At 40.7% G+C, this 57,671-nt stretch carries 49 protein-coding genes, 6 tRNA genes and 1 other RNA gene (1 of these 56 running past the window's edge); 45 read left to right on the plus strand and 11 right to left on the minus strand.

What is annotated here, in order from left to right; genetic code table 11:
* Positions 1–134 precede the first annotated feature (134 nt).
* The 18 genes from CLOL250_RS05390 to CLOL250_RS05470 all read left to right on the plus strand — a co-directional run bounded on the left by CLOL250_RS05390 (position 135) and on the right by CLOL250_RS05470 (position 10,375).
* Positions 135–206, plus strand: a tRNA-Asn gene (locus CLOL250_RS05390).
* A 12-nt stretch (positions 207–218) separates the two neighbouring features.
* A tRNA-Glu gene (locus CLOL250_RS05395) sits at positions 219–290 on the plus strand.
* A gap of 13 nt (positions 291–303) precedes the next feature.
* A tRNA-Thr gene (locus tag CLOL250_RS05400) sits at positions 304–376 on the plus strand.
* Positions 377–397: 21 nt separating this feature from the next.
* A tRNA-Tyr gene (locus tag CLOL250_RS05405) sits at positions 398–479 on the plus strand.
* An 18-nt stretch (positions 480–497) separates the two neighbouring features.
* Positions 498–571: transfer RNA gene (locus tag CLOL250_RS05410), tRNA-Met, on the plus strand.
* A gap of 14 nt (positions 572–585) precedes the next feature.
* A tRNA-Phe gene (locus CLOL250_RS05415) sits at positions 586–658 on the plus strand.
* A 105-nt stretch (positions 659–763) separates the two neighbouring features.
* Entirely contained in the window at positions 764–940 is a 177-nt protein-coding gene (locus tag CLOL250_RS13540; RefSeq protein WP_008401217.1) for a DUF951 domain-containing protein, read from the plus strand.
* Between the two features lie 155 nt (positions 941–1,095).
* Positions 1,096–1,386, plus strand: coding sequence for a 30S ribosomal protein S6 (gene rpsF, locus CLOL250_RS05420; RefSeq protein ID WP_008401218.1), 291 nt, complete (start codon positions 1,096–1,098; stop codon positions 1,384–1,386).
* A gap of 15 nt (positions 1,387–1,401) precedes the next feature.
* Positions 1,402–1,842, plus strand: coding sequence for a single-stranded DNA-binding protein (locus CLOL250_RS05425; RefSeq protein WP_008401219.1), 441 nt, complete (start codon positions 1,402–1,404; stop codon positions 1,840–1,842).
* Positions 1,843–1,859: 17 nt separating this feature from the next.
* On the plus strand, positions 1,860–2,123 hold the full coding sequence (gene rpsR, locus CLOL250_RS05430; RefSeq protein WP_008401221.1) for a 30S ribosomal protein S18: 264 nt from the start codon (positions 1,860–1,862) through the stop codon (positions 2,121–2,123).
* 259 nt (positions 2,124–2,382) lie between these two features.
* Positions 2,383–3,135: an ABC transporter ATP-binding protein gene (locus CLOL250_RS05435; RefSeq protein ID WP_008401222.1), complete on the plus strand. Its 753-nt coding sequence runs from the start codon at positions 2,383–2,385 to the stop codon at positions 3,133–3,135.
* Between the two features lie 174 nt (positions 3,136–3,309).
* On the plus strand, positions 3,310–4,122 hold the full coding sequence (locus tag CLOL250_RS05440) for an ABC transporter permease (RefSeq protein WP_008401223.1): 813 nt from the start codon (positions 3,310–3,312) through the stop codon (positions 4,120–4,122).
* A gap of 219 nt (positions 4,123–4,341) precedes the next feature.
* Positions 4,342–5,673: a type I glutamate--ammonia ligase gene (glnA, locus tag CLOL250_RS05445; protein ID WP_008401224.1), complete on the plus strand. Its 1,332-nt coding sequence runs from the start codon at positions 4,342–4,344 to the stop codon at positions 5,671–5,673.
* A gap of 150 nt (positions 5,674–5,823) precedes the next feature.
* Positions 5,824–6,375 (plus strand): ANTAR domain-containing response regulator, encoded by a 552-nt coding sequence (locus CLOL250_RS05450; protein WP_008401225.1) that lies wholly within the window; start codon positions 5,824–5,826, stop codon positions 6,373–6,375.
* Positions 6,376–6,387: 12 nt separating this feature from the next.
* Positions 6,388–7,224, plus strand: a complete 837-nt coding sequence (gene dapF, locus CLOL250_RS05455) for a diaminopimelate epimerase (RefSeq protein ID WP_008401226.1) — start codon at positions 6,388–6,390, stop codon at positions 7,222–7,224.
* Positions 7,225–7,235: 11 nt separating this feature from the next.
* Complete coding sequence (locus CLOL250_RS05460; protein ID WP_008401227.1) at positions 7,236–8,453, plus strand: LL-diaminopimelate aminotransferase; 1,218 nt, start codon at positions 7,236–7,238, stop codon at positions 8,451–8,453.
* A gap of 41 nt (positions 8,454–8,494) precedes the next feature.
* Positions 8,495–9,961, plus strand: a complete 1,467-nt coding sequence (locus CLOL250_RS05465) for an alpha-amylase (protein WP_008401228.1) — start codon at positions 8,495–8,497, stop codon at positions 9,959–9,961.
* 102 nt (positions 9,962–10,063) lie between these two features.
* Positions 10,064–10,375 (plus strand): YerC/YecD family TrpR-related protein, encoded by a 312-nt coding sequence (locus tag CLOL250_RS05470; RefSeq protein ID WP_008401229.1) that lies wholly within the window; start codon positions 10,064–10,066, stop codon positions 10,373–10,375.
* A gap of 386 nt (positions 10,376–10,761) precedes the next feature.
* Here CLOL250_RS05470 and galT read toward each other — a convergent pair whose 3' ends face one another.
* Positions 10,762–12,249 carry a UDP-glucose--hexose-1-phosphate uridylyltransferase gene (gene galT, locus CLOL250_RS05475; RefSeq protein ID WP_008401231.1) on the minus strand — a complete coding sequence of 496 codons (1,488 nt, stop codon included), beginning with the start codon at positions 12,247–12,249 and terminating at the stop codon, positions 10,762–10,764.
* Positions 12,250–12,516: 267 nt separating this feature from the next.
* A complete protein-coding gene (locus CLOL250_RS05480; RefSeq protein WP_044945231.1) occupies positions 12,517–13,797 on the minus strand; it encodes a galactokinase in 1,281 nt (426 codons plus the stop codon).
* 267 nt (positions 13,798–14,064) lie between these two features.
* On the opposite strand from CLOL250_RS05480, the gene CLOL250_RS05485 reads away from it, so the two are divergent.
* The 3 genes from CLOL250_RS05485 to CLOL250_RS14390 all read left to right on the plus strand — a co-directional run bounded on the left by CLOL250_RS05485 (position 14,065) and on the right by CLOL250_RS14390 (position 15,849).
* Positions 14,065–15,069, plus strand: coding sequence for a LacI family DNA-binding transcriptional regulator (locus CLOL250_RS05485; RefSeq protein WP_008401233.1), 1,005 nt, complete (start codon positions 14,065–14,067; stop codon positions 15,067–15,069).
* Positions 15,070–15,168: 99 nt separating this feature from the next.
* Positions 15,169–15,657, plus strand: coding sequence for a substrate-binding domain-containing protein (locus tag CLOL250_RS05490; protein ID WP_008401234.1), 489 nt, complete (start codon positions 15,169–15,171; stop codon positions 15,655–15,657).
* Entirely contained in the window at positions 15,658–15,849 is a 192-nt protein-coding gene (locus CLOL250_RS14390; protein ID WP_084770662.1) for a substrate-binding domain-containing protein, read from the plus strand.
* Positions 15,850–16,356: 507 nt separating this feature from the next.
* Here CLOL250_RS14390 and CLOL250_RS14135 read toward each other — a convergent pair.
* From CLOL250_RS14135 to CLOL250_RS05500, 3 genes are all read right to left on the minus strand, one after another.
* The gene (locus CLOL250_RS14135; protein ID WP_274922244.1) at positions 16,357–16,506 is read right to left on the minus strand and encodes a hypothetical protein; all 150 of its coding nucleotides are present in this window, start codon (positions 16,504–16,506) and stop codon (positions 16,357–16,359) included.
* A gap of 122 nt (positions 16,507–16,628) precedes the next feature.
* Positions 16,629–17,351 (minus strand): DUF1836 domain-containing protein, encoded by a 723-nt coding sequence (locus tag CLOL250_RS05495; RefSeq protein ID WP_008401236.1) that lies wholly within the window; start codon positions 17,349–17,351, stop codon positions 16,629–16,631.
* Positions 17,352–17,588: 237 nt separating this feature from the next.
* Positions 17,589–18,890 carry an HlyC/CorC family transporter gene (locus CLOL250_RS05500; RefSeq protein WP_008401237.1) on the minus strand — a complete coding sequence of 434 codons (1,302 nt, stop codon included), beginning with the start codon at positions 18,888–18,890 and terminating at the stop codon, positions 17,589–17,591.
* Positions 18,891–19,149: 259 nt separating this feature from the next.
* Here CLOL250_RS05500 and CLOL250_RS05505 point away from each other — a divergent pair, with 259 nt between their 5' ends.
* The 3 genes from CLOL250_RS05505 to CLOL250_RS05515 all read left to right on the plus strand — a co-directional run bounded on the left by CLOL250_RS05505 (position 19,150) and on the right by CLOL250_RS05515 (position 22,157).
* Positions 19,150–19,338 (plus strand): hypothetical protein, encoded by a 189-nt coding sequence (locus tag CLOL250_RS05505; RefSeq protein ID WP_008401239.1) that lies wholly within the window; start codon positions 19,150–19,152, stop codon positions 19,336–19,338.
* A 167-nt stretch (positions 19,339–19,505) separates the two neighbouring features.
* Positions 19,506–21,137: an ABC-F family ATP-binding cassette domain-containing protein gene (locus CLOL250_RS05510; protein ID WP_008401240.1), complete on the plus strand. Its 1,632-nt coding sequence runs from the start codon at positions 19,506–19,508 to the stop codon at positions 21,135–21,137.
* 36 nt (positions 21,138–21,173) lie between these two features.
* A complete protein-coding gene (locus tag CLOL250_RS05515) occupies positions 21,174–22,157 on the plus strand; it encodes a CPBP family intramembrane glutamic endopeptidase (RefSeq protein WP_008401241.1) in 984 nt (327 codons plus the stop codon).
* Positions 22,158–22,427: 270 nt separating this feature from the next.
* Here the strand turns inward: CLOL250_RS05515 and CLOL250_RS05520 are convergent, their stop codons facing one another.
* Positions 22,428–23,435: a hypothetical protein gene (locus CLOL250_RS05520; protein ID WP_008401243.1), complete on the minus strand. Its 1,008-nt coding sequence runs from the start codon at positions 23,433–23,435 to the stop codon at positions 22,428–22,430.
* Between the two features lie 661 nt (positions 23,436–24,096).
* On the opposite strand from CLOL250_RS05520, the gene CLOL250_RS05525 reads away from it, so the two are divergent.
* The 9 genes from CLOL250_RS05525 (at position 24,097) to CLOL250_RS05565 (ending at position 34,478) form a co-directional block, all read left to right on the plus strand.
* Positions 24,097–25,530, plus strand: a complete 1,434-nt coding sequence (locus CLOL250_RS05525; RefSeq protein WP_008401245.1) for an ABC transporter substrate-binding protein — start codon at positions 24,097–24,099, stop codon at positions 25,528–25,530.
* Between the two features lie 104 nt (positions 25,531–25,634).
* Positions 25,635–26,579, plus strand: a complete 945-nt coding sequence (locus tag CLOL250_RS05530) for a carbohydrate ABC transporter permease (protein WP_008401246.1) — start codon at positions 25,635–25,637, stop codon at positions 26,577–26,579.
* Entirely contained in the window at positions 26,580–27,449 is an 870-nt protein-coding gene (locus CLOL250_RS05535) for a carbohydrate ABC transporter permease (RefSeq protein WP_008401247.1), read from the plus strand.
* A 132-nt stretch (positions 27,450–27,581) separates the two neighbouring features.
* Complete coding sequence (locus CLOL250_RS05540) at positions 27,582–28,334, plus strand: YesL family protein (RefSeq protein WP_008401248.1); 753 nt, start codon at positions 27,582–27,584, stop codon at positions 28,332–28,334.
* A gap of 122 nt (positions 28,335–28,456) precedes the next feature.
* Positions 28,457–29,464 carry a deoxyguanosinetriphosphate triphosphohydrolase gene (locus tag CLOL250_RS05545; RefSeq protein WP_008401249.1) on the plus strand — a complete coding sequence of 336 codons (1,008 nt, stop codon included), beginning with the start codon at positions 28,457–28,459 and terminating at the stop codon, positions 29,462–29,464.
* 158 nt (positions 29,465–29,622) lie between these two features.
* Complete coding sequence (gene dnaG / locus CLOL250_RS05550; RefSeq protein WP_008401250.1) at positions 29,623–31,392, plus strand: DNA primase; 1,770 nt, start codon at positions 29,623–29,625, stop codon at positions 31,390–31,392.
* A gap of 40 nt (positions 31,393–31,432) precedes the next feature.
* Positions 31,433–32,566 (plus strand): RNA polymerase sigma factor RpoD, encoded by a 1,134-nt coding sequence (gene rpoD / locus CLOL250_RS05555; RefSeq protein WP_008401251.1) that lies wholly within the window; start codon positions 31,433–31,435, stop codon positions 32,564–32,566.
* A gap of 18 nt (positions 32,567–32,584) precedes the next feature.
* Positions 32,585–33,409 (plus strand): class I SAM-dependent methyltransferase, encoded by an 825-nt coding sequence (locus CLOL250_RS05560; protein WP_008401252.1) that lies wholly within the window; start codon positions 32,585–32,587, stop codon positions 33,407–33,409.
* A gap of 67 nt (positions 33,410–33,476) precedes the next feature.
* Positions 33,477–34,478 carry a uridine kinase family protein gene (locus tag CLOL250_RS05565; protein WP_049941087.1) on the plus strand — a complete coding sequence of 334 codons (1,002 nt, stop codon included), beginning with the start codon at positions 33,477–33,479 and terminating at the stop codon, positions 34,476–34,478.
* Positions 34,479–34,802: 324 nt separating this feature from the next.
* On the opposite strand, the gene rnpB is transcribed toward CLOL250_RS05565, so the two are convergent.
* An RNA gene (rnpB, locus tag CLOL250_RS13355) (RNase P RNA component class A) lies at positions 34,803–35,153 on the minus strand.
* Between the two features lie 185 nt (positions 35,154–35,338).
* Between rnpB and CLOL250_RS05570 the strand changes: the two genes are divergently transcribed.
* Positions 35,339–36,052: a hypothetical protein gene (locus CLOL250_RS05570; protein WP_008401254.1), complete on the plus strand. Its 714-nt coding sequence runs from the start codon at positions 35,339–35,341 to the stop codon at positions 36,050–36,052.
* A 420-nt stretch (positions 36,053–36,472) separates the two neighbouring features.
* Here the strand turns inward: CLOL250_RS05570 and CLOL250_RS05575 are convergent, their stop codons facing one another.
* The gene (locus CLOL250_RS05575; RefSeq protein ID WP_008401255.1) at positions 36,473–37,192 is read right to left on the minus strand and encodes a pseudouridine synthase; all 720 of its coding nucleotides are present in this window, start codon (positions 37,190–37,192) and stop codon (positions 36,473–36,475) included.
* A 427-nt stretch (positions 37,193–37,619) separates the two neighbouring features.
* Between CLOL250_RS05575 and CLOL250_RS13285 the strand changes: the two genes are divergently transcribed.
* Together CLOL250_RS13285 and CLOL250_RS05585 are read left to right on the plus strand one after the other, a co-directional pair.
* On the plus strand, positions 37,620–38,903 hold the full coding sequence (locus CLOL250_RS13285; RefSeq protein ID WP_049941088.1) for a cell wall hydrolase: 1,284 nt from the start codon (positions 37,620–37,622) through the stop codon (positions 38,901–38,903).
* A gap of 28 nt (positions 38,904–38,931) precedes the next feature.
* On the plus strand, positions 38,932–41,658 hold the full coding sequence (locus CLOL250_RS05585; protein WP_147554296.1) for a YfhO family protein: 2,727 nt from the start codon (positions 38,932–38,934) through the stop codon (positions 41,656–41,658).
* A 47-nt stretch (positions 41,659–41,705) separates the two neighbouring features.
* On the opposite strand, the gene CLOL250_RS05590 is transcribed toward CLOL250_RS05585, so the two are convergent.
* The gene (locus CLOL250_RS05590; protein WP_008401258.1) at positions 41,706–42,329 is read right to left on the minus strand and encodes a response regulator transcription factor; all 624 of its coding nucleotides are present in this window, start codon (positions 42,327–42,329) and stop codon (positions 41,706–41,708) included.
* Positions 42,326–43,105: a sensor histidine kinase gene (locus CLOL250_RS05595; protein WP_274922245.1), complete on the minus strand. Its 780-nt coding sequence runs from the start codon at positions 43,103–43,105 to the stop codon at positions 42,326–42,328. Before CLOL250_RS05595 ends, CLOL250_RS05590 begins: the two co-directional genes overlap by 4 nt.
* Before the next feature lie 604 nt (positions 43,106–43,709).
* Here CLOL250_RS05595 and CLOL250_RS05600 point away from each other — a divergent pair.
* Genes CLOL250_RS05600 through CLOL250_RS05610 form a run of 3 tightly spaced genes read left to right on the plus strand, consistent with a single transcriptional unit; the run spans position 43,710 to position 46,955 of the window.
* Positions 43,710–44,666 (plus strand): ABC transporter ATP-binding protein, encoded by a 957-nt coding sequence (locus CLOL250_RS05600; protein ID WP_008401262.1) that lies wholly within the window; start codon positions 43,710–43,712, stop codon positions 44,664–44,666.
* 11 nt (positions 44,667–44,677) lie between these two features.
* Positions 44,678–45,811: an ABC transporter permease gene (locus CLOL250_RS05605; protein ID WP_008401263.1), complete on the plus strand. Its 1,134-nt coding sequence runs from the start codon at positions 44,678–44,680 to the stop codon at positions 45,809–45,811.
* A complete protein-coding gene (locus tag CLOL250_RS05610; protein WP_008401264.1) occupies positions 45,798–46,955 on the plus strand; it encodes an ABC transporter permease in 1,158 nt (385 codons plus the stop codon). Before CLOL250_RS05605 ends, CLOL250_RS05610 begins: the two co-directional genes overlap by 14 nt.
* 447 nt (positions 46,956–47,402) lie before the next feature.
* On the opposite strand, the gene CLOL250_RS05615 is transcribed toward CLOL250_RS05610, so the two are convergent.
* Positions 47,403–48,629 carry an argininosuccinate synthase gene (locus tag CLOL250_RS05615; RefSeq protein WP_044945239.1) on the minus strand — a complete coding sequence of 409 codons (1,227 nt, stop codon included), beginning with the start codon at positions 48,627–48,629 and terminating at the stop codon, positions 47,403–47,405.
* Between the two features lie 545 nt (positions 48,630–49,174).
* On the opposite strand from CLOL250_RS05615, the gene rfbA reads away from it, so the two are divergent.
* The 6 genes from rfbA to gltB all read left to right on the plus strand — a co-directional run.
* Entirely contained in the window at positions 49,175–50,071 is an 897-nt protein-coding gene (gene rfbA, locus CLOL250_RS05620; protein ID WP_008401266.1) for a glucose-1-phosphate thymidylyltransferase RfbA, read from the plus strand.
* A gap of 47 nt (positions 50,072–50,118) precedes the next feature.
* A complete protein-coding gene (gene rfbB / locus CLOL250_RS05625; RefSeq protein ID WP_008401267.1) occupies positions 50,119–51,144 on the plus strand; it encodes a dTDP-glucose 4,6-dehydratase in 1,026 nt (341 codons plus the stop codon).
* A gap of 27 nt (positions 51,145–51,171) precedes the next feature.
* The gene (gene rfbC, locus CLOL250_RS05630) at positions 51,172–51,774 is read left to right on the plus strand and encodes a dTDP-4-dehydrorhamnose 3,5-epimerase (RefSeq protein WP_008401268.1); all 603 of its coding nucleotides are present in this window, start codon (positions 51,172–51,174) and stop codon (positions 51,772–51,774) included.
* Positions 51,775–51,810: 36 nt separating this feature from the next.
* Entirely contained in the window at positions 51,811–53,592 is a 1,782-nt protein-coding gene (locus CLOL250_RS13290; protein WP_008401269.1) for an LCP family protein, read from the plus strand.
* Complete coding sequence (locus tag CLOL250_RS05640; protein ID WP_008401270.1) at positions 53,585–54,889, plus strand: glycoside hydrolase family 3 protein; 1,305 nt, start codon at positions 53,585–53,587, stop codon at positions 54,887–54,889. Before CLOL250_RS13290 ends, CLOL250_RS05640 begins: the two co-directional genes overlap by 8 nt.
* Before the next feature lie 323 nt (positions 54,890–55,212).
* Positions 55,213–57,671, plus strand: partial view of a glutamate synthase large subunit gene (gene gltB / locus CLOL250_RS05645; RefSeq protein WP_008401271.1) — the 5' portion only. 2,089 nt of this gene lie beyond the right edge of the window; 2,459 of the gene's 4,548 nt are visible here — the first part of the coding sequence; the start codon lies at positions 55,213–55,215; its stop codon lies off the right edge, out of view.

Raw genomic sequence — 57,671 nt, forward strand, 5'->3', positions numbered from 1 at the left:
AGAAAGAGATTGGAGAGAATGAAGTCGCAAGACTTTCTGTATGAAATTCTGAAGGTACATGAAATAAAAAGTATTGACATCAACCTGAATCTGTGTTAGGCTTGATGAGTACGCCGTGGTATACCAGGTGTTATTCCTCGATAGCTCAATGGTAGAGCACTCGGCTGTTAACCGAGGGGTTGTAGGTTCGAGCCCTACTCGGGGAGCTAATCTTATAAGGCCCCATGGTCAAGCGGTTAAGACATCGCCCTTTCACGGCGGTAACACGAGTTCGAATCTCGTTGGGGTCATTTAATTTAATATGCCGATGTGGCTCAATTGGCAGAGCAGCTGATTTGTAATCAGCAGGTTATCGGTTCGAGTCCGATCATCGGCTTTTTGCTGAAAAGCAAAAAATGGGTGGATTCCCGAGTGGCCAAAGGGGACAGACTGTAAATCTGCTGCGTAATGCTTCGGTGGTTCGAATCCACCTCCGCCCATTTCTTTTTTATTTATATCGCGGGGTGGAGCAGTCTGGAAGCTCGTCGGGCTCATAACCCGAAGGTCATAGGTTCAAATCCTGTCCCCGCTACTATTATGTAATATGCCCAGATAGCTCAGTTGGTAGAGCAGAGGACTGAAAATCCTCGTGTCGCTGGTTCGATTCCAGCTTTGGGCATGACTTTGAAAAGCTGAAATCATAACGATTTCAGCTTTTTCTTTTATCTGTAAAAAGATTGAAAGAAAATCAGATTCAGATGTTGATAAATAAGGAGTGTGCAGTATGGAGTTTAATGTTGGTCAGGTAATTAAGATGAAGAAGCCGCATCCATGTGGTGCAAATGAATGGGAGATCCTTCGCGTTGGTATGGATTTTCGTTTAAAATGTAAAGGGTGTGATCATCAGGTGATGGTATCGAGAAAACTGGTTGAAAAGAATTTTAAAGGTTTTATAGAATAGCAAAAAAGTATTGAAATAATGCTGAAATAATAGAAAAAATCCTTGCAACCCGGGAATTTTTATGATATTATTTTGTTCTGTGATGTGTTAATAATCATATATTTCCTTGCTCATATATCATATATGGGCCAGAGACCATAAGGAGGTGCAATTACATGAACAAGTATGAGTTAACTTTAGTAGTTAATGCAAAGATTGATGAGGATGCTAGAACAGCAGCAGTTGAGAAAGTAAAGGCTTACATCGAGAAAGCTAATGCAACTATCACTAATGTTGAAGACTGCGGACTTAAGAAGCTTGCTTATGAGATCCAGAAGATGGGCGAAGCTTACTATTACTTCATTCAGTTCGATGCAGAAGCTGATGTACCAGCACAGCTTGAAGCTAATGTTCGTATCATGGAGCCTGTTCTCAGATATCTTTGCGTTCGTTTAGACGCTGAGTAATAGGAGGAATTCCGTATGAATAAAGTAATTTTAATGGGTCGTTTAACAAGAGATCCAGAGATCAGATATTCTCAGGGGAATGATCAGATGGCAATTGCCAGATACACTCTCGCTGTAGATAGACGTTTTAACAGAAATGGTGATCAGACCGCAGATTTTATTAACTGTGTTGCTTTTGGCCGTTCAGCAGAATTTGCTGAAAAGTATCTGAAACAGGGTACAAAGATTGTGGCTACTGGAAGAATCCAGACAGGCAGTTATACCAATAAAGATGGAAACAAAGTATATACAACAGATGTTGTTATCGAAGATCAGGAATTTGCTGAGAGCAAAGGAAGTTCTTCATCAGATGGCGGAAGTTATCAGCCAGCTGGCAGACCTTCACCTGCAAATGCAAGCGCAGAAGGTTTTATGAGTATTCCGGAAGGTATAGAGGATGATTTACCATTCAAGTAAAGAAGGAGGTAAATACAATGGCTTATACAAAGACAGATAGAGCAGACGCTCCAATGAAGAGAAGAAATATTCGTAGAAGAAAGAAAGTATGTGTATTCTGTGCAGATAAGACTGCTGTTATCGATTATAAAGATGCAAACAAGTTAAAGAGATACATCTCTGAAAGAGGTAAGATTCTTCCTAGAAGAATTACCGGTAACTGTGCTAAGCATCAGAGAGCTTTAACTGTAGCAGTTAAGAGAGCAAGACAGATTGCAATTTTACCATACGTAGTAGATTAATCTATATTCATTGGTTACACCGTAAGGTGCATACAATCTGAAAAAATGAAGGATGGTTGTGAAGTGATTCACAATCATCCTTTTTTACATTAAATAAGCAAGGCATAGATTTTGTATTTACACGAAAATCTATGCCTGACTCGTTTAACGAAATATTGACGTCTTGAACCATCCGGGATTTAATTTTGATTAAAGATATTATATAATATAGAAGATATAGTAATATTATTAGATAAAAAACAAATGAATAATCAGGAATATGAAAAAGAGAATAGCACAAAAAGAATGCAAGGAGACCTCTATGGTAGAGAAGATCGTACAGATAGATCATATTACAAAAAAATATAAGGAATGTACAGTATTGGATGATGTATCATTGTCTATACGGATAGGAGATGTCATTGGGCTGGTGGGCGGCAACGGAGCAGGTAAAACGACATTGATGAGGGCGATTGCAGGAAGCATTCCGGTTGATTCGGGAGAAATCATTTTTTCAGGAGAACGAAGAACTCAGGATGTAGGAACGCTGATTGAGAATCCGAATATATATACCGATATGTCAGGAATCGAGAATCTTCGATATTTCGGCAGATTATTTGGGGTAGAGGATGAAACGGTATATGAGAGCCTGTTGCAGCAGATGGGGCTTGCAGAAGCTGGAAAGAAATTGGTTGGCAGGTATTCACTTGGAATGAAACAGAGACTTGGCATAGCGGTTGCAATGCTCGGTGATCCGAGGCTTTTGATCTTAGATGAGCCATTAAATGGTTTGGATGTACAGGGGATGCAGGATCTGGAAGAACGTCTGTTGGCAATGCATGAGAATCGGTCAATCGGAATATTGATCAGCAGCCATGTGATCGGCGAATTGGTAAAACTTTGCAATCGGTATCTGGTTATGGATCATGGCAGAATCTGTATGGAATATACAAGGGAAGAACTGCTTCAACAGGCAGGCAGCGAGGAAGCAGTTGAGAATTATATTATTACACGATTCCAGAAATCAATGTAAACAAATAGCATAAGTGTAGAAATAGAATATCAAATATTATAAAAAAATAACTATGGTAGATTCGGATAATAAAATAAATACAATAGGTTTAAATGGCAGGAGATTTGAATAACAAGAGATTTGAATAACAAGCTGTACAGAAAATAACAGGTAAGACGGAAAGGCAGGAAACAGATGATGAATCAGATCATTCGTGCAGAGAATTACAGAATCAGGAAGAATAAGACATTTCGTATTGCATGCATTGTGATCATTGGGATGGTATTGGTTGGATTTGGATTATTTTATGCTGCAACACATATTATATCCGGAGAACTGATGGAAGCAGCAGGTGGATACGATACGGATCTTAATGCATTTACAGATTTAAATCTGTTTGACTGTGCGGGAATTGCTGCTTCACTGATGCAGGTGCTTTCCATTTTATATGCGATTGTGATCACGATTATGATAGGGGCGGAGAAACGGAATGGGATCTATTCGCTGATGCTGGAACGCGGATATCAGGCATGTCAGATCTATATGGGTAAATTATATGAGACAACGGTGATAGCGGGCATCAGTTATCTTTTATATGTAGCAGTATCGTTGATTGCCGGGGCGATATTCTGGCATGGAACGATCGAACGCGAGGATGTGACAGGATTTATCCGAGTGTTTCTTTTAATGCTTGTTATGTATGTAGTTTCTTCCTATATCTATATGGCAGTTGCGATGAATGTAAAAAATGCAGGAATGGCAGTTGCGGTGAATCTCATTATTGTACTTTTATTCTCAACAGTGATAACAGGTCTGGATCAGATTCTTGCTGATGGAGATGTGTTTCTCCGCAAGTACTGGCTCTTATCCGCAATCGAACAGTTTGCCTATATCGATCATACAGATACAACTGTGCGGGAAACTATAACAGGATTGATAGAAGCGGTCGGCTATGGCGGGCTTGCGGTGTTTATTGGCAATACTGTATTTACAAAGAAAAAAAGATAAAAATAGAAAATGAACGCTGCCGGCTATGTGAAGATATTTGACCGATAAGCCTTATGATAAAGTGTGGTTTTCGTTGACAAAATAAAGGGATGCGTTTATGATTATTAAGAACTTTAATGTGGATGGAGTCTGTCCACAGGAAAGAATGCAACAGTGGAATACTTTTATATAACCAGACGCTGCATTATATCAACATTAAGTAATGAAAAGGAGTATATTATGGGTAAGTACACGAAAGCAGATATCTTAAGGATGGTAAAAGAAGATGATGTAGAGTTTATCAGACTTCAGTTTACAGATATTTTTGGAGACCTTAAGAATGTTGCTATAACTTCAAGTCAGATTGAAAAAGCACTGGATAACAAGATTATGTTTGATGGTTCTTCTATTGAAGGATTTGCAAGAATCGAGGAATCCGATATGTATCTCTATCCAGATTATGATACATATGAGACTTTCCCTTGGAGACCACAGCAGGGTAAGGTTGCCAGACTGATCTGTGATGTTTATAAGCCGGATGGCACTCCATTTGAAGGTGATCCAAGATATGTTCTGAAGAAAGCATTGAAGGAAGCTGCTGATATGGGTTACATGATGAACGTAGGTCCAGAATGTGAGTTCTTCCTGTTCCAGACAGATGAGAATGGCTTACCAACAACGAATACTTACGAGCGTGCAAGCTATTTTGATCTTGGACCACTTGATTTCGGTGAGAATGCCAGAAGAGATATGGTATTGACACTGGAACAGATGGGATTTGAGATTGAAGCTTCCCATCATGAGGTTGCTCCTGCACAGCATGAGATAGATTTCAAGTATGGCGAGGCATTAAAGACTGCCGACAGCATCGAGACATTTAAGCTCGTTGTTAAGACAATTGCCAAGAAGCATGGTCTGTGTGCTACATTTATGCCAAAACCAAAGTATGGCGTATGTGGTTCCGGTATGCATATGAATATGTCTTTATCAAAGGATGGCAAAAATATATTTGCAGATGATAATGATAAGCTTGGTTTAAGCCAGGAAGCATATTACTTCATCGCAGGTATCATGGAACATATGAGAGAGATGACAGCAATCACAAACCCATTAGTAAACTCTTATAAGAGACTGGTTCCTGGTTATGAAGCCCCAATTTATATTGCATGGTCAGCAAAAAACAGAAGCCCACTGGTTCGTATCCCAAGTGCAAGAGGAGCAGGAACAAGAGTAGAACTTCGTTGCCCGGATCCAACAGCAAATCCATATCTGGCAATGGCTGTATGCTTAAAAGCCGGATTAGACGGAATCAAGAGACAGCTTCCGCTTGTACCAAGTGTTGACAGCAATATCTTTGAATTAACAAGAGAAGAAAAGAAAGCAAGACACATCGAGAGCCTTCCGGCAAACTTAAGAGAAGCTGTTTTATGTATGAGAGACAGTGACTTCATGAAGGAAGCACTTGGTGAGCATATCTTTACACGTTACACATCAGCAAAATTAGATGAGTGGAACGAATATACCAGACAGGTCACTGACTGGGAGATCAGCAATTACCTTTACAAAGTCTGATCAGAAGCCGGTATGTTTAAGTAAAACCGAAGAAGAACAAGGAGTAATACAGACACCCATTTTATGGGTGCCTGTGTTGCTATATTATAGAATCAATTTGTTCCATGAAAATATAAGGAACTGAAACTGGTCGGGTGAGAGGTTGCTGTTTTGGTAAATGTAATTGTACTATTTGCAAAAATAGAAGAAGCAAAGAGCATAAAAAATCTTTTGGTTCGACATGGAATCAATGTAACTCAGGTATGTACGACCGGAGCACAGGCGGCGCAGGCAGCAGATGCGTGTGATGATGGTCTTATTATATGCGGATACCAGTATCCGGATATGTTATTTTCGGAGCTGGCGGCAAATATACCGGATTATTTTGATATGCTTGTGATTGCATCTCGTGTGCATTACGAGGCGTGTAGAGAAAGTGGAATTACATGCCTGCCGATGCCACTTCGTACACAGGATTTTATCAATACTGTTTCACTGATGGTTGAAAATATTCTGTGGGAGCGTAAGAAACGCAAGACAAAACCAAAGGAACGTACAGAAGAAGAAAAAAAGGTAATTAAGGCTGCAAAACTGAAATTAATGGATGATAATGGATTTGATGAGCAGGGCGCTCATCGGTATCTGCAGAAAAAGAGCATGGATAATGGTATCAATATTGTTGAAATGGCATATATGATACTGGAACATACAGCACTGTTTTAAGGAGGCACGAATATGAAGTTTACAAAGATGGAAGGTCTTGGAAACGATTATGTGTACATAAATTGTTTTTCAGAGAAGGTAGAAAATCCTGAGAAACTGGCGATTGCCATGAGTGACCGGCATTTTGGTGTTGGAAGTGATGGAGTGATCCTGATTAAGCCATCCGATAAAGCAGATTTTACAATGGATATGTATAATGCAGACGGTTCCAGATCTGAGATGTGTGGAAATGGTATCCGTTGTGTAGGAAAGTATGTATATGACTATGGACTTACCGATAAGACGTCGATATCTGTAGAGACACTTGCCGGAATCAAATATCTGGATTTTGTGATAAAGGACGGCAAGGTTGATATGGTAACAGTTGACATGGGTGCACCGATCCTCAAGGCAGATCAGGTGCCTGTGCGTTCAGATAAAGAGCAGGTGATTGATGAGAAGATCACAGTAGCAGGTGTGGATTATCATATGACCTGTGTATCCATGGGAAATCCACATGCAGTTATGTTCGTAGACGATACAGAACATTTCCCGTTGGAGGAAGCTGGTCCGTTATTCGAGCATCATGAAGTATTTCCGAACCGTGTGAATGCGGAGTTTGTTCAGGTGATCGACCGTCATACTGTAAAGATGCGTGTATGGGAGAGAGGAACCGGAGAGACACTGGCATGCGGAACCGGAGCATGTGCAACAGCCGTTGCATGTGTATTAAATGGCAAGACAGATGATGAGGTAACCGTAAAATTATTAGGCGGCGATCTGATCATCCGCTTTGATAGAGAGAACAATAAAGTATACATGACAGGTCCTGCCAGGGTAGTTTTTGACGGCGAGACTGACAGATTTTAGGAGGAAATGACATGTTTAAGGCAAATGAGAATTATCTGAAGCTTCCGGGAAGTTATTTATTTTCAACAGTAGCAAAGAAACAGAGAGAGTACAGTGCGGCACATCCTGATAAGAAGATCATCCGTTTGAGCATTGGAGATGTAACACAGCCGCTTGCTCCTGCTATTATTGAGAGACTTCATTCGGCTGTAGATGAGATGGCGGTAGCAGAGACATTTAAGGGTTATGCACCGGATCTTGGATATGAATTCTTAAGAAATACCATCGTAAAGAATGACTATATTGACCATGGAGTTGATATTTCTGCTGATGAGATCTTTGTAAGTGATGGTGCAAAGAGTGATTCTGCAAATATTCAGGAGATTTTTGCACCGGAAAGCAAGATTGCTGTATGTGATCCTGTTTATCCTGTTTATGTAGATTCAAATGTAATGGCAGGCAGAACCGGAACTTATGATAAAGAGACCGGACTCTGGAGCGATGTGATCTATATGCCTTGTCTGGAGGAGAATGGATTTGCACCGGAATTCCCGAAGGAGGAGCCGGACATTATCTATCTGTGTTTCCCAAATAATCCGACAGGAGCAACCATCAGCAAAGCACAGCTTCAGGAATGGGTTGACTACGCAAATAAGATCGGAGCTGTGATCATTTATGATGCAGCATACGAAGCATATATCAGCGAAGACGATGTACCACATTCCATCTACGAGTGTGAAGGTGCAAGAACCTGTGCGATCGAGCTTCGAAGCTTTTCGAAGAATGCAGGATTTACCGGAACTCGTCTTGGATTTACAGTTGTGCCAAAGGATCTGAAGGATGCAAATGGTGTTGCACTTCATGGTTTATGGGCAAGAAGACATGGAACCAAGTTCAATGGTGCTCCATATATTGTTCAGGCAGCAGGAGAAGCTGTATATTCAGAAGAAGGTAAGGCACAGACAAAGGCACAGATCGCATATTATATGAATAATGCCAAGGTGATCTATGATGGATTAAAGGCAGCAGGCTATTCTGTATCCGGTGGCGTGAATGCACCATATATCTGGTTAAAGACACCGGATAAGATGACTTCATGGGAGTTCTTTGATTATCTGCTTGCAAATGCAAATGTCGTAGGTACACCGGGATCAGGCTTTGGACCGAGCGGTGAAGGGTATTTCAGACTGACAGCATTTGGTACATATGAGAATACAGTAGAAGCGATCGAGAGAATTAAAGCGTTATAATAGCGGGGTGCAATTAACTATATAATTGTGGAGGTAGCAAGATGAAAGATAATGGGCTGTTAGTGCAGTATTTTAATGCAAATACACCTGCTGATCAGACATTATGGGCAAAAGCAGCAAAAGATGCAGTGACATTGAAGAAAATCGGTGCAACAGCAGTATGGTTTCCGCCTGCAACTAAAGGGGCAGCGGGAAAAGAAGATATGGGTTATGCGCCATATGATCTGTATGATCTGGGGGAATTTAACCAGAAAGGGTCGGTTGGAACCAGATATGGTACAAAGAAAGAATATCTGGAAGCAATTGACGCGATGAAGGCACAGGGAATCAATGTATATGCAGATATTGCAGTCAGACAGAAGTTAGGTGCAGATTCTGTGGAGAAGGTTACGGCAGCGGATTTTAATGCCAAGGATATTCCACAGATGATCGGTAATAAAAAGATAGTAGGAGCCTTGTCGAAGTTCACCTTCGCGGGCAGAAGAAGTAAGTATTCTAAGTTCAAATGGAATTGGAATCATTTTGCCGGAATTGACTGGCAACAGGATGATTTTAAGAAACGTGTCTGCGAGCTGTCAGGTATGACAGAGGAAGAAGCGGAGAAGAAATATAAACTCAGCAAGTATGATTACATCATTGGCAGTGAACTTGATCTGTATAATCAGGAAGTATATGATGAATTAATGACATGGGCAAAGTGGTATGAGGATGTGACCGGAGTGGACGGATTCCGTTTTCAGGAAGCAGAGAAGGTTCCGGGATGGTTCATCAGAGACTTTGCAGAAGCTGCTTCGAATGCCGGAGAAGAAGAAAAAGAGATCTTTACGGTAGGAGACTTCTGGCACTGGAGATGTGACTATATCAATGATTACATTGCGTCTGCGGACAATCAGCCATCTATGTTTGATGTGCCGCTGCATTTCAGTTTCCATGATGCATCAGTTGCAGAAGGAGAATATGATCTGAGCCGGTTACTGGATGGTTCCATGATGATGAGCAATCCTGCAAAGGCAGTTACATTTGTAGAGAATCATGAATCACAGCCGGGCGGTGTGCTGGAATCTGCTGTAGCAGAGTGGTTTAAACCACTGGCATATGCGATTATCTTATTAAGAGAACAGGGATATCCTTGTATGTTCATGGGTGATTATGAAGGCATTCCTGCGGCTAAGATCAAGTCCAGAAAGACGGTTATGAACAAGCTGTTAAAGCTTCGTAAGAAATATGCATACGGAACACAGCATGACTACTTTGATCATCCGGATGTTGTCGGCTTCACCAGAGAAGGAGATGCAGAGCATGAGAATTCCGGTCTGGCAGTTATTATGTCAGATGGGACCGGCGGAACAAAGCGTATGTATGTCGGCAGACAGTTCGCAGGCTGCCATTTCGCAGATGTAATGGGAAATGCAAAGTATGATATCCGTATCGATGAAGAAGGCTGTGGCGAATTCTATGTAAACCGTCAGGGACTTGCGGTCTGGATCAAAAAAGATTGCAAATTATAAGAAATTGAGTTATCATATTAATACTTTAGATTGTAAAAGTGCATGAAAGTCTGAGGATGATCCGGATTTTCACAGCATAAGAGTGGCAAAGGAGTATGAGTTATGGGAAAGACAGTGCATACAGAAGCAGTCCGTGATCTGTTTGAAGCAATACTGACATTGGAGACAGAGGAGGAATGTTTTAATTTCTTTGAAGATGTTTGTACGGTAAATGAATTGTTGTCCATAGCCCAGAGATTTGCGGTTGCGAAGATGTTAAAAGAGGATAATACTTATCTGGAAGTTGCCGAGAAGACCGGCGCATCGACAGCAACGATCAGCAGAGTAAACAGATCTCTTAATTATGGTAAAGATGGTTATGAACTTGTATTCAGCAGAATGAATCTGGATAAAGAGAAGAAAGATTCGGAATAACAACATATAAAACAGGAAATCCTCCGGGAATGGATCAAGACGATCCGTTCCCGGAGGATTTTGTTTGTCCTACGACCAACCTATGTCTGCGCAGGCACTACGGCAAACAGGAGTACTGTGCCAAATGACATCAAGCGAAGATTTCGTAATAAATTGCATATATCAGCAAATATGGGTGCTTGTTTGAGCCGTCAGGCGAGTTAGCACAGGAATATTTGCGAATCAGATATATGCAGTTTATAGAAATCGAAACGAGTCATTTACACAGTACTCCTGTTTGCCGTAGTGCCTGCGCAGACATAAAATTGATCGGACAGACATTGGTCTGCCCGACCATGCGGGAAGAAAATCCCATATATATTTGGTATTAGGAAGCGGAGCAGGATTTAAAGGGTATTTATAAAGCGCATGAATGCTTCTCTGCCTTCTGTGGTATTTTTGTATACACCGGAGCATTCCAGAACTTTTGAGAATACCTTGCCGATCTCGTTCTGGATGATTCCATGGATATTTTCCTGAGTAATGTCATAAGCTCCGATCCATTCATCTACCCAATCTGCATGTTTTTCGATGGTTTCATTTGCGCGGATGTCCTTGTGGTTTAATATTGCATCCTCAAGCTCTGCCATTTCGCCTTTTAATCTTGCAGGAAGAACAGCCAGACCCATAACCTCGATCAGACCGATGTTTTCTTTTTTAATATGATGATACTGGCTATGTGGATGGTAGAGTCCCATCGGACATTCTTCGGTTGTGATATTGTTACGAAGTACCAGATCCAGTTCAAACAGATCTCCATGCATTCTTGCGATAGGAGTAATTGTGTTATGTGGAGTATCATCTGTGTAAGCGTAGATATAAGCAGCTTCGTCCGTATAATTTCTCCATGCTGTCAGGATGTGATCTGCTGCATCTGCGATACGTGCAGGATCGGAACCCTGAAGACGGATAACAGACATAGGCCATTTGACGATACCGGCTGTCAGGTCTTCGTAACCAGGTAAGGTAAAGTTTGATTCATATGGAGCCTTTGCCATTGCAAATGTATAGCCGCCACCCTGAAAATGGTCATGGCTTAAAATGGAACCGCCAACGATCGGAAGATCGGCATTGGATCCGGCTGTATAGTGAGGAAACAGTCGGACAAAATCAAGCAGCTTCACGAATGCGGCATGGTCGATCTTCATTGGAGTATGGTTAGCATTAAAGATGATACAGTGCTCGTTATAGTATACATAAGGGGAGTACTGTAAAAAATATGCCTGTCCATCTAAGGTGATAGGCATGATTCTGTGATTCTGCCTTGCAGGATGTGAGAAATGTCCGGCATAGCCTTCGTTTTCACGGCAGAGCAGACAGGCTGGATAACCGGATTTCTTTGCCTTTCCGGCTTTTGCGATATCTCTTGGATCCTTCTCCGGCTTGGACAGATTGATCGTAATATCGATCGGACCGTATTCCGTTTCCGTAACCCATTTTTCATCCTTTGCGATACGGTCTTCACGAATATAGTTTGTAGCCTTGCTGAAAGCATAATAATAATCCGTTGCTTTCTTTGGGGATACAGCATATTTATCAGCAAATATTTTCCGTACAACGGATGGAGCAGGAGTGAGCATACCCATGATCTTTGTATCGAAAAGATCACGGTTTGTGATCGTGTCATCCTCCATCAGTTTATGCCGGTATGCATAATCTAACATATCGTTTAGGATATCAACGAGCGGACGGGATGGGATCTCGGCCGGTTCGGTGTATTCCTGAATGTCGAATAACTCTAACAGACGGTTTGTAACATATATTTCGTCTGCGGGATCTACGAGTCCTTTATTTAAACCATAAGTAACTAATTCTTTGATATATGTTTCTATCATAATCGTAACCTCCCATAAAATTTGTTATTATATCGTGAGCATAGCTCACTCAATGCATTCCGCAAAATCAGCATCCTTGCGAGCAAATAATTTTGCGTTCATTATATCATGTGCTTCGCACATTCTATGCATTCCGCAAAATCAGCCCTCTTGCAAGCAAGTGATTTTGCGTTCATTATATCGTGAGCTTAGCTCACTCAATGCATTCCGCAAAATCAGCCCCTTGCAAGCAAGTAATTTTGCGTTCATTATATCATGTCGTCTGTTTTACAGTACCTGCATACCGCCGTATTTGCGGATCTTCAGTACATGACAGGAGCCTTCGCCAAATACATGATCCATAGCCTGACGATAAGTTTCAACAGTGTCATTTTCTACAAATGCCTGAATGGTTCCGGCAAAACCACCGCCGTGAACACGGCTTACTCCGTGGCTTCCAAGTGTGATATCACTGACAGCCAGAGCAACAGATACATTCTGAGCCTGAATGTCTTTATTTGTATATACGTTCTGCAAATATTTGAAAGAAGAATCGCCGGATGCTTTAACAGCCGCGAGAAATGCCGGCATATCACCTTTTTTCAGGGAAGCAGCCTGAATTTCTACCCGTTTTACTTCTTCAAAATAGTGAAGGGCACGAAGCAGGTAACGGTCGCCGAGTTTGGTGCGGATATCAGTCATGTGGTCGATGATATCCTGTTCACTTAATTCGTTTAATACCGGTTTGCCAAGCATCTCCGCAACGGCACACATCTCGGCAGGAACTGCAGCATAGTCAGCAGTCAGATCTACATGGGAGCCCTTTGTATCAGTGATACAGAGACTGTAACCGCTCTTTGCCATATCAAAGTCGATCTTTTCAACAATAGGATCGGCCGGATCTGCAAAGTCGATATGTACAAGATTTCCGACGGAAGATGCCATCTGATCCATCAGACCGCAAGGCTTTCCGAAGTATACATTTTCTGCATACTGGCCGATGATCGCAATCTCGATTGCAGATACGGAACCATTATTATAAAGTCCCGACAGGATGGTTCCGATGATTGTTTCGAATGCTGCAGAAGATGAAAGACCGGCACCGATCAGTACATCACTGGTGATATATGCTTTGAAGCCGCCAACAGCGTGTCCGCGTTCCTTTAATCCGGCAGCAACACCCTTGATCAGAGCCATTGTTGTTTCTTTTTCACTTTCTACAAGAGAGAGGTCGGATGTGTCGATTGTAATGAGATCATATCCGTCTGAGATAACCTGGATCTTATCATCGGAAGTCTTTGCAACGATGGCAATCGCATCCAGATTGATAGATGCGGCAAGTACCTGACCGTGCTGATGATCAGTATGATTTCCACCTACTTCACTTCTGCCCGGAGCGGAGAAGATAGATACCTCTGTGTCTCCGAAATCTTTGATGAATTCCTGAAGAGCGGCGATATATCTGCCATTCTGATAAGCGAGCAGATGCTCATCGACATAGATATCGGTTAATAATTCATTGTACTGTTCTGATTCAAAGTCTTTTATTAGTTCAGATGCATGTTTCATATGTTTATCCTCCTGATCATACATGATAATTGATGTGCTTATATCTGTACGGTGCGTAAATGTGTGTTTACTTGTACAGATGTGTCTGTTTTTCTAAGTCTGTTTGTTCTTTATAGTGACAGGATAACATATGTTTAGTAAAATGTCAACAATACTTTAGTAAAGATTTACTGAAAAAGTAATTGAAAAATAAAAAAAAATCTGTTACACTAGGTTGGTAAAAATATAGTAAATTTATCCAATAAATATGGAGTAAAGAGGTATATTATGACGACAATCAAGGATATTGCGAGATGGGCAAATGTGTCACCGGCTACAGTTTCAAGAATTTTGAACGATGATCCGACATTAAATGTTTTACCGGAGACAAAGGAAAGAGTCCTTCGGGCAGCGAAAGAATTGCATTATACAAAGAAAAAGTCAGCCAGATTAAAGAAATCATTCCAGCTTGGGCTTGTGCTTTGGTTCTCTGCAGAAGATGAGATGAAAGATAGCTATTATCTGTCCGCAAGAAAGGGAATCGAGGATTTCTGTATCAGCCAGTCGATTGAACTGGTTCGGGTATTTCGGAATGACAGCAACTATCTGGACATGCTGCGTGGTTGTGATGGAATTATCTGCCTGGGTAAGTTTGCGCAGGAGGAAGTAAAATCATTTATAGAGATATGCAGTAATATTGTATTTCTGGATATGAAGGTGGAGCATTATAATATTACTTCCCTAACGATGGACTTTAAACAGGCAGTAAGGGATGTGCTTGATTATCTGTACCATCTGGGACATCGCAAGATTGGATTTATGGGTGGTAAAGAGTATGTGGGAAATCATGAGCTTCTGGTTGATCCAAGACTGGAAGAATACATTGCATATATGAAAGAAAAGGATCTTCCATACGAGAAATATCTGTATGAGGGAAACTTCAATACATTCTCCGGTTATGAGATGGGAAAAGTGATAGCAGGATCTGACGAACGTCCAAGTGCAATCTTTGCAGCCAGTGATGCACTTGCGGTAGGAGCATTAAAGGCATTCAAGGAAGCGGATATGGAAGTGCCGGAGGATATTTCACTTGTTGGCTTTAATAATACAGAGCTTAGTGAGTATACAGTTCCTGCACTTACAACGGTAAATGCTCCGGCATATGATATGGGACAGCATGGAGCAAACCTGATCTACGCTGCATCAAACCTTAGTATCCGTACTCCGTTAAAGGCTGAGATCCCATGTAATCTCATCGTCAGGGAATCCTGTATGGAATACACAGAAAAATAAAATTTAAAAAATGATTGATAAATTGCGCAAAAGTTGCTTGTTTAAATACAAGAGTTGCGCAAAACATTGCGCTACACTAAGAGAGAACAAGTGAATACAATGGATGATATGTCACAACTACAGAGAGCAGTTGAAAATCATAAGATTGATGGATTGATTCTTGGACGGACACTGATCCGGGATGATAGAATCAAATATTTAAAACAGACGGATCTTCCATTTGTAGCGATTGGAAGCACGGAAGAACCGAATGTTGCGCAGATCGATAACGATCATATCGCAGCCTGCCGGGAATTAACCTCCATTCTCATTATGAAGGGAATGAAGAAATTTGCATTGATTGGTGGGGACAGCAATCATGTAGTCAACCGGACAAGGCGAGAAGGCTTTGAACAAGGTATTACCGGTGCCGGACTTATGATAGAAGATATGAAAGTATATATGGATTGCGTTGACAGATCAAATGTCGAGATGGCAGTAGAAGACAGTATGCGCCACATGGTCGACTGTATTGTCTGCATGGATGATGGTATCTGTAACTGGGTGCTGGACAAGCTTAGAAAAGAAGACATATCTGTTCCGAAATAGATTAAGGTTGCTTCTTTTTATAACAGCGCCCTGTTTGAAAATAACCGCCCAGCGATCACATCATTACAGTATGACCCAAAAGAACTTGGTAAAACAGCCGGAGAGACACTATTTCGGATGATCGAAGGTGAAGATATCGCAGACCGGATTTTATTAGGATATGAAGTGACACTGAAAGGATCTACGCAATAGATCAGGCATATAGAATGTATGCAAACCGTTGAAACCTTGAGGTTTTAACGTGAACATAAATACCCCCCTCCTTTAAAGAGAGCCTTATTAAGCTGATGATAAGGCTCTCTTTTGTGTTGGGTTAGAATGATATAAGTCCGGCTTCCTGTCTGATTATATAAACGCATGACTCATTTCGTTTCTATTCGATACACTCACCTATTTATCAGCAGTCGCCCAAACTCACCCTGCGGGTTCAGACATGGGCTTGGCGCTGACGGTTAGAGTGCATCTCATTACGAAACTGCATGAATGTTATTGCTTTTTATATAATCAGACAGGTAGCCGGGCTTATATTAGTTAAGTATTTCTCAGAAAGAGAGACTTATTTGCTACTTGCGCAAACTGTTGCACCATATTTTGGAAAAAACTATTAAAAACACGCAACTATCTGTTTGAATAGATAGATGTATTTGTAATATAGCACATAAAAATAGGTTAAAAAACTGATCAAAATGTATAAACATGCTATGATTCACAGATAGCAAGATATGAAGCAAGAGGCCTTGGACCATCTAACATCGAAGCATCAAATTCAGATGTAGTACAGGCAGATCCGGCTATCGCAGCACTTGCAGCACAGGCAGCATATGCTACACCACAGCGTGTTGGTAACAATTACTGGGATCCTGCAAAGACACTTGGACAGATGCAACAGAGCCTTTTTTCATTCATTTTAGTTATAAAGAAATACAGCAAGCGTGGCTTGCTGTATTTCTTTATAGTACAATCTGAAAGTTTTATTTTATCTTTTTATTAGTTGACTTGAAGCTGACAGATGTATCGTTTGCTTTTGTCTTTCCGGCTGTGGCGGCTTTCTCTGCAGCTTTTGCTTTCTCTGTGTTTTTTATTTTTTGTTCATTTTTCTTTAATGTCTGTTCCTGAACGGAATGCATGTCATCAATCAGGTGCTCGATGCACTTCTTCTTAACATAGACATCAACGGACAACATAGAGACCATACACATATCGTGAAGATAAGCGTCTGTTTCCGGATCATACATATCGGATGCCTTATCATAGGTGGATAAGATGCTTTTGATTATGTCATTATAGTTATCGATCTCGTAATTGAATAATTTGCGGTAGACCTCTTCGATGTTGACCGGTGATTCACCGTTATAGCAGTCGTTGTTATTCATCGGGGCAAGAAGTGTCTGAATATCAGTGATACTTACAAAGTTCTTGAGGTAGTAAATATACAACAGCATGATCAGATGATCCTTGGAGTAACGCTTCTTGTCGGGTGGCGGGAGAAGGTTGTTTTTCGTATAATTATTGATCATGGTCTTTGTCATGGTCTTGTCATCGTCACTTCGTTTATTAGCGTTCAGCTTATCCTCCATAAAGGTTGTTAACTGATCCATATACAGATCGATCTCAGGTATATCATCCGGATCGATGTAACTCAGAGAAGTTGCAATCTGTAATAATTTTTTTCTGCGAGTAATATTTTTATTCATTAGAATCTCTCCCAAACATAACCAAATCTGTATGAATTCTATAGGAAAGTCCTGCTTTCATGTAAACGATATGAAATACAGGACTTTATAACCTTAGTATTCTATTATATAGGAATAAAAATCACAACACAAGCATTTTGACAGAATTTTTAAAATTAAAAACTCAAACTGAACAGACGTATGTGTGTCTATGTTATGATGCTCTTTTTAGATGGCAGTTTTTAAGAACAGATTGGATTATTCGTTGTTGCTATCAATATCAGTATTCGGCTTTGGTAGAATTTCGAGCAGAACTCGTGAAACACGATTTTTATCTAATTTTGTTACCTTGCAGGATATCACACCATCAGATGCTGTATCTCCAACGGATGGAAGGTGATCTAATAACTGAATGATATAACCACCGATAGAATCATAATCTTCAGATTCGATATCCAGATCCAGCGCATCGTTCAGGTCGTCTAATTTGATTCCGCCATCAATGCTGTAATGTGTATCATCTATTTTCACAATATTATTATGCTCTGCATCATCGTATTCATCCTTGATATCACCGATTATTTCTTCGATCAAGTCCTCCATAGAGATCAGACCAACACAGACGCCATATTCATCCAGCACGATACCGATGGAATTTGAACTGGATTTCATGTTTGCCAAAAGATCATTTGTTTTTTGAAATTCATAAACATAGAATGGTTCGCGGACGATGTTTGTTACGTCAAAATTGTTGATGTCATGGGTTGCTTTATAAAAGAACAGATCTTTTACATGCAGGATGCCGATGACATTATCACGAGAATCCTTATAAACAGGAAGTCTGGTGTAAGGAACCTCCATATACTGCTTCAGCAGTTCATCATAAGTAGCGGTAACAGGAACCATGGTCACATCGGTACGGGGAATCATAATATCACGAACACGGGAATCTCCGAAGTCCACTACGTTTGTGATCATTTCCTTTTCCTTGTTCTCGATGACACCTTCTTCCTCACTGACGTTTACCATGGTGATCAGTTCATCTTCGGTAATGGATTTGGCACTTTCGTTTGTATCCATATGTAAGATCCAGAAAATAACATGAGAGATCTTGTTTATGATGAATACAAATGGGGTAAAGATATATACCAGAAACTGTACGACGTCCACATAAAGTATTGACATTTTAACACTGTTATTTTGGGCAAGCGTTTTCGGTGTGATCTCACCAAATAACAGGATCAAAAGGGTGAGGATTCCGGTTGCGATTCCGACTGCCTTGCTTCCGAATAAATTAGTGGTAAGTGTTGTTGCAAGAGCGGAAGCTGAAATATTCACGATGTTATTACCTATTAATATTGTGCTGATCAGTTTGTCGCTGTTAGAGATCAGTTTAAGAACTCGGGCAGCACGTTTGTTCCCGCTATCAGCCATTGAACGCAGGGTGAATTTATTGACAGTTGTAAGAGCTGTTTCGGCAGAAGAAAAGAATGCCGATAACAGGATTAATAGAATAATTGTAATTAACTGGATAATTGTACTGGGGTGCAAAAAAATCATCTCCTAAAAATATTTTTGCTTTTGATTGTACAGAATAGAGAAAAGCTTGTCAAGAACAGAACGACTAAGAAATGGTGGTTTTATATAAACATTAGACTATCCGGTAGTGTTCGGAATAAATGAAGGAGAAGATGCAGATACTAATGCATGTAGATGATAATAGACAGTTATGCAGATACCATTGCCTGATGTTGTTGTTGCATGACCGGATCTATGAAATCTGCGATAAAGACTGACAAATGTCAAGGAGGTAAGAACGATGAGAAGTTCAACAGAAACCTATCATGAGGTAGCAGAACGTTGCAGTGCTTATGAAAAGACATGCCATTGCAACAGCATGACCAACAAAGCGGATGGTGAAAAGAGCTGCTTAAACTGTTCCCATTTCAGTAAGGACAAACATTGCAAATTAGATCTTTATGATCCGATTGTAAAGAATCTGAAATAACAGGAAAACAAAACAGAAGGGTTCACCCCTGACCGGTCAGCCGGAAAAGACTTGCCAAATTAGCCTTTTCCGGCTTTTTTCAGGTGCATACGTTCTTTTCATAATTGACACATATTCAACTAGTTGATATACTTTTAGATTAGAAAAATGGAAAGGTATGTGTATCGATGATAAGTGCAAATAACGTAACATTAAGATTTGGAAAGAAAGCTTTATTTGAAGATGTAAATATTAAATTTGTACCGGGTAACTGCTACGGACTGATCGGAGCAAACGGAGCCGGTAAATCAACCTTTTTGAAGATCCTTTCAGGAGAGATCGAACCATCAAAGGGTGATGTCACAATGGATGAGGGGGAGCGTCTGTCTGTATTACAGCAGGATCACTACAAGTTCGATGAATACACAGTACTCGATACTGTTATCATGGGAAACAAGCGCCTGTATGAGATCATGAAAGAAAAAGATGCGATCTATGCAAAAGAAGATTTTACAGATGAAGATGGTATCCGTGCTTCCGAACTTGAGGGCGAATTTGCTGATATGAACGGATGGGAAGCAGAATCCGATGCGGAGACTTTGCTAAATGGCCTTGGTGTGGATACAGAATATCATTATATGATGATGAAAGATTTGGATGGTGGACTGAAGGTTAAGGCACTGCTTGCGCAGGCGTTATTTGGCAATCCTGACGTTCTTCTTCTCGATGAGCCTACGAACCATCTGGATATGGATGCGATCGCATGGTTGGAGGAATTCCTGATCAACTTTGAGAATACCGTTATCGTGGTATCCCATGACCGTTATTTCTTGAATAAGGTATGTACTCAGATCGCCGATATCGATTATGCAAAGATCCAGTTATATGCCGGTAACTATGATTTCTGGTATGAGTCCAGTCAGTTGATGATCAAGCAGATGAAAGAAGCAAATAAGAAGAAGGAAGAGAAGATCAAGGAATTACAGGAATTCATTCAGAGATTCTCGGCAAATGCTTCCAAGTCCAAACAGGCAACCTCCAGAAAGAGAGCACTGGAAAAGATCGAACTGGATGATATCAAGCCATCCAGCCGTAAATACCCATATATTGATTTCCGCCCAAAGAGAGAGATCGGAAATGAAGTATTGACCGTATCTCATATTTCAAAGACAGTAGAAGGCGAGAAACTGTTAGATGATGTATCGTTTACAGTAGGACATGATGACAAGATTGCATTTGTCGGACCAAATACAAAGGCAACAACAATGCTGTTCAAGATCCTTGCGGGAGAAGAAAAGCCGGATGAAGGAAGCTTCAAGTGGGGCGTTACAACTTCACAGGGTTATTTTCCGAAGGACAACACAAAGGAATTCGATAATGACCTGATCATCGTAGACTGGCTGACACAGTATTCGGAAGAAAAGGATGCAACTTATGTACGAGGCTTCCTTGGAAGAATGTTATTTGCCGGCGACGATGGTGTTAAGAAGGTAAAGGTTCTGTCCGGTGGAGAAAAGGTTCGTTGTATGTTATCCAAGCTAATGATCATGGCTCCAAACTGCCTGATCTTAGATGAGCCTACAAACCATCTGGATATGGAATCTATTACAGCATTGAATAATGGACTGATCAAGTTCCCGGGTGTTATTCTGTTCTCATCACAGGATCATCAGTTCGTACAGACAACAGCAAATCGTATTATCGAGCTTACCAATACAGGTCTGATCGATAAGCAGACAACATATGATGAATATCTGGCAAATGATGAGCTTGCAAGAAAACGTCAGATCATGAACATGGATGTTGATGGAGAAGATTAAGAATAGAAGTAAAGATGGCAGACAGGGGTGTTTCATATGAAGATGAGATTAGAAAAGCCTGAGATTGCAAAACGGGCAGGCGAAGAAGGAAAGATTTATTCGTTTGGCAAGGAAATATGGCGGTTTATTCTGGTATTCCTGATCGGAAGCTTTATTGCAGGTTTGATCCCTGCGATATATGAAATGTATCTGTTTCTGTCGGATGTGGAAATGTTCGACCAACTGCAGCGGCTGTTTTTAAATGACGATTCATCATTTTCAGATATGATGGAATTGGCAACCAATATGACAGACGGAATGTATATACTTACATTATTCTGTACACTGATCCTGATCATTTCTGTTCTGGTCTATTGTAATAAGATAGAAAAGCGCTCCTATTATTCCATGGGAATTATTAAGAAAGATGGAGCAAAGCATTATGTACAGGGCTTGCTTGTTGGTGCGATATCCTTTTCTCTTTGCGTACTTGCAGGTGTTGCTCTTGGATTTGTAGATATTAAGGGATGGAATCAGAACTGCAATCTGCTGATCGTGCTTTTATATTTTATCGGATTTCTGGTACAGGGCTTCAGTGAGGAGATTGCATTCCGCGGATATTTTATGATAAGTCTGATGAAACGAAGCTCGGCAGTAAAAGCTGTTCTTGTGAATTCACTGGCATTTGCATTCTGCCATATGCTAAATCCCGGACTTACAGTTCTTGCTTTCTTCAATCTGATGTTGATCGGAATATTCCTGTCACTCTATGTGATAAAAACAAATGATATCTGGGGTGCGGCAGGCTACCATAGTATGTGGAATTTTGTGCAGGGAACCTTCTATGGAATCTCTGTCAGCGGAACCAATGTAGGAAGTGCTGTTCTTTCCTCTGAGATCAAACCGGGAAATATATTCCTGACGGGCGGTAAATTCGGCATGGAGGGCAGCATTGTGGCAACCATCGTGATGGCAGTAGTCTTAGTCCTCGGAATGTTTTACTATAATAGAAAAGAAACAAAACAGAATATAGCTGAATAGAAGAAGATCACACAGGGCTGCCTCCGGAGTGAATCCGTTGTATGAATATATCCACTATAATATGACGTTTGCGAGGATTTCGTCGCAAGCAACACATTGCCAGTAAATACGGGTGCTTGTCTGAGCCGAAGGCGAGTTAGCACAGAAGTATTTACGAATCAGGCATGTGTTGCGAGCAGAAACCGCAGCAAGTCATTTATAGTGGGTATATTCATATAACGGATCGCTCTGGAGACAGCCCTGTGTGATCTCCTTCTATATAGGTATTATTTATAGCTCCAATCCGAGATCGAAGATGAAGTTACAGATCTGCTTGACACGCTTCTGGTTGTCTTCGGATACGCCGGGGAAACAGATGTAGACATCATCGTAGCCCGGATTCAACTTCTTTGCAAAGTCGGTATCACTGATGTTGATCGCGTATGGAGCACTCTTTCCTGTGTAAGCAGGAGAAGTTGTGATCTGATCATTATAATCAGCAGTGAAAATATCATACAGATCGGAAGGTAAGGCTTCACCCAGTGTATGAATGATCGAACTTTCACTTAGGTATTCCAACCCGCGTTTATTTGTAATGATAATATCGTAGTAGTTTTCATCACATAGAGTAGGAAATGCAATGTAGTTTCCGCTTTCGGCATCTTTGGATACTTCATTGGTGCTGGTGCTTGGATCATACTTCAGATCCAGAACCTTCTGAAACTGATAATTGTCATCAAAACCATAGTAGTTCCAATAATCAGTTTCTATGACAGAGGAATCAAGTGCTTCCAGATCTTCGCAGTTTACAACTGCATAGGAGAGTGCAATCGGTTTGTTGCCACGGAAGAATGCAACTACGATCAGACTGATTGCGATGATCACGATCAGCGGCAACAGGATCTCCATCTTATATGCATATAAAAAGTATTGTAACTTTTGCACAAAGGTCATTCCTTCGGTAGTTTCCTTTAATCGTTTTCTTTTTGCTGCCCGGCGCTCTTTACGGGACATCGTTGCAAATTCCAGTTTGTCCTCAATCTTAAGATCTTCCTTTGGTGGAACCTTGCGGGGATCTTTGAACTCGTGCGGCTGATCCTGTTTGTTTTCAATATTCTGTGCTTTTGCCGGTTCCTTCTTTTCGACGGCAGTCTGAGTATTGACAGTTTCCTGTTTGGTTTCGATATTTTGTGCCTTAGCCGGTTTTGCTGTTTGTACAGCAGTCTGTTTTTTTACCTGCGCCTGAGAATTTGCGGCGACATTGTTGCTTTTCTTCTTTTTCTTTTTACTGTTGCCCATATTGTTTCCTTTTCTTCTTATATAATAATGATAAGTATAACACAGATGGAAATGGATAAAAAGGAGCAGGTATGGTAAAGAGTATGAAAAAAGAATGAAAATATAAGAAATGAAATATAAAGAATATGTATTTAGCAGATCATAAAGATGAGTACCTGATAAAAACAGAATTGGCGATGTGTGTTGTGGTAAAAACGTATACATTTTAACAAATACGCATTGACTATTGTGTACAGACAGAGTTATATAGAAAGAGAAATGCAACAATGTGAAAAATGAGACAAAGGAAAAGAAAAAGTTTAAATTGTATGTCAATTGAGCTAAAATTGTAGAAATAGTATAAATACCCCATGTCGCAAATTGGTAAATTTTTTTTAACGAAAATTTAAAAATGTACAAAAAAGATAAAAAAGAATAAAAAAGGACTTGCCAAATTAGATAATATGTCCTATAATAAGCCTATGTTGACAAGGAAATTTGTCAATAATATCTTAAGAAAGCCACATACATAATCATGTTTGACATATTGTGTAAATGATAAGTTAATCAGATCATGTATAAAAGTGGCAGGCATTCCAGTAAATAATACAGATGCAGATGTCAATCCGCAGAAGTATGAATGAAAGGAATAGCACACATATTTTAAAAGGAGGGTTTTTTTGTGAGAAAAATCAAAAAAGCATTGGCTCTTTCATTAGCACTTGCTATGGGATTATCACTTGTTGCATGTGGTGACAAGGATGATTCAACAACAGAGCCAAAATCATCAGAAGCAACATCAGAGGCAGCATCATCAGAGGATGCATCATCAGAAGAAGCATCATCAGAGGACGCTTCAGGAGCAGCTAAGATTGAAGCTCCTAGCACAGATGGATGGGATGACAGCAAGAAGATCTACGCTTATTCATGGGATGAAGATTTCTCAAAGAAGCTGAACATCGTTCTTGACAAGTTCCCAGAGTACAAGGATTACGTTGAGTTCGTAACACTTGGTCTTGGTGGAACATCAGATGACTACAAGACAGCTATTGATACAGCTCTTACAAGCGGAGACAAGTATCCTACACTTATCCCAGCTGATAACGATGTAGCTAAGTACTGGTCAGAGGATGATTCAAAGACGGCTAATCTGTATGACTTAGGTTTCACAGATGAGATGCTTGCTAACTCATACGACTTCGCTAAGCAGTATGGTACAACAAACGGCGAGCTTAAGTGTGTAACATGGCAGGCAACAGCAGGTTCTGTATACTACAGAAGAGACATCGCTAAGGAAGTTCTTGGAACAGATGATCCTGCAAAGGTTCAGGAAGCACTTGCTTCATGGGATAAGTTCTTCGAGACAGCTGAGACATTAAAGGCTGCTGGATACAAGATCGTGTCTGGTGCTCCTGATGTTAAGTATGCTATCTGGGATACTCAGTCACAGCCTTGGGTAACAGATGATGGTTCAAAGGAAACTCTTACACTTGACAAGTCAGTTACAGAGTATCTTGAGACAGCTAAGAAGATTTACGATGGTGAATATTCAAACAACACATCTATGTGGGATAATTCATGGGCAGCAGATATGAAGGATGATTCTAAGGTATTCTGCTACTTCGGATGTCCTTGGTTCATTGGTTCAATGCAGGGTAATGGTGCTACAGATGGTAACTGGGGAGCTGTTACAGGCCCTACATCTTATCACTGGGGCGGTACATATGTATGTGTAGGTAAGGATACAAATAACCCTGAGTTAGCTGCATTCCTTCTTTACGAATTAACATGTGATCCAGACGTAGGTGTTGAAATCACAAACAAGACAGGTGACTGTGTAAACAACAAAGAAGCTAATGCTAGACTTATCGCTGGCGAACTTAGCGCTGACAATGCAGCAGCTAAATTCCTTGGTGGTCAGAATCCTATCGAAGTATGGGCAGCATCAGCAGAAGGTATTAACCTCAGCAACTTAACATACCAGGATGCTTCAATCAAGGCATTTATTGATGAAGCTTCTACAGCATACAATTCAGGAACATACAAATCAGTTGATGAAGCTGTTAAGTATATCCAGGATAAGTGTGCATCAGAATTAGGTATTTCAGCTGAATAATCCCTAAAAACTGATTAAGTAACACAATTTGCACGCATCAGTAATGAAAGTTGCTGGTGCGTGTGTACTATAAACAATTAATTTTTAGGGGGTGCTCTTACACAATGAAAAAGAATAAGACAGTTGAATATGGAAAATATGGATTACTGTTTCTCATTCCATTCTTTCTTGTATTCTTAGTTTTTCAGCTGTATCCTCTTCTTTATACTTTTTATAATTCATTAATCTATTCCGCTAAAAATGGTAGATATGTAACTGAGACAGTTGGTCTTGGAAACTTTACAAACTATGTATTTGCAAAGACTGGTAGCGAGTTCTGGCAGTCATTAATGGTAACAGTTGTTCTGTGGATCTTAAACTTCATTCCACAGATTTTATTGGCTTTACTTCTTGCTGCATGGTTTACAGACATCAAGATCAAGTTAAAGGGAAGTGGTATTTACAAGGTTATCATGTATATGCCTAACATTATTACAGCAGCTACAATCGCCGTATTATTCTACGGTCTGTTCGAGGTTAATGGTCCTATCACGACTATTTTCAAAGACCTTGGCTGGTGTGATAAGGGTGGTATCTTAAATCATGGCTGGGCATCATTGATCATCATTGCTTTCATTCAGTTCTGGATGTGGTATGGTAATACAATGATCGTTCTTTGTGCAGGTATCTTAGGTATTAACCCATCCCTGTATGAGGCTGCAAGCGTAGATGGTGCTTCATCTAAACAGCAGTTCTTCAAGATTACACTTCCATTGTTAAAGCCGATCTTACAGTATACACTTGTAACATCAGCTATCGGTGGTTTACAGATGTACGATATTCCTCAGTTGTTCAATGAGGGCGGTCCTGTAGTTGTAACAGGCAGTGGATCATCCGTTAATTCAACAACAACAGTCGTAATGCTGATTAAGAAGTATGTAAGTGCCGGAGGTACACAGGATTATGGTAAAGCCGCTGCATATTCAGTTATGCTTTTTGCATTCACACTGATTATCAGCTTACTGTTCTACAGATTAACAGCAGAAAAATCATCAAAGGATGGAAGGTAGGTGAACAAAGTGGATCAGACAGAATCAAAAGTATCAGGAGGCAAGATTGTCAGATACGTCGTTTGTATCTTGCTTTGTTTCCTGTCAATATTGCCATTTTATATTTTGATCATTAACTCTACTTTAAAGTCAACAGAAATTGTTACAGGTATTAAATTAATACCGGGTGGAGAATTTATTACAAACTTCAAAGGTTTGTTAGCAGGTAGTGAAAAAACAAGTGGTGTTAACGTACTTCAGGCTATGTTAAACTCTTTACTGGTTACTGTTCCGGCTACAGCATTGCAGATCTATTTCGGATCATTAACAGCTTATGCAGTTACAGTATATAACTTCAAGTTAAAGAAGTTTGCATGGGGCTTTATATATGCGATCATGATGATTCCTCAGCAGGTATCAATCGTTGGTTTCATTAAGATTTGTAACTTAACACACTTATACGGATCATTCTTATCACTGATTATTCCGGCAATCGCTGCTCCTACTACTGTTTATTTCATGAAGCAGTACATGGAAACAGGTCTTTCAGTTGAGATCGTTGAAGCAGCCAGAATCGATGGATCGGGAGAAATTCATACATTCAATACGATTGTACTTCCGCTGTTGAAACCGGCTATGGCAACACAGGCGATCTTCGGATTCGTTGCATCATGGAATAACCTGTATACACCTTCAATTATTCTTGCAACAGAGAGACAGAAGCAGACAATGCCTATGTACGTTTCAGCGTTAAAGGCAAATGATAAGTCAAGAGACTGGGGTCAGATTTACTGTGGACTTTTCACTACAGTACTTCCAATTCTGGTTATGTACTTCTTCCTTTCTAAGTACATTATCGCAGGTGTAGCACTTGGTGGTGTAAAGGAGTAAAGAGGTCTTTTATAAAATATAATGTAGGTATCGGAAGCCATGGGCGATCGATACCCACATTATATATACTGAATAAGTGAGGAGAAGCTGCTGTAGCAGGTTCTCTATATTTTTGTTTATGAGGAAAATTTGATGAATGAAATGACAAACAATCAAGACAACAAGAATAGCGGAAGGGATAAAGAACCGTTTTTGAGACGCGCAATGGATGCATTTGGAACAATGTTTGCACTGAATATTTGTTTTGTAATAGGATGTATTCCGATTTTTACGATTGGTGCATCATTTACTGCATTGTATGCAATGTGCATCCGACTTCAGGAAGATGAAGAGGAAACTGTTGTTTCTGGTTTCATTCATGAGTTTAAGCGTAGTTTCAAACAATCTACGATTGCGTTTTTACTGTTGCTCGTTGCAGTTGCTGTAATGTTGGCTGAATATATTATGATCAAGCGGGTGACAGGGTTTATTTCAACATTTTATACATTTGTGCTTATAATTGAGGCAGTATTAGTTGCACTTGTTGTACCGTTTTTATTTCCGTTAATTGCAAGGTATAATAATGCGTTGAGTATCACGGTAAGAAATGCAATGGTACTTTCAATAACCTACCTGTGGTCATGGGTAAAGGTCGTTATCGCATGGTTTGTTCCGATATTTATCTGTGTGAAATATCCGGTTGTGTTTGTGAGTATCTGGTATATGTGGCTGTTACTTTTGTTTGGGGCAATTGCGTGGGGAACAACGCATACGATACGAAAGATATTCCGGTTGAATGAACAAAGAATCATTGATACTGCAGAGAAGGAGAGAAAAGCTGCGGAAGAAGCAGCGAAGGAAGCTGAACCGGATGAATCGGAATCAGTGGATGAAGAGGGAAAATAAAAGAAAAACAAAATAGTTTCTTTAATAATAAAATAAAGGAAAATGAAAAAGTCTGTAGAATAATAAAATTGTACGGACTTTTTTGCTATATTCGTTATATTGACCATGGAGGATGGTAAAATATGCTGATTCGTGAAAAACAGGAGCGACAAGAACATGAGATCCTGAGCCCATATGCATCATTCAGTGATCAGAGCAGAGGCAGGGACAAGAAGGAAGAACAGTGTGATCTTCGGACGGTCTATCAGAGGGACAGAGATAGGATCATTCACTGTAAGGCGTTCCGTCGCCTGAAGCATAAGACACAAGTATTCCTGTCACCGGGAGATGATCATTACAGAACGAGACTTACACATACCCTTGAGGTGGCGCAGATTGCAAGAACGATCGCAAGATCGCTTCGTCTGAATGAGGATCTGACAGAAGCAATCGCACTTGGTCATGATCTGGGGCATACACCATTTGGACATGCAGGAGAACGGGCATTGTCCAGATGTTCCGGCAGGTCGTTTCAGCATAATGAACAGAGTGTGCGTGTGGTGGAAAAACTGGAGAAAAGGGGAGCAGGGTTGAATCTGACATGGGAAGTCAGAGATGGAATGTTGAATCATAAGACATCCTGTACGCCGGCAACATTGGAAGGAAAAATCGTCCGGTTGGCAGATAAGATTGCATATGTAAATCATGATATGGATGATGCAATTCGAGGTGGAATTATGAAAGAATCCGATCTCCCGGTTAGTATCGTTAAGGTACTTGGCAACAATACCAGAGATCGATTGGACTGTCTGATCCATGATGTGATTGATACCAGTTATGAAACGGATACAGTTCGGATGTCAGAAGAGATCGGTGAGGCGTTATCAGCGCTTCGCAGATATATGTTTGAATATCTGTATACGAATCCTGTGGCAAAAAGAGAAGAAGTAAAAGCAGAAAAGTTACTAGAGATATTATTTGATTATTACAGAGAAGATCAATCGAGGCTGAATAATGAAAGCATAGAAATGCTCTATATGGGGGAGGATCTTACGACCGTAATCTGTGATTATATAGCAGGTATGACGGATAATTATGCGATCGAAACATTTAAGAAGATCTATGTTCCGGGTGCGTGGAAGGGTATTTGAGATAACATCATTGTCAAGTTTGCAATATATATGTTTACAACGAGAGCGAATGGTGTGGTGACAGAGTTAATCCCTGTAATCTGTATATGATTACGTTTTATATTAGGATAACGAACAGATAGATGGAAAATTATTTAATTGGAAAGGAAGGGTAGTCGTTGTACTATTCAGATGAGGTCATAGATGAGGTGATATCCAGAAATGATATCGTGAATGTGATATCGGGATATGTCAGCCTCAGAAAAAAAGGAAGGACATTTGAAGCCTGTTGCCCATTTCATCATGAAAAGACACCGTCTTTTAAGGTGGATCGGGACAAGCAGCTGTATCACTGTTTTGGATGTGGTGCCGGGGGAAATGTATTTACATTTATCATGGAATATGAGAATATGTCGTTCCCGGAAGCAGTACAGTATCTGGCTGATAAGGCAGGAATGACACTGCCTGAAAGCAGTCAGTCAGGACAGGATGCATCAAGAGAAAAATATAAAATACTGCTACGGGATATGAATAAGACAGCGGCAGCGTATTTTCACTATATTATGAGGCATACTGAACATGGAAAGAAAGCCTATGAATATTTTAAAGGCAGAGGACTTTCGGATGAAACGATCGATCGATTTGGACTTGGGTATGCCGATGTTTACCGGGATGACTTGTATCGATATCTGAAAGGTAAAGGGTATTCCGATTCTGAGTTAAAGGATTCCGGTCTGGTAGTGATCGATGAGAAAAATGGCGGATCGGATAAATTCTGGAATCGTGCGATGATACCGATTCTGGATATTAATGGCAAGGTGATCGGCTTTGGCGGACGAGTTATGGGTGATGGAAAGCCAAAGTATATCAACACCAGTGATACAGTTGTATTTGATAAGAGTCGGAATCTGTTTGCAATGAATATTGCCAGGAGAAGCCGACGAAAAGGGTTTATCTGCTGCGAGGGCTACATGGATGTCATATCCATGCATCAGGCAGGATTTGATAATGCGGTAGCGTCGCTGGGAACAGCATTTACCTTTGGACATGCGAATATATTGAAACGATATACGAATGAAGTATATCTGGCATATGACAGTGATGGTGCGGGTGTTGCAGCCACGCTAAAGGTTATTTCGATTATGCGAGAGGTAGGAATATCTGCGAGAGTCATCAATATGCGACCGCATAAAGATCCGGATGAATTTATTCAGACACTTGGAAGTGAAGCGTTTGAGGAACGGATACAGAAGGCAGAGAGTGCGATCATGTTTGAGGTGCGGATGTTGTCTGAACAGTATAATCTGAATGATCCGGAGGAGCGAACCTCCTTCCACAATGAGACAGCAAAACGACTGGCACAGATAGAAGAAGTGCTGGAACGTAATAATTATATCGAAGCAGTATCGAATCTATACCATATTGATAAGACAGGTCTTACAGATCTGGTACACAAATATGGAATTGCAGGTGTTCCGCGTTTGGAGATCGTAGAACGGGAAGAACGACGGGCAGAGCATGAAAGCAGAGCTGCCGATCCGGCAAAGAATAAGCCGATGAAGCTGCTTTTGACATGGATGGTCAATGAACCGGGCTTATTTCAGAAGCTGGACGGTATCATTGATGAAACCAGTTTTGAAGATGGCGTTTACCGTGTGGTGGCAGACAAGCTGTTTTCACAATATCGGGAAAACGGGAAGGTGGAACCGGCAAGTATCGTAACAACATTTGAGTCGATAGAGGAACAACGTCTGGTGGCAGAGATGCTTCAGACGAATATCGGAATTGACATGACGCAGGAAGAAATCAACAATGCGGTGACAGATGTTGTGAAAAAGATAAGATTAAGCAGTATAGAAGATAAACTGGCAAAGACAAATGATATAAAAGAGATGCAGAATCTCATACGTGCCAAGGCGGATCTTACGAAGCTGCATATTTCATTATAAAGTGGATAAACTATTATATATTTATGGAGGATCATGGTTTATGGAATCAAAAGAGAATAAAGAGCAGATTGAAGAGAAATTTCAGGCGAAGCTTCAGGGCTTACTGGAGATGGCAAAAAAGAAAAAGATGGTAATTGAAGATACAGAGATTATCCGTTACTTTAATGATGCAAAAGAAATTGAGCTGAATCTGGAACGGATGGAACAGATCTTTTCATTTTTAGAGAGCCATAATGTAGATATTTTGACAATCACAGAAGAGGATGACGATGAGGAACTTCTGCTGGATGATCTGGAAGAGGATGTAGATGTAGATAAAATCGATATCTCTGTACCGGATGGGGTCAGTATTGAAGATCCTGTCAGAATGTATCTGAAAGAGATCGGTAAAGTACCGCTTCTGAGTGCTGAGGAAGAAATCGAACTGGCAAAACGTATGGAAGAAGGAGATGAGCAGGCAAAGCAGAAGCTTGCAGAAGCAAATCTTCGTCTGGTTGTCAGCATTGCAAAGCGTTATGTTGGACGTGGTATGCTTTTCCTCGATCTGATTCAGGAAGGAAATCTTGGCCTGATCAAGGCAGTAGAGAAGTTTGATTATAGAAAGGGATATAAGTTCTCCACATATGCAACATGGTGGATCCGTCAGGCGATCACAAGAGCAATTGCGGATCAGGCGAGAACAATCCGTATTCCGGTTCATATGGTAGAGACAATCAATAAGCTTATCCGTGTATCCAGACAGTTATTACAGGAGCTTGGAAGAGAACCACAGCCGGAGGAGATTGCAGATGTTATGGATATTCCTGTTGAGCGTGTACGTGAGATCCTGAAGATTTCACAGGAGCCTGTATCCTTAGAGACACCTATCGGTGAGGAGGAAGACAGCCATCTGGGTGATTTTATTCCGGATGATAATATGCCTGTTCCGGCAGATGCTGCTGCATTTACCTTATTGAAGGAACAGCTGGTAGAGGTACTTGATACATTGACCGAACGTGAAAAGAAGGTGCTTACGCTTCGTTTTGGTCTTGAAGACGGCAGGGCAAGAACGCTGGAAGAGGTTGGTAAAGAATTCAACGTAACCAGAGAGCGTATCCGTCAGATCGAGGCAAAGGCTCTTCGGAAGTTAAGACATCCAAGCAGAAGCAGAAAACTGAGAGATTATATATACTAAAATAGGGATGGAGAGCATATGATAGAACTGTCGAAACGGATGCAGTCGGTTGCGGATATGATACAGCCATGTGATGCAGTCGGAGATATCGGCTGCGATCATGCATTTGTATCGATATATCTGATAGAACAGCACAGAACAAAACGGGTGATCGCATCCGATGTCAGACGAGGACCGATCACGATCGCAAAACGGAATATAGAGGCAATGAACCTGGCGAATCAGATAGAGATACGTATGGGCGACGGGCTTGATACAATCGTACCGGGCGAGGTAAATGCTGTTGTTCTGGCTGGAATGGGCGGTATGTTGATGATCGACATTCTGGAACGCGGCGAAGAGGTGGTCACACGTTGTGATCAGCTTGTGCTTCAACCACAGTCGGATATTGAAAAGGTCAGGCGATATCTGGCAGAAAAGGGGTACCATCTTGCAGATGAACAAATGTTGATCGATGCCGGAAAATATTATAATCTTTTGGATGTACGGATTCAGAGGATGCTACAGGCGGATGAATGTATGATCGATTTGCCACAGCCTGATGTGTGGAATGGAGATTTACCACAACACGATGAACAACCTGCAGATGTGGCGTGGACAGATAAGGCAGATAATTTAGATTTTGCAGAGGACTGGTGCTATATGTATGGTGGAAACCTGTTGCGAAAGAAAGATCCGGTTTTGCGGTCGTGGCTGGTAAAACAGAGAGATACAACAGCAGGGTTGATTGACAGCCTGAGTGGTAAGAATACGGAGAATGCCGCAAAACGTCTGAAAACAATAAAAGCAGAACAAAAGACCATCTGTGCAGTTTTGAAACAGGTGTACAGCATAGATGGATAACAGAGAGCCGGACATTTAAATGTCGGCATACTCTGTTAACAGAATGTTTTGGAGGTTTATTAAGGATATGAGCGAAAAAGCGATACATAACAGCGTGCTGACTTTAAAGGAGCTTGCAAAGAAATGGGCGATTCGTGTAGGCGCTGATTCGGTAGAGAAGCTCAATGAGATCGTAGAAGCGGGTAAAGGTATGGAGTTGATCCTTGTGTGTGAAGCCATGCAGCAGAATACGATTTATGATATTGCGAGAAACATACGCAAAGAAAAGAAAAAGATCATATTGATCGCAGGACCAAGTTCTGCCGGCAAGACGACATTTTCGCATCGCCTTAGTATACAACTTCGGGCACTTGGATTGCATCCGCATCCGATTGCAGTAGATAATTATTTTGTCAATCGGAAAGATAATCCAAAGGATGAAAATGGAAACTACAATTTTGAATGTCTGGAAGCGGTGGATGTGGAACTGTTGAACCATGATATGCAGATGCTGCTTCAGGGGGAAACGGTCGAACTTCCCGAATTTGATTTCTTAAATGGAAGAAGATTGTATAAGGGAGATAATTTGCGGATCGGAGATCAGGATGTGCTTGTGCTTGAGGGAATCCATTCATTGAATCCGAAGATGTTATATGCATTGCCCGATGAGGATAAATATCGTATATATATCAGCCCGTTAAACCAGTTGACGATCGATACAGATGATAAGATATCTACCATAGACAGTCGTTTGATCCGCAGGATCGTTCGAGATAACCGAACTCGCGGGCACAATATAGAACGAACACTTTCAATGTGGAAATCTGTCAGACAGGGTGAAGAACGGTATATATTTCCATATGAGAGTAATGCTGATGTTATGTTCAATTCCGGGTTGTTGTATGAATATTCTGTATTAAAAAAATATATAAATCCATTACTGACGGAGGTATCGGAGAAGTCGCCGTTTTATTCAGATGCATTACGCCTGAAAGAATTGACTGATCGTTTTGTAACTCTGGAAGATACCATTGTTCCGTTGAACTCGATTTTACGTGAGTTTATCGGCGGAGGCTGTTTTAAAGTCTGAGGATGAAGAAAGAGCTTTTAAGAAACAAATATTTATAATCAAAGACAGAGAAGAAGTTATCGTATTTCTTTATATAAATAGCATATAATCTGTTGTATACAAAATGGGAGATAACATTACTATTGGGATATGTAAGTTATCTCTCACTTTGTATAAGTCAATGAACAGATAAATGGGCTGGCTATATATGTATGAAACAGACCTTTTTCTACGTCGGTACTTAACGAGCCGCTTGAAAAGCGGAGAGTTTAGAACCGCTATGTAGAAAATAGAACGCGAGCGTTCTGTGAAATACATATATAGCCAGCCCATTTATCGTCATCATATAAAAGCTGGACGATAAGCCGGGTTATGTCGAGAGTGATCATCTATCTAGGCTTTATGTTACCATAAAGCTCAAGCGACCTACCTGAGACTTGACGGGCAGCCATTCGTCTCACAGCCGAAGCTGCTTTTTTGGTCTTGCTTCGAGTGGGGTTTACAGAGCCTGTTCTGTTACCAGAAGCAGCGGTGAGCTCTTACCTCGCCTTTCCACCCTTACCATGTACATGGCGGTTTATTTCTGTTGCACTAGCCTGGGAGTTTCCTCCACCGGACGTTATCCGGCACCCTGCCCTGCGAAGCCCGGACTTTCCTCACCTGTCATATGACAGCCGCGATCACTTGTCCAGCTCATTACTTTTATAGCAGAATGAACACAAAAAGTAAAGGGGAAAATAAAGAAACAAAAAACATGGTTTTAAAAACTACTTCTCATGGTATAAAAAATTGTTGAAGTGATGGCAGATGGGTGTTATAATCTCTCTATAGAAGCCTGATAATATATATTGTCAAAGATTTGATATAAGAGGGTGAAATATATGGAGAATAATTATCTGTTAAATAAAGAATATATTAGAATAAAAAATATGAATACAATCAGCTATGGCGGAAATCAGTCATGGTGCAGGAGTAAGAAGATGCAGAAGGTAGGATGTGGTGTAATTGCTTTGGCAGATATATCAATCTATCTTGCAGAACAGAACCCGGGGCTTATGACAGATGCAATTCGCAAAATCAACAAGCCGAAGGGCTTATATAATAAAAATGACTATCTTGCATATGTAAAATGGTTCTATAAGCATTATGTTTTTTTTCTGTGGTATAAAGGAATGACAGGTGTGACGTTAATGAATACATTGAACCGATATTTTATGCTGAATGACATCGGACTTCGTGCAAGATGGAGATTGTTTTTGTCAGATGAGGAAATGATGAAGCAGATCCGGCATTTGATCCGTAAGAATAAACCGGTTGTATTATCAATCGGACCGAATATCCCGAATGTATTTGGCGATAAAGGAATCCATATGTATGTGGAAAAGGATGGACGTATGCTTGCATCCATGAAAAAGAATGTTCACAGTCATTATGTAGTTGTGACAGGGGTAGAAGAAATATCAGGTCATGAGTATCTGATCGTTTCATCCTGGGGCAAAAAATACTACATCAGCTACGAAGAATACCGTGACTATGTAAAACATTCCGGTGGAAGAATTACAAGCAGCATTCTGTACATCAAGGGAATGATCTAATACTGAAAATCTTTTTTGTAATTTATGCGGATATTGTTATTTATTACAAAACATATAGAAGGGGTTCTGCCCCGGATACAACCAACCACTATAAATGACTCGCTGCGGTTTCGATTCGCTGCACATGCCCGATTCGTAAATGCTCCTGCGCTAACTCGCCTTTGGCTCGAACAAGCGCCCGCATTTACTGGCAATGTGCATCTTATTTCGAAATCCTCGCTTATGTCATATTATAGTGGTTGGTTGTATCCGGGGCAGAATTCCTTCTGTATGTTTATACGGAATAACAATATCTGCGCAAAACTAAATTAAAAAGATTTTCAGTATTAGATCATTCTCTTTGGAGATCAATGTCAGACTGGATAGTTATTCATCTGTTGGTTAATGCATATTACATTATAATCATGTATTGCTACATAGTTATTTTCGGGTTAATGCCTGTAACTCGATATCTGTCAGTTCGCGGAATTCGCCGGGAGCGAGGGCTTCGTCCAACGTCAGACTTCCCATGGACAGGCGTTTTAAGTAGGTGACCTTCATGCCGAGGGCTTCGAAGGAGCGTTTGACCTGGTGGTAGCGTCCTTCAGTGATCGTCAGGAGAATCTCCGAAGTCTGTGTGTTTAGGTCGGTATTTTTTATGACTAAAGTACCCGGTTTGGTTGGCTTGTCATCGCCAATGTCCAACCCTTCTTTAAATGCTTTTATGTGTTCTTCTGTTGCCAGACCATCGATGCGAGCAAAATATGTTTTTGCTACATGTTTGGACGGCGACAGGAGATTGTGGGATAGTTCTCCGTCATCGGTGATAAGCAGCAGGCCTTCTGTATCGATATCCAGACGACCGACAGGAAAAAGATTCTTTACAGGAACGGAAGCTTTTAACAGATCCAGAACTGTTATATGTAGATTATCGTTTGTTGCGCTGACACAGCCCGAGGGCTTGTTCAGCATATAATAATGGTGCTTTTGGTATCCAATCACCTTTCCGTTATAAGAAATCTGATCTGCATTTTCATCAATCTTCTGTTCGGGAGATTTGCAGACGATTCCATTTACCGAGATCATTCCTTTTTTTATATATTGTTTTACCTGGGATCTGGAGCCGATGTCCTGATTTGCCAGAAATTTATCGATTCGCATAGTATATACCTGCCTTTGGTGTTTTAGTTATTCGAAAAAAAGCTTGTATCCAAGAGATTTTCCATCATTATAGCATGGATTTTTTTGATGTTGGAGAACAAATTCAGTTAATTTCGGAAAACAGGTGATATTGTATGAAAATATTATAATAAACCAACATTTATGACGAAAATGTTAAATGACCATTTGTGAAATAAAATTGCAGCAGATTATATAAAATAAACAAAAAAATCCAGCGTTTATTTACGGAAAATTAATACATTTTACCATAAAAACTTTGGTTGGAAGACATATGCGTATTGACAGAAACTTTGAATTAGAGTATTATTTTTAACAGAAATGTAACATTTTGTCATGGATTTTAATAAATAGGTACGAAAAGATGAGAATTAGAAGAAATAATCGTTTTTCCCATGTGGGAAGAGGTTTGTTTAGTTATAGATACATAAAACGTAATCTGCTTGTGGCAGCAGCTACGATTGTTACAGCAGCGGGAATTGGACTTGTTGTAAAGTATGGAGAGGCGTTGGATCACAGCCCGGCATATCTGAACAGCCAGACTGCTCAGACTGCATCTGTTGGGACAACTACTGAGGAGGCTGCCACTGTTGATGTGGCTGCACTTCAGACCAGCACGACAAAGAAGGCTGCTCAGAAGAAGACTGTAGTGGCAAAAGCAGAGGAGAAATCCGAATTTGATGGTAAGTTTATCGCAAAGATCAATGATACATTAAATATCAGAGAAGAAGCTACGACAGATTCCAACATCGTAGGTAAGCTGTTTGACGGTAATGTAGGTGATGTATTGGAGACATCCGGTGAATGGACAAAGATTTCATCGGGAGATGTAATCGGGTATGTAAACAGTGATTATATTCTGACCGGCAAGGATGCTGAGACATATGCAGAAGATTACAAGAAAGTCCTTGGAACAGTAACAGATGATACGGTTCGTGTACGTGCAGATAAGTCTACACAGTCAGATATCCTTGGACTTGTAGCGAAGGATACCGTTCTTTCTGTTAAGACACAGGATAAGGATTGGGTAGAAGTTACAATGAATGACGGAACAGATGGTTATATAGCTGCGGATTATATCACAGTAGAAGAAACTTATGAGTATGCAATGTCGATTGATGACTACACAGCTATGGTAGAAGCTGAACAGCAGAAAGCATATGAAGTGGTATCAACTGATGACAGTGCAGATATAATGACGGCAGATGAAGAAACAACCGAGACGGCAACAACTGAGACTCCGACAACTGAGGGAGCAACAGAAGCGGATACAGAAGTGTCTACAACAGAAGCAACAACAGAGGAGAAGTCGGATGATAGTTCTAAGATTGATGCATCCCAGTATGATGATGCTTATCTGTTGGCATGTCTGGTCAGCATGGAAGCAGGATATGAATCCTATGAAGGACAGTTGGCAGTAGCAAATGTCGTTTTGAACCGTGTAAGAAGTGGTAAATGGGGAAGTTCTATTTCATCAGTTATTTATGCACCGAATCAGTTCCCTTGTGCAACGGGAAGCGTAATGCAGGGATACTTGCAGGATGGTCCGTTATCAACAGCACAGCAGGCAGCAAATGATGCCTTGGCCGGTAACAACAACATTGGAAGTTTTATGAGCTTCTTAAATAAGAATTATATTGATACAGATTCTTTATCTGATTATCAGATTATTGGAAATCATTGTTTCTACTAAAGTGTTTTTGAAAGATGGATTTAAGCTTATGAAGATAAATGAAAATATTCATGGGGAGCGGGAACTCGATACAGATCCGGTTACTTCAACGATAACGATAAACAATGACAGATTTAACAGAAGATACATACGCAGTTGCGGGATGTATCTTTTGTTGTTTCTGATATGTATTGGATTTTACATGATAAATATGGCTGTAGAACATGTATATCCGTTTGGCAGCAGAAGCTTTCTGTATCAGGATGCATGTGATCAATATCCCGGTATACTGAAAATTTTCCTTGAATGGCTGCATTCAGGGGATAAAGGTTCATTTATATGGGAACGGGGGCTTGGAATCGATATTGTTCTGAACATGTTCTATTACTGCATGAGCCCGTTTAATATTATAGCCATAGTACTTGGTCCGGATCGTGTTGAATTATCTATGACATTGATGATCGTACTCAAAGCATCATGCCTGGCTCCGGCAGGACTGTTCTTTTTCAGGCATTCAAAGATTCGCAGATTTGCGGAAAAGGGATTGTCAGAGAAATATATAACTGTAATTTCCATGATGTTCGGACTCCTGTATGCGTTAAACAGTTATGTGGTGGTATATAATCATAATGTGCTCTGGCTGGACGGACTGATTCTGCTTCCGTTTATTGCGATTGCAGTTGAGCATCTGGCGGAAGGCAAATGGCAGCTCCGTTATACGTTGTTATTAGCCTGTGCATTTTTGTTTAATTATTATTTTGCATTTTATATTTGCCTGTTTATAGTCTGCTATTTTTTTATGCAGGATTGGAAGAATGCTAAGAATTTATGGTCCGGTGTATGTCGTTTCTTCGGATGGTCGGTTATGGCGGTATCGATTGCGGGAATGGTTGTTCTTCCGTCTCTTTATGCCATTATGAATCTGTCATCCTGTGGAAACGGGGACTATAGTCTTCCATGGTATAGAATCAGTAATCTAGGAATGTTTGTTAATTCATTTTATCCATTGCGACAGATATCGACGGGATATTTGTTCAGTCACAATAATTATTGCGGTATTCTGGTGATTATGTTCTTTCTGCTTTTCTTATTCGGAGCGGGAATCAAATGTAGTTTTAAGCTTCGATATACGGCCGTTATTTTATTCCTGACTATTGGATTGAACATGGTCGGATTAAATTATGTCCTGCATGGCTTTACGATTACGCATGGACTCGGAAATCGTTTTGCATTTATCCTTGTCTTTTTCATTTTGATGGCAGGTTATATCGGAATGCTCAGATTACAGCAGGTAAAGGTATGGCAGATAATCAGTATGTCAGGTATCGGTATTACTATATTCCTTTTGGAGCTGTTCTTAAATAAGGAAGATGCGAATTCCTATTCCTATGCGGCTGTATTGCTCTTTGGTATATCATATCTGATCTTATTGATCTTGTATGTCAGAAAGAGTATTCGTTATACGACCTGCTATGTGTGGATGATAGTATTATTGTGTATAGAGATCTTTGCAAATGCATGGATTCAGATGCCGCAGAAGTATAATGATGAGCGGCTTCAGAGCGAGATATCTGCTTCGGACTGGTTAACAGATTATGAGCAGTTGCAGCTTGCAGAAGGGGAGAGAAAGACTGCATTGGTGTCACAGAACTATATGCCGTATTCAGACGTAAACTGGTATTCATCTGTGGCAAATGGCAGTATAGTAGATGTGTTTACCAGCCTTGGAATATCAAGATATCAGAATATTGAATATACCTATAGAGGGGTAACTCCGATCAGTCGCCAGCTCTTTAATGTACGGTATGTTGTGACTGATGAAACAGGGGTTGCAGGTGGGTATCGTCTGATCGACCGGAAAAATGAGAAGATTGATTTCTACGAAGCGGATAATCTGGCAGGCATGGGATTTTTGATGAGTAAAGATGTTCTTGACTGGAGCGGAACAGCGAAAACGGAAGATACATCGGATGTATTCGAGAAAGGCAGCATGGCAGAGAATCAGAATGAACTGGTAAAGCTTGTGACCGGACATAAGATCACGCAGAATGCCTTTACAAGAATTGATATACCGGAGGATGCAGTAACAAGTGCCGGTATGGATATTACCGGACAGAAGAACGGTGAGTATTCCTATATCAGTACCAATGATGTTTTTTCAGCAATCACGGTGAATCTTACTGCGGAAAAAGACGAAGATCTGTATCTGGAATGTGCGGACACGAAGCCTCAGTGTATCGAAGTAAAGGTGAATGATGAAGTAACAGTGTCTACGAATTACACGGATTCAGCGGATTTTTATCATGTAGGTCAGGTAAAAGAAGGGGATGCTGTACAGATTCGAATGTATGCGATAAGAATTCGTCTTTATACAACGGCAGTTAAAGATCAGGAGGGAACGAAAGCATTTGCGCTGTATTCCTTAGATCAGAATGTAGTGAAAGCATTTGAAGAATATACAGAGTCACATCAAATGACATTTGACGGATGGACCGATAATACTTTAAATGGTCACATAACGACAGAAGAATCCGGTATTTTATATCTGGCGGTTCCGTACAATAAGGGATTTTCGGCAGTTGTTAATGGCAAAAAAGTAGCTCCTGTAAAGATCGGAACCGGCCTGATGGGTGTTCCTGTAGAAGCAGGGGAACATGTGATTACACTGACCTACAATACACCATATCTGATGGCGGGCATATGCCTGTCTGTGATAGGAATATTAATATTGGCAGGATATGTGATGATCAGCAGAAAAAAATCGTCCAATAAATAACGGACACAAATTATCAGCTTATAAGAATGCAGATATTGAAAAACAGATCATAATAAATTCTTATAATAAAAACAGGCAACTTGAGTGCGATCGCGCAGGTCAAGCTTCATAAGGATATTACTGAGATAATTGCGGACGGTTCCTTCCGAGAGAAAGAGCTGCTCCGCAATTTCTTTGTTGTTCAGACCATCTGCAACCAGTCGGATCAGTTCAAATTCCTTTTCCGTAAGATTGTAGGACAGGTAATCAAAACGATCATCAGTCTGTAACAGGGTAGGGATCTTGTTCATGATCTCATTCCCGAAGACAGTTTGACCGTTGTGTACGGCAGTGATCGCAGATGCAACTGTCTCAAAATCCTGTTTTAAGATGTATCCCTTTGCGCCGGTCCGGATGGCTTTGATGATATAGTCATCGTCGGCAAAGGTAGTAAGTAACAGAATCTTTGCGTCAGGGTGTCCGGTGATGATTTCTTTCGCTGCGGTCAGACCATCCATGCCTTCCATACGGATATCCATTAACAGAACATCGGGGCTGTATGTATCGTACAGGGAGATGGCATCGTGGCCATTTGCTCCGGTTGCAAGTACGGTAATGTCTGAGCAGGATTCTAATATGATCTTTAAAGATGCACTGACAAATGCATCATCATCAACAATTATAATATTCATGCAGTTCTATCTCCTTTTTGTGTATATTTTGGAATACTGACAAACAGGCGGAATCCGGATTCGGTTGATATCTGTAAAGTACCGGATAAGGATTGGACTCGTTCTTGGATGTTGGTAAGTCCGATGCCGGGGGAGGTTGTAAGGTGAATGCCTGTTCCGTTGTCACGGATCGTCAACTGATAGAAGCCCGGATGTTCCCGGATCAGAATCGAGAGTTGATCGCCGTTGCTGTGCTTTACAGCATTGGTGATCGCTTCTTTGGCAATGCTGATAAGACAGTATTTGATATCCTTCGGAACAATGTTGCCCATATCATATTCAAATGAAGTATGAAAGCCTGTTATATCATTCAACATATCCTGAATGGCAGCTTTCGTATCAATGGATTCATCGTGAAGGTCGTGGACACTTGATCGTATACTGTTCATGGCGGTATCCAGCGTAGCGCGGAGATCGGAAAGCGGATTTGTAAGGATCGGTTCTTTGTTGATCGTCTGGATCGCACCAACCTGAAGAATGGATCTGGTAAGCATGTGACCGACATTATCATGGATCTCTCTGGCGATACGATTTCTCTCTTTCAGGGTTGCAGTATAAATCATGTTATTCTGTTCCTTCCGGATCATACGGATTCGTTCCTTTGCCAGAAGTTCGTTTGTCTTCGATGTATCTGTAAGGTGCTTCATCTGTTGATGAAGGGTGGTAAGCGCTGTAGTCAGATATCCGTATAATATGCTGCACAGACAGAGGACACCTATCAGAAGTAAAGTATCCATCGGAAGTTTTGCAGATGCCAGAATGATGGAAAGAACTCCGATGGGTGCAGTAAAACAAACCGGTCGTCTGCTCAGATAGAAGCAGAAAAGCGGAAGAAATACAACAAACTTAAGGCACAGACAGCACAGAATAAATATGCCTACGTGGATCAGTACCGGAGCTGTGGGTGAGAGCCTGTCAGCAATCAGCATTGTGCCAAAAGCAAGTATGATCGCAAGCAGAATATATATTACGCTGCGCGTACATATAGAAAAAGTGTGAATACACATAATACAGCATATTGCAAATATAAGCAGTCGAGTCAGGATTTGCTTCATAACTTCTCCTTGTATGTAGACAGGTCACGCGGGTGTCAGGTAATTGCGTGAACCGGCTTGGATTTATAAGTGACGGTATTAGTATACCTGTTGAGAAATACAGCGTCAATTGACTACGGTTGAAAAACTCCGGATTTTAAAAGAATGTGACAAATGTCATATTACAGATGTGATGATTGGCACTGAACAAAAATTTTGGTATATGGTAGAATGACAGCATAACATGGAACATATGCGATGAGTTTCAGACGCGATGCCGGAAGAAACAATAGCATCCGAATAGAAAATGAATGAGGAGACAGTTATGGAATATGCGATTGAAGTAAAAGATCTGGTGAAACGATATAAAGATTTTGTAGCATTATCACATTTTGATCTGGAGGTGAGAGAGGGCGAGATCTTCGGTCTGCTTGGACCGAATGGATCGGGCAAGACGACGACGATCAACTGTATCTTGTCACTGCTTACATACGATCAGGGCGATGTCCGCGTATTTGGTAAGAAGATGACATCGACGAGCTACGATCTGAAACGGGAGATCGGTGTTGTAATGCAGAATGTGGCTGTATTTGATGAAATGACGGTATATGAGAATATCGATTATTTCTGTGGGTTGTATATCAGGGATAAAGAGACAAGAAAACAGTATGTAGAGGATGCAATCGCATTTGTCGAGCTTCAGGACTATAAGAAGTTCCTGCCGAAAAAACTGTCAGGAGGACTTCTCAGACGATTAAATATTGCGTGTGGAATCGCACACAAACCGAAGCTGATCTTTTTTGATGAACCGACGGTAGCAGTAGACCCACAGAGCAGGAACAAGATCTTAGAGGGAATTGTCGAGCTGAATAAGAAGGGCGCAACGATCATTTACACTTCTCATTACATGGAAGAGGTAGAACAGATCTGTAGCCGTATATTGATCATGGATAAAGGTCGGAAGGTCGCTCTTGGCACGAAGGAAGAGCTGAAAAAAATGATAAAGAAGACAGAGAGTATCTTCATAGAAGCTCCGGCACTGACAGATGAACAACTGCTGGAGCTGAGACAGCTTCCACATGTGTATGACAGTTCATATCAGGATGGAATGTTGAAGCTGACCTACTCCGGTGGAGATCACAATCTGATCCGGGTTATGGAATATATGAAGGAGCATGCGGTATTATTTGGAAAAGTATATACCGAGCTTCCAAGTCTGAACGATGTGTTCCTTGAGATTACCGGGAAGACACTTCGGGATTAGGAGGGGTGGATATGTTTTGGCATAATTTTAAATATGCAGGTAAAATGCTGATAAAAGGAAAAGATACACTGTTCTGGACGATACTGTTTCCGATCGCATTATTCACATTCATGTACATGGCATTCGGAAATATCATGGAAAAGGATGAGATGTTTAAAGATATCCCGGTCGCAGTTGTGAGGGATGGTAAGAATGATACAGCGCTTATGATGGTGCTGTCTACGCTTTCTATGGACGGCGAGAATAAACGGATCGACATGGAGGTGCTCAGTGAGAAAGAAGCACTTCAAAAGTTAAATGATGAAGAAGTGACCGGTGTGATCTATACATCGGATGCGAGCCTGATAGTGAGGCAGAGTGACATCAAGGAGTCGATACTGGAATCAATCCTGAATCAGTATAAGCAGATGGAACAGATGTATCTGAATCTGATGCAGAAGGATCCGGAGGCTGCATCGGAGATCATTCAGAAGGCAGTGCAGAGCGATGCGGTATATTATGAAGAGATTTCCACAACGGACGGATGTCAGAATGAGTATTATAATTATTTCTATGCAGTGCTTGCTATGAGTTGCCTGTTTTCTTCCTTTGCCGGAATCACAAGAATGCATAAGCTGCAGGCAAATGAAAGCGCACTTGGAATGCGTCGTTGTCTGTCACCGAATCCTAAACTTGTGACTGTTCTGGCGGAGTATCTGGCATTACTGCTGGTTCAGTTTGCAGCCGAGGTTATCACTGTAATCTATATGCGGCTGTTCGGTGTACAGTTTGGAACAAAATATCCGGCTATTTTACTGGTACTCTTTATTGCATGTAATATCGGTATTGCCGGAGGAATGCTGATTGGTACCTGGTCAAAATGCTCATATGGAGGAAAGATTGGAATTGCGGTAGCGGTCAGCCTTACCTTCTCTTTTATGGCGGATCTGATGGTTCATGGAATTAAAAACAGTATTGAAGATAAACTTCCAATTCTGAACCGGATCAATCCGGCGGTGCTGGTAACGGACTGTCTCTATGCGCTCAATGTATACGATAATTACGATCGTTATTTCAGAAATATCCTGATCTTAACCGGTATGGCTGTCTGTCTGCTTGGAGCGAGTATTCTGATCTTAAGGAGGAATAAATATGCAAGTGTTTAAATCCTATTTTAAAATCTTAAATAAGAAAAAAGGCTCAATGTTGATGTATATTGGGATTTTTGCAGGCATTATATTTGGATTTATATTGCCGAATTCCGGTAAAACAGAAGACGAATATAAAAGCATGAAGTGTAAATTCGCTTGGTTTGATTATGACCAGACGGCAGAAAGTGAAGAACTGTTTTCGTATCTGGATCATGCACATAAACATGCTGAATTAAAAACAGATACGACGGAAGCGATGCAGGACAGTCTGTTTAACCGGGATACAGACTGTATCGTCCGCATTAAAAAAGGTTATGCGGATCATCTGGATAAGGAAGATCTGTCCGATTATATCGAGATCGTTGCAATTCCGAACCGGAGCAAGGTGGAACTGTTTGAAGCAGATGTAAATAAATATATCTCTTATCTGAATGCATATTTTGCAGCCGGATATGACCGGGCAGAGGCAGCAGCTCAGGTGGATGAATTGTTTCAGACTAGAACGAACGTAACGATGACGACCGAAGACCATGGCGGAAAACATAGTACGAGATATACATTTTTCAGTTATCTGGGATGGATATTTGTGGTCATGATGATCGAAGGTGTGAGCCCGGTATTGATCGTATATGATAAAAAAGAATTAAGAGAACGGATCGCAAGCTCAGCATATAAATATTCCAATATGACAAAAGAAATCCTTCTCGGAACGATCGTAACAGGATTCCTTGGATGCGCAGTATTTGCGGTTGGAGGGTGCTTTGTATTCAGAAAAGAAATGTTTACGGCGGCAGGACTTGGAAATCTGCTCAATATGGTTTGCTACATGTTCGTAGCTATGGCACTTGCCTTTCTTGCAAGTAAGATTGTCCGAAACGAGGAGGGCTTCAGTATGATCGGCAATATAGTGTCCCTTGGTATGGCATTCCTGTCCGGCATCTTTGTTCCGGTGGAATTTCTTGGTGAAGGGGTCATAAAGCTGGCACATTTCCTTCCGGCTTACTGGTATGTCAAAGTCGTTGATCTTCTGGACTATGAGGCAAAGATACCATCGGAAGCATTCGTATATATGGGGATCGAGGTGCTCTTTGCAGCCGCCATCATCACAATTGCAATCGTGATCGACCGTGCCAGAAACCAACGCTTGGTGAGTAGTTAGATGATGAAAGTTTTATAAAAAGGGAAGTGGACATTATCTATTATTCCGCAAGACGCTTTCGCTCTGTTTCTCATGTAGCGGTACTAAAGTTCACCACTCCGTGGTTCACTAAGTACCGACATTCGAAAAGGCTTGCTTCATAATAATAATGTCCACTTCCCTTTTACATAAAACTTTCATCATCTGGAAGCTACATTCCTGTTATGAAGGAAACATATCTGGAAATCGATATATGAAACAAAATGGGAAATAGCATTACTATTATGAAGCAAGCCTTTTTTAATGCCGGTTCTTAGCGAGTCGCCATGGGCGAGGAGCTTAGTGCCGTTGCGTTAAAATAGAGTGCGAACGACTTGCGGAATAATATGTAATGTATTTCCCATTTTATTTCAAAGATTTACGGAAGAAATTTCCTTTATAACAGGAATGCCGCTTCCATTTCAACTATTATTTGTCGTTGTTCTTGTTCTTCTCGTTCATCATTGCGCGGACTTTCATGGACAGACCGAACAGGTTGATGAATCCGGTTGCATCCTTATGGTTATACAGCTCACCGGTAGTGAAGCTTGCAAGACTCTCAGAATACAGAGAATATGGAGAAGTTGTTCCGGCTTTGATGATGTTTCCTTTGTACAGTCTCATCTTAACCTGACCGGTAACTGTCTCCTGTGTCTTTTCAACAAATGCCTGAAGAGCCTCACGGAGAGGGCAGAACCACTTTCCTTCGTATACAAGATCTGCAAACCTGGTTGCTACGAGCTTCTTGTATGCAAGGGTTTCACGATCCAGAGTCAGCTCCTCTAACTGCTTGTGAGCTTCCATCAGAATTGTTCCGCCGGGAGTCTCATAAACACCACGGGACTTCATGCCGACAACACGGTTCTCAACGATATCGATAATACCGATACCATGCTTGCCGCCTAAACGGTTTAATTCACGAATGATATCAGAAACTTTCATCTTTGTACCATTAATAGCAGTTGGGATACCCTTTTCAAAATCAAGTGTCAGATATTCATCCTCATCCGGTGCCTTTTCAGGGGTAACACCGAGAACCAGAAGATCATCGTAGTTTGGTTCGTTTGCAGGATTCTCCAGTTCCAGACCTTCATGGCTGATGTGCCAGATATTACGGTCACGGCTGTAAGAATGAGCAGCATCAAACGGAAGATCGATACCGTGTGCCTGACAGTATGCAATCTCCGCATCACGGGAATCCAGCTTCCATTCCGGCTGTCTCCATACAGCGATAACCTTGATGTCAGGAGCAAGAGCCTTAATTGAAAGCTCAAATCTTAACTGGTCATTTCCTTTTCCTGTTGCGCCGTGACAGATCGCAACAGCACCTTCCTTACGAGCAACCTCAACTAATTTCTTAGCGATCAGAGGTCTTGCGAAAGAAGTACCGAGTAAATATTTATTCTCATATACAGCATCTGCCTGAACGGTTGGCATGATGTATTCATCACATAATTCATCAACAACATCCAGAATGTATAACTTGGAAGCTCCTGAATATTTTGCTCTTTCATCCAGTCCTTCCAGCTCACTTTCCTGTCCTACGTCGATGCAGGCGCAGATAACATCGTAATCATAAGTTTCCTTTAACCAAGGGATGATAGCTGTTGTATCAAGGCCGCCTGAGTATGCAAGAACAACTTTGTCTTTTGCCATTTCTAAATCCTCCTTAAAATCCGTCTGTGTGGAATATGTACATTTCTGATATATCATAATTCCATTTGTTGAATAAAGGACATATCGTCCTGTCTGCAAATTAATATATAACGGTAGTGAATATTATGCAAGTGTTTTTTGAATAGAAAAGTGGAAAAAATAAAAAAGAAACAAAATGTAAGAAAACAGAATTTACAATATAGAAGAGGGATAGAAGAAAAAATACGATCATGAAACAAAAAGAATAAAATATGAATATTACATATACAAATATGAATAATATACACACACACATTGAATTACAGGAAACATCGGTTTGTATATAATGAATAGAAAGTTGTAACAAATCAGAAAAAAATAGTAGAAATAAGAAAAAATAGGAATAATGTTTGAGTATCTTGTAGAAATGCTATATAATATAATAGACTGTGGATACTGGTTATTATAGACTGTGAATGGGAAATCCTGAAGTTAGAAATCACAGCCAGATATAATAATTCGGGTGAAAGAATGAAAAGTTTTTTGATTAACAGGAGGAATAAGAGATGAAAGGCATTATTTTAGCCGGAGGATCTGGAACAAGGTTATATCCGTTGACAAAAGTAACATCGAAGCAGCTGCTTCCGATTTATGATAAACCGATGATCTATTATCCGATGTCAGTTCTGATGAATGCAGGGATCCGTGATATATTGATCATTTCAACACCGCAGGATACTCCAAGATTTGAGGATCTGTTGGGAGATGGAAGTCAGTTTGGTGTAAATCTTACTTATGCTGTACAGCCTACACCGGATGGACTTGCACAGGCTTTTGTTATTGGTGCGGATTTTATTGGTGATGATACTGTGGCAATGGTTCTCGGTGATAATATTTTTGCAGGCCACGGACTTAAAAAGAGATTACGTGCAGCTGTTCAGAATGCGGAAAACGGTAAGGGTGCAACTGTATTTGGTTATTACGTAGATGATCCGGAGCGGTTTGGAATTGTTGAATTCGACAAAGACGGACGTGCGATCTCGATTGAGGAAAAACCGGAAAAGCCAAAGAGCAATTACTGTGTAACAGGTCTCTATTTTTACGATAATAAAGTTGTTGAATATGCAAAGAATCTGAAACCATCCGCCAGAGGCGAGCTTGAGATCACCGATCTGAACCGTATTTATCTTGAACATCAGCAGTTAAATGTAGAGCTTCTCGGACAGGGATTCACATGGCTGGATACAGGGACACATGAGAGTCTGGTTGATGCCACGAACTTTGTAAAGACGATAGAGCAGCATCAGCATAGAAAGATTGCATGTCTTGAGGAGATTGCATACCTGAATGGATGGATTTCCAGAGAAGAAGTTCTTGAAGTATATGAAGTTTTGAAGAAGAATCAGTATGGACAGTATCTGAAGGATGTATTAGATGGTAAGTATCTGGATGTGCTTGCATAGCTTTTGCAGATAAAAAGATAAAAGATAGATTGAGGAGAAAGATAAAAATGAGTAAAACAATCATAGTAACAGGTGGAGCCGGCTTTATCGGTTCAAATTTTGTATTCCATATGCTTGATAAATATCCGGAATATCGTATCGTATGCTTGGACAAGCTGACATATGCAGGTAATCTGTCAACACTTGAGCCGGTAATGAAGAATCCGAATTTCAGATTCGTTAAAGCGGATATTTGCGACCGAGATGCCGTTTACCGGTTATTTGAGGAAGAAAAGCCGGATATCATTGTGAACTTTGCAGCAGAGAGTCATGTTGACAGAAGTATCGAGAATCCGGATATTTTCTTAAAGACAAATATTATGGGTACGGCAGTGCTTATGGATGCCTGCAGAAAATATGGAATTGAGAGATATCATCAGGTATCCACCGATGAAGTGTATGGAGATCTGCCGCTTGACAGACCTGATTTGTTCTTTACAGAAGAAACACCGATTCATACAAGCTCTCCTTACAGCAGCTCAAAGGCAGCAGCAGATCTTCTGGTATTGGCATACCACAGAACTTACGGATTGCCTGTCAGCATATCCAGATGTTCGAATAACTATGGACCGTATCATTTCCCGGAGAAACTGATACCATTAATGATCGTAAATGCATTGAATGACAAGCCTCTTCCCGTATATGGTGAGGGCTTGAATGTGCGTGACTGGTTATATGTAGAAGATCATTGTAAGGCTATCGACCTGATCATTCATAAAGGGCGTGTTGGCGAAGTATACAATGTCGGTGGTCACAATGAGAAACAGAATATTGAGATCGTTAAGATCATCTGTAAAGAACTTGGCAAGCCTGAGTCTCTGATCACACATGTTGGCGATCGTAAAGGACATGATATGCGCTATGCAATCGATCCGACAAAGATCCATAATGAACTTGGATGGCTTCCGGAGACAAAGTTTGAAGATGGAATAAAGAAGACGATCCAGTGGTATCTTGATAACAGAGAATGGTGGGAGACCATTATCTCGGGAGAATACCAGAATTACTATGAGAAGATGTATGGTAATCGTTAATTTGTGGAAAAGAGGTAGAGAAATAAGATGGGACAGATTAAAGTTACAAAAGCACCGATAGAAGGATTGTACATTATTGAACCTGCAGTACATGGAGACAGCAGAGGATATTTTATGGAAACCTATAACCAGAAGGATATGGAGGAAAATGGTCTGAATATGGTATTTGTTCAGGATAATCAAAGTATGTCGACAAAAGGCGTGCTTCGCGGACTCCATTTTCAGAAGGAATTTCCGCAGGGAAAACTAGTACGTGTGATTAAAGGTGCAGTTTATGATGTTGCTGTTGATCTGAGATCAGGAAGCGAAACATATGGAAAATGGTATGGTGTGGAGTTGACAGAAGAGAACAAGAAGCAGTTCTATATCTCGGAAGGCTTCGCTCATGGATTTTTAGTTTTATCGGATACGGCGGAATTTTGTTATAAGGTAACAGATTTCTATCATCCCGGTGATGAGGGCGGTCTGGCATGGAATGATCCTGAAATTGGTATTGAGTGGCCGAAGGTCTTTGGTGAATATCAGGGAAACGCAAGTGCGGAAGGGTATCATCTGGAAGATGGAACCGCGCTCAACCTGAGTGATAAGGACCAGAAATGGCTGGGATTAAAGGAAACATTTAAGTTCTAATAAAGTTTTTAGTTGCAGAGAGGATGTCTTTCACTAATGGATAATAAGACTACACAGTATGATAAACGTCTATCGGAATACAGAGACAGACTGTTACAACGGAATAAGGAAATGACAACGGACGATGATGAGCTGATCGATTCGATCATCAATCAGAATGAACCGGAAAATAGCAAAGCTGACGGTAAAGCAGATGGTACATCTGAGGAGAAAATGGCAGATTCTGTATCAGATGCTTCTTCGGCGAAAGAAACACCGGTATCGGAATCCTATAAGGAATATGCAGACAAATTAGAGTCGGTATTAAAAGAGGTTGGGGTTGCGACAGCGGAGAAGTCCGAATCGAAGCAGCCGACAGAGAGAATAAAAGAAGACCGTGTAGCCGAAGAACGGAAAAGGCTTGCTTATAAGAAACTCGGTTATGAAGAACAGACGCAGGATGATACCATGAAATCTGAGGCAGATATGGATGAATCGGAAGAAGATGGACATACAGTTGCTGATGTATTTGCAAATCTGAGAGAAAGTGTCCGGGATGCAGTAGGTGAGGCTGAGAAGAAGGTCAGAAGCCGGAAGCCTGTCATATCAGAAGTGGGTAATGATGGACAGAAACGATCATTTCGACTGAATACACTCGGTAAATGGGCGGTTACAGGCATTGTATTGTTCGTAGTATTCCTCATCCTTACGATCGGTTATGTATCCGCGAATAAATCTTATAAGTATAATCAGATGGATATTCGTCCGATCAAGAACAGTGATCTGGTTGTCAACGAAGGTGTAAAAGAACAGACAAAGGGTTATACCACGATTGCACTTTACGGAGTTGATTCCAGAGATTCAAATCTGAATACAGGAACAAACAGTGATGCGATCATTTTACTCAGTATCAATAAAGATACAAAAGAAGTTAAGATGGTTTCGGTATACAGAGATACATTGTTACAGATACAGAGCGACTCTCAGACAACTCATAAGGTCAATTACGCATATCAGCTCGGGGGTGCTTTAATGTCGATCAATACGTTAAATGCAAATCTGGATCTTGCTATATCGGATTATATTACCGTTGATTTTAATGCTATGGCAGATATAATCAATACGCTGGGAGGCGTAGAGGTAACGGTAACAGAAGATGAGGTAAATAATCTGAACAAGAATCTTGCGGAACAGATCGGTATTTCGGGAAAATATTCCGAGGGCGTTCATGAGGCGGGAACGAAGGTATTAAACGGACAGCAGGCAGTTGCATATTCCAGAATCCGAAGCACGGGTAAAGGAGATATTACCAGAACCATGAGACAGCGTACCGTATTACTTGGTCTGGTAAATAAAATGATAAATGCAGACAGTAAGATGATATCAAATCTGATCGATGTATCCTTTAGCTGCATATCAACCAGTCTTACAAAGGATGAAGTGACTTCGTTGGCGAAAGATATTGCTGACTATAAGATTACAGGAAATATTGGATTCCCGTTCTCTTATACACCGATGTCCTTAGATGGTAAAGGTAGTGTGATCGTAGCAGCGGATCTGAATGCAAATGTTACAGCTTTACATGAATATCTGTATGGAACATCGGGTTATACTCCGTCGACTACAGCATCATCTATAAGCACAGAAGTATCATCGGAAACGGGAGTGGCAGCAACAGAAGCAATTGATATAGATAAGGTATCAGGCGAAACTGCTGTTACAACACAGGAAAGCAGTGAAGCTTCGAGTGAATCGGCAACAAATGGATCTGAAACAGGTTCGACAACAGAAGTACAGACGATCACGACACCTCCGGCGGGAATGATAGAAAATGAATAATATCAGAATCCGTCTGAGACTTTTCGTAGGGAAGATTCCGGTGCTGACAGTGATCATATGTGTGATAGTATTACTTTTCGGGAAATACAGACAGATGGAATATGTCCGGGCGAATGAAACCGGAGTAATAGAGATAGAAAATACAGAGATTTTACCGGAGCAAATATTTTGCAGGCGCAATACCAATGACAGCTTCCCTGTACGTGGGGTATTGCTTCATGAATGGATTAAAGATATAAGACAGAATCTTGCATGGGCAGGTATGACAGAACGATATATCGCTCATATGGGACTGCATGAAAAGGTATGTCAGATGATGTTTGTAAATCCTGAGAATCTGGTTTTAAGTCATGATGTGACCAAGCTGGATAAGGAATTTAAGTCGGCGCTTAAGAAGTATCCTGTCGGTGGGATTATGCTGAAATCAAAAAACATACAGACGAAAAAACAGCTGAAAAAGCTGTTGAAGGAAATGCAGGATAATTCTGATATTACACTCTTCCTTGCTGTAGATGAGGAAGGCGGAACGGTCAGCCGCGTAATGCAGAAGCTTGGCAATATAGATGGCGGTGATATCGGATCAATGTATGATTACAGAAATCTGGGTGGAGATATTGCGTATGAGAATGCAAGACAGATCGGAGATAATCTGTCGTATTATGGATTTAACCTTGATTTTGCTCCGGTAGCAGATGTATGGTCAAATCCGGGGAATACAGTCATAGGAAAGAGAGCTTACAGCAATATTTATAGTGAAGCGGCGGAATTAATTCCATATGCGGTGCGCGGTTTTCACGCAGGCGGAGTGCTCTGTACTTTGAAGCATTTTCCCGGGCATGGCAATACAAAAGAAGATTCCCATTATGGAAATGCATATGTATATGAGACGAAAGACGATCTTGAAAACAATGAATTTCAGTCGTTTCGGGCAGGAATTGATGCAGGAGCTGACTTTGTGATGGTAGGGCATATGATCGTAACCGATATATCGAATATCCCATCCGATCTTTCTAAAGAAATCGTGACAGATATTCTTCGGACAGAACTTGGTTTTTCCAGAGTAATCATTACGGATTCATTGCAGATGGAATCAATTACCGATACATATTCAGCCGGGGATGCTGCGATTTATGCGGTGGCTGCAGGAAATGATATGATATTGGAACCGGAAAATCTGGAACAGGCAGTTGAGGGGATAAAGCAGGCAGTAAAAGATCAGATTATTGCGGAGACTCAGATCAACGAAAGCGTAAGAAGAATTTTGGTGATGAAGCATACTGCTATTGAGAAAGAATAGACCGATTGGGCAAATTTAAACACAAAACGCACAAAATGCGGATTATATATTTTAAAAGTAAAAGACACGATTTCAATGGAAAGACCATTGCAATTGTGTCTTTTTGATTTGCAATAATTTATATTGACTATACAAAACACTTTATAAAATTAAGTTTGCAAACTATCTGACAATTTGACGAAAAAAGTTGTTTACAAACGGAAAAAAAGATAGTATGATTACAAATCATAAAAAGCACAGAGCCGCATTTGAGAATCACTATCAGATAACCTGACTATAAGATCTCTACAGGTACTGGCAATAAGTTGGAAAGGAAAACGAGCATGGAAGATAACAGAAACGTAGTAAATCCAGGGTTATACAGTGAAGAATACGAACATGATAACTGTGGTATCGGTGCCGTTGTTAATATCAAAGGCATTAAGACACATGAAACCGTAAATAATGCGTTAAAGATTGTTGAAAATCTGGAACACAGAGCAGGAAAAGACGCAGAAGGAAAAACCGGTGATGGTGTAGGTATCCTTCTTCAGATTTCACATAAATTTTTTAAGAAAGCAGTTGCGGAGCTCGGATATGATCTGGGTAAAGAACGTGATTATGGTATTGGTATGTTTTTCTTTCCGCAGGATGAACTGCCAAGAAAACAGGCAATGAAGATGTTTGAGGTTATTGTCGAGAAAGAGGGACTTGAGTTCCTGTGTTGGAGAATGGTTCCGACTACTCCGGGAATTCTTGGAAAGAAGGCTGTTGATGTTATGCCGTGCATTATGCAGGCATTTATCAAGAGACCTGACAGCGTGAAAACGGGACTTGATTTTGACCGAAAGCTTTACTTTGTCAGAAGAATATTTGAAGAAAGTAATGATGATACCTATGTACCATCACTTTCCAGTAAAACGATCGTATATAAAGGTATGTTCTTAGTTGGAGAACTTCGTAAGTTCTATAACGACCTTCAGGATCCGGATTATGAATCAGCGATCGGACTTGTACATTCGAGATTCTCCACGAATACAACTCCTAGCTGGCTTCGGGCACATCCGTATCGTTATCTCTGCCATAATGGTGAGATCAATACGATTCGTGGAAATGAAGATAAGATGATCGCCAGAGAAGAGACAATGGAATCTACGATCATGCAGGACGAGATGTACAAGGTTATGCCTGTACTTGATCCAAATGGTTCCGATTCCGCAAGACTGGATAACTGTCTTGAATTCCTTGTATTAAATGGTATTCCGCTTCCGCTGGCAGTTATGATCACGATCCCTGAACCATGGGAAAATGATCGATTTATGAGCCAGGAGAAGAAAGATTTCTATCAGTATTATGCAACAATGATGGAGCCATGGGACGGACCTGCATCGATCCTGTTCACAGATGGAGATATCATGGGTGCAGTGCTTGACCGTAACGGACTCAGACCTTCCAGATATTATATAACAGATGATGATTATTTGATCCTTTCATCTGAAGTTGGTGTGTTAGAGGTCGATCCATCTAAGATCGTGAAAAAAGACCGTTTGAGACCGGGACGTATGTTGTTAGTCGATACAGTGAACGGAAGATTGATATCAGATGATGAGATCAAGGAGAAATATGCAAAAGCAAAACCATATGGTGAATGGCTTGACAGTAATCTGGTTCATTTAAATGATCTTAAGATACCGAATATTCGTGTAGAAGAATATACAGATGAAGAGCGTGCAAAACTCCAGACCGCATTTGGTTATACATTTGAAGATTTTAAAAATACAATCTATCCAATGGCTGAAAAAGGAGCAGAGGCAATCAGTGCGATGGGAACTGATACTCCGCTTGCAGTATTATCAAACAGCCACAAGCCATTGTTTAATTACTTTAAACAGTTATTTGCACAGGTAACAAATCCTCCAATTGATGCGATTCGTGAGGAGATCGTAACATCGACTTCCGTATATCTCGGAAAGGATGGAAATATTCTGGAAGAGAAGCCGGAGAACTGTCATGTATTAAAGATCCATAATCCGATCCTTACAAATACAGATCTTTTAAAGATCAAGAATATGAAGGTAGAGGGACTTAAGGTTGGCGTTCTTCCGATTCTTTATTATAAGAATACATCACTCGAAAAAGCTTTGGATCGATTGTTTGTAGAAGCAGACAAGTTGTATCGTGACGGTGTGAATATTCTGATCTTATCAGACCGTGGCGTAGATGAAACTCATGTTGCGATTCCTTCATTATTAGCTGTTTCGGCTATGCAGAAGCATCTGGTAAGAACAAAAAAGCGTACATCGGTTGCAATCATCCTTGAGAGTGCCGATCCTAGAAATGTTCATCATTTTGCAACGCTGCTTGGTTATGGTGCGTGTGCGGTTAACCCATATCTGGCGATCGAGACGATCAAGCAGATGGTTGACAGTCACCTGTTAAACAAAGATTTCAATGCGGCTGTTGATGATTACAATGCGGCGATCATGCATGGTATTGTAAAGATCGCATCCAAGATGGGTGTATCAACGATCCAGTCATACATGGGATCACAGATTTTTGAATGTATCGGACTTTCAAAAGAAGTAGTCGACAGATACTTTACTAATACAGTAAGCTGTGTAGGCGGTTCCGGTATCAAAGAGATCGAGGAGACGGTAGATGCTCTTCATTCATCAGCATTTGATCCGCTCGGTTTGGATACTAACCTCGCACTGACAAGTATCGGTGCACACAAGTTCAGAAGCGGCAAGGAAGAACATCTGTATAACCCACAGACAATCTACCTGTTACAGCAGGCAACCAG

The organism is Clostridium sp. L2-50, from assembly GCF_000154245.1.
Classification (GTDB): Bacteria; Bacillota; Clostridia; order Lachnospirales; family Lachnospiraceae; genus Coprococcus.

Excerpts from the sequence above, each read along its gene's own strand:
- CLOL250_RS05530 (WP_008401246.1), top strand. The coding sequence starts at position 25,635 with ATGAAAAAGAATAAGACAGTTGAATATGGAAAATATGGATTACTGTTT.
- dapF (WP_008401226.1), top strand. The coding sequence starts at position 6,388 with ATGAAGTTTACAAAGATGGAAGGTCTTGGAAACGATTATGTGTACATA.
- CLOL250_RS05425 (WP_008401219.1), top strand. The coding sequence starts at position 1,402 with ATGAATAAAGTAATTTTAATGGGTCGTTTAACAAGAGATCCAGAGATC.
- CLOL250_RS05500 (WP_008401237.1), bottom strand. The coding sequence starts at position 18,890 with ATGATTTTTTTGCACCCCAGTACAATTATCCAGTTAATTACAATTATT.
- CLOL250_RS05480 (WP_044945231.1), bottom strand. The coding sequence starts at position 13,797 with ATGAAACATGCATCTGAACTAATAAAAGACTTTGAATCAGAACAGTAC.
- CLOL250_RS05600 (WP_008401262.1), top strand. The coding sequence starts at position 43,710 with ATGAATGAGGAGACAGTTATGGAATATGCGATTGAAGTAAAAGATCTG.
- glnA (WP_008401224.1), top strand. The coding sequence starts at position 4,342 with ATGGGTAAGTACACGAAAGCAGATATCTTAAGGATGGTAAAAGAAGAT.
- CLOL250_RS05545 (WP_008401249.1), top strand. The coding sequence starts at position 28,457 with ATGCTGATTCGTGAAAAACAGGAGCGACAAGAACATGAGATCCTGAGC.
- CLOL250_RS05515 (WP_008401241.1), top strand. The coding sequence starts at position 21,174 with ATGAAGATGAGATTAGAAAAGCCTGAGATTGCAAAACGGGCAGGCGAA.
- rfbC (WP_008401268.1), top strand. The coding sequence starts at position 51,172 with ATGGGACAGATTAAAGTTACAAAAGCACCGATAGAAGGATTGTACATT.
- CLOL250_RS13540 (WP_008401217.1), top strand. The coding sequence starts at position 764 with ATGGAGTTTAATGTTGGTCAGGTAATTAAGATGAAGAAGCCGCATCCA.
- CLOL250_RS05460 (WP_008401227.1), top strand. The coding sequence starts at position 7,236 with ATGTTTAAGGCAAATGAGAATTATCTGAAGCTTCCGGGAAGTTATTTA.
- CLOL250_RS05610 (WP_008401264.1), top strand. The coding sequence starts at position 45,798 with ATGCAAGTGTTTAAATCCTATTTTAAAATCTTAAATAAGAAAAAAGGC.
- CLOL250_RS13290 (WP_008401269.1), top strand. The coding sequence starts at position 51,811 with ATGGATAATAAGACTACACAGTATGATAAACGTCTATCGGAATACAGA.
- CLOL250_RS05490 (WP_008401234.1), top strand. The coding sequence starts at position 15,169 with ATGGATGATATGTCACAACTACAGAGAGCAGTTGAAAATCATAAGATT.
- CLOL250_RS05440 (WP_008401223.1), top strand. The coding sequence starts at position 3,310 with ATGATGAATCAGATCATTCGTGCAGAGAATTACAGAATCAGGAAGAAT.
- rfbB (WP_008401267.1), top strand. The coding sequence starts at position 50,119 with ATGAGTAAAACAATCATAGTAACAGGTGGAGCCGGCTTTATCGGTTCA.
- galT (WP_008401231.1), bottom strand. The coding sequence starts at position 12,249 with ATGATAGAAACATATATCAAAGAATTAGTTACTTATGGTTTAAATAAA.
- CLOL250_RS05615 (WP_044945239.1), bottom strand. The coding sequence starts at position 48,629 with ATGGCAAAAGACAAAGTTGTTCTTGCATACTCAGGCGGCCTTGATACA.
- CLOL250_RS05560 (WP_008401252.1), top strand. The coding sequence starts at position 32,585 with ATGATAGAACTGTCGAAACGGATGCAGTCGGTTGCGGATATGATACAG.
- CLOL250_RS05570 (WP_008401254.1), top strand. The coding sequence starts at position 35,339 with ATGGAGAATAATTATCTGTTAAATAAAGAATATATTAGAATAAAAAAT.
- CLOL250_RS05485 (WP_008401233.1), top strand. The coding sequence starts at position 14,065 with ATGACGACAATCAAGGATATTGCGAGATGGGCAAATGTGTCACCGGCT.
- CLOL250_RS05540 (WP_008401248.1), top strand. The coding sequence starts at position 27,582 with ATGAATGAAATGACAAACAATCAAGACAACAAGAATAGCGGAAGGGAT.
- CLOL250_RS05510 (WP_008401240.1), top strand. The coding sequence starts at position 19,506 with ATGATAAGTGCAAATAACGTAACATTAAGATTTGGAAAGAAAGCTTTA.
- rpsF (WP_008401218.1), top strand. The coding sequence starts at position 1,096 with ATGAACAAGTATGAGTTAACTTTAGTAGTTAATGCAAAGATTGATGAG.
- CLOL250_RS05435 (WP_008401222.1), top strand. The coding sequence starts at position 2,383 with ATGAAAAAGAGAATAGCACAAAAAGAATGCAAGGAGACCTCTATGGTA.
- CLOL250_RS05590 (WP_008401258.1), bottom strand. The coding sequence starts at position 42,329 with ATGAATATTATAATTGTTGATGATGATGCATTTGTCAGTGCATCTTTA.
- CLOL250_RS05495 (WP_008401236.1), bottom strand. The coding sequence starts at position 17,351 with ATGAATAAAAATATTACTCGCAGAAAAAAATTATTACAGATTGCAACT.
- CLOL250_RS05595 (WP_274922245.1), bottom strand. The coding sequence starts at position 43,105 with ATGGATACTTTACTTCTGATAGGTGTCCTCTGTCTGTGCAGCATATTA.
- CLOL250_RS05575 (WP_008401255.1), bottom strand. The coding sequence starts at position 37,192 with ATGCGAATCGATAAATTTCTGGCAAATCAGGACATCGGCTCCAGATCC.
- CLOL250_RS05585 (WP_147554296.1), top strand. The coding sequence starts at position 38,932 with ATGAAGATAAATGAAAATATTCATGGGGAGCGGGAACTCGATACAGAT.
- CLOL250_RS05470 (WP_008401229.1), top strand. The coding sequence starts at position 10,064 with ATGGGAAAGACAGTGCATACAGAAGCAGTCCGTGATCTGTTTGAAGCA.
- rpsR (WP_008401221.1), top strand. The coding sequence starts at position 1,860 with ATGGCTTATACAAAGACAGATAGAGCAGACGCTCCAATGAAGAGAAGA.
- CLOL250_RS05605 (WP_008401263.1), top strand. The coding sequence starts at position 44,678 with ATGTTTTGGCATAATTTTAAATATGCAGGTAAAATGCTGATAAAAGGA.
- rpoD (WP_008401251.1), top strand. The coding sequence starts at position 31,433 with ATGGAATCAAAAGAGAATAAAGAGCAGATTGAAGAGAAATTTCAGGCG.
- rfbA (WP_008401266.1), top strand. The coding sequence starts at position 49,175 with ATGAAAGGCATTATTTTAGCCGGAGGATCTGGAACAAGGTTATATCCG.
- CLOL250_RS05505 (WP_008401239.1), top strand. The coding sequence starts at position 19,150 with ATGAGAAGTTCAACAGAAACCTATCATGAGGTAGCAGAACGTTGCAGT.
- CLOL250_RS05520 (WP_008401243.1), bottom strand. The coding sequence starts at position 23,435 with ATGGGCAACAGTAAAAAGAAAAAGAAGAAAAGCAACAATGTCGCCGCA.
- CLOL250_RS05465 (WP_008401228.1), top strand. The coding sequence starts at position 8,495 with ATGAAAGATAATGGGCTGTTAGTGCAGTATTTTAATGCAAATACACCT.
- CLOL250_RS05640 (WP_008401270.1), top strand. The coding sequence starts at position 53,585 with ATGAATAATATCAGAATCCGTCTGAGACTTTTCGTAGGGAAGATTCCG.
- CLOL250_RS05565 (WP_049941087.1), top strand. The coding sequence starts at position 33,477 with ATGAGCGAAAAAGCGATACATAACAGCGTGCTGACTTTAAAGGAGCTT.